Genomic DNA, 57,671 nt, shown 5'->3' with positions numbered 1-57,671 from the left:
TACCTCAAAGGCGACCGGCTGCACCACGAACACATCGAGGTCGCGCATCACCGTTTCCCTCACTGCATCGAGCTCATTGACCTGGAGGCTAAAGTGCGTGACTTCTGGCATGTACATGGCAAGGGGCTCGACAATGTCCGGGCGATTTTTCTTCCGTGTGAATTACCGACATAGTGGCTTGACCGACAGGCCGCGCCATCGGAGTCGACGATGAAAGCACAAACCAGGCTGCGCCTGACGGGCGAGTTCTCTCTGCTGGGGTTCGCGTTACTGGCGACCGAGGCAATGGCCTGGGTGCTGTCCATTGTCGTGAATGCCACCTACGAGAGCGTCCCGCTCTTCTGGTTCGGGGCGTTCGGCCTGTTGACGATGCCTTTTGTCATTGCCTGGATGCGAGCGGACGCTGCGCGGGCCTATGAGACTGCGATCAGGCTGCACTTTATAGGCCTGGAGGGAGAGCCGGCGCTGGTGGTCTCGATCGCGGACGATTCCCCCAAACGCTGGTGGGTGTTGCTGCATATACGGCTTCATCCGGAGGTGATCGGAGCGGACGACCGTTGAGCCGGGCGATGGCTTTCTGGGAGGCAGCATGGCAAATCAGACGATAGGCTCCGGAAGTCGGCGTGCGATGCGCTTTGTGCTGCTGGTGGGTATCCTGAGCTTCTTCGCCGATTTCACGTACGAAGGCGCGCGCAGTATCCTGGGTCCTTTCCTCGCGGCAGCAGGCGCATCGGCAACGATCATCGGGATCGTCGTCGGCTTTGGCGAACTGCTTGGCTATGGACTGCGGATCGTCTCCGGCACGATGGCCGACGCGACGCGGCGCTTGTGGCCGATCACGATCTTTGGCTATGTCGTCCAGATGGCCGCAGTGCCTGCGCTTGCGTTCACGCATAGCTGGCAGGCGGCAGCGTGCCTGATCATTCTGGAGCGCGTCGGCAAAGCAATACGCAATCCGCCTCGTGACGTGATGCTCGCGAGCGCCGCACAACGCATCGGCGGATACGGCTGGGCATTCGGCATTCACGAGGCCTTTGACCAGTTCGGTGCGATGGTGGGGCCGCTTGTTGTGGCGGTCGTGCTCGCGAAGGGCGGGAACTACCGGCGGGCGTTTGCCGTCCTGGCCGTACCTGCCGTAATCAATCTGTGTTTTCTCACGGTAGCCTGTCTGGTCTTCCCGCGTCCACAGGACATGGAGCAGCGCGCACTCGTAGAGGGAGGGCCGGGGAGCTTCCCGGCACTCTACTGGGTCTACCTCTGCGGCGCGGGTCTCGTCGCGGCAGGCTTTGCCGACTATCCGCTCGTCGCCTATCACTGGGTCAAACACCACACGCTGACAACTGAGTGGATTCCGATCTTGTATGCCGTGGCAACGGCGGTGAGCGGTGGGGCGTCGCTCGTGCTCGGCCGCCTGTTCGACCGGTACGGCTTCAAAGTGCTGATCGGGTTGACCGGCGTCTCGCTTCTCTTCGCGCCACTGGTGTTTCTCGGCGCTCATTTCGGTCTGGCGATTCTCGGTGCTGCGCTGTGGGGGATGGGCATGGGCGTGCATGAGTCGATCATTCCTGCTGCGGTCGCGCCAATGGTCGCGCAGTCGAAAAGGGCTTCCGCGTTCGGTATGTTCACTGCGGTGTACGGAGTCTGCTGGTTCGCGGGCAGCGCCTTCATTGGCTGGATCTACGATCAGTCGGTAATCGGGGCCGTCGCATTCTGTGTGATTACACAAGCGATGGCTATACCGGTCTTTGTCTGGGTGAGCTGGCATCGCGAGAAGGGTTAAGCGGCGCACTGAATCATTGGAGGTAACACCACGCCAGGGGGCGCGTCACGCAACGGTCGTTGCTGCGACGTCTCGGCGAGTATGGCCGAATCCTCTATCGCGACGCGAGTGAAGTGTCGAAGTCGCCCACGGGCCGGTATGACAACGAAAACGGCCGTTCACGAGCGAACGGTCATCGTCCGACTAGGGTCGAAGATCGACCGCTGTACCAAGCGCACAATCGAGCTCCCTTTCTTCGAGAAGGAGATTGTCATGGAAGCGCTTAATTCTTCCGGTGCTCGTCGGGTACCGTGGAATAAAGGGAGGTTGACCGGCCAAAAGCCGCCGTTGAAACTCCGAGAGATCTGGGCGATTCGAACGAGACTGCAGATGTCGTGCAACGTTCGGGAGCTCGCGATGTTCAACTTGGCGATCGACAGTAAGCTTCGGGCGTGTGATCTGACGCGGCTGCAGGTTCAGGATGTTTGCATGGGAGGTCACGTGCTCTCGCGAGCGAGCGTTATGCAGCAAAAGACTCAACGGCCGGTGCAGTTCGAAATCACCGAACTGACACGCCAGAGCGTAGGTGCATGGATCTCGGCGCGAGGGCTGAAACCTGTCGACTTTCTGTTTCCGAGCCGGATCAGTGCCTCGCCTCATGTGTCGACTCGCCAGTATGCCCGCATCGTTCACCGATGGGTTGCATCGATTGGGCTCGATGACGCCGCTTACGGCACTCACACGATGCGCCGCACCAAGGCGTCGCTGATATATCGACGGACAAAGAATCTGCGCGCTGTTCAGCTTTTGCTAGGCCATACCAAGCTCGAAAGTACCGTCCGATACCTCGGGATCGAGGTCGATGACGCGCTCGAAATGGCTGAGCAAACTGAAGTCTGATTGATACTTCGCCGGCGAGCGGACGCTTGCCGGCCAACAGGAGCCGTTGATGAATTTGCGTCGAGCGTCGGAGATCACCTTGATTGCGGTCGTTCGTTGACGTACGGGAAGGAATTTGGGAGGAGCCGCTTTCGCATGCAGGCGGCGGTCGAAGGACAAAGCACCGCGAACTGCCTGCACAACCGTACGTTGCCAGGGGCCTCGCCCCGACTTATGCGTTCATACCCAACGACTTCAAAAAAGCGCTCCGCGGTCGAAGTCAGCAGCCAGACTTCAAGTCGGCCGAGCGAGCGTGCGTTTTCTTCGAGTCGTGCTACCAGTTCGCGTGCGACGCCTGTGCCCCGTATCTCTGACGCGACCGCGAGTGAGCGCAGCAGCACGCTGGAGCCAAGTGGTTCTAGCCCGGCGCTGCCAACAATCGACCCATCTGTATCTTCGGCCACAAGGAAACCCTCGATGAGCAATCCTGTCACGTCGTCTACGGGTAAGCCATTCGCGCGCAACAGGGTTTGGATCTCGACCAGATCGGCGGCGTCTGCCTTCCTGATCCGCATAGTTGCGTCCTCATTCGTCGTTGTCGGCATTGGCTGCGTCGGTTTCATGGTCCATGGCAGTCGTGGCTAGTTGCTCCGCGAGTTCAGGATGGGTTTCCTTGCGTTCGCTATAGCGGTCAGTGAGATATTCGGAACGGTCCCTGACGATCAGCGTGAACTTGTACAGTTCTTCCATGACATCGACCACGCGGTCATAGTAGGCAGACGGCTTCATTCGTCCGTCTGTGTCGAATTCCTGCCATGCCTTCGCCACCGATGACTGGTTGGGGATTGTCACCATGCGCATCCAGCGTCCGAGCACACGCAACGCGTTCACCGCATTGAACGACTGTGACCCACCGCACACCTGCATTACCGCGAGCGTGCGCCCTTGGGTCGGACGGACGCCGCCACTTTCCAACGGCAGCCAGTCGATCTGGTTCTTGAAGACGGCGGTTAGCGTGCCGTGACGTTCGGGGCTGCACCAGACCTGACCCTCCGACCACTCCGACAGTTTGCGTAGTTCGACGACCTTCGGATGATCCGCGGGAACGCTATCCACAATCGGGAGGCCATGCGGGTCGAATACTCGAGTCTCGGCGCCGAAGTGACTCAGGATACGTTCAGCTTCGAGTATCAGCTGACGGCTGTATGAAGTGGGACGCAGCGACCCATAGAGCAGGAGAATCCGCGGGGCGTGCTGCGACGCGGCGTGTGGCGAGAGCTTTTGCAGGTCGGGCGTATCGAGATGGGGACCACTGATGTTCGGCAGACCGTCAATCAATTTTCAACCCTCCGGCCTTCGCTATCAATTACTACCTCGCCATCTTCTTTCGTGAACGGTTTGCCCAGCGCCTCGGGCAGGATATCCAGAACGCGTTCGGACGGACGGCACAGGCGCACGCCATGCGAAGTCACAACGAACGGCCGGTTAATGAGGATGGGGTGTGCCAGCATCGCATCAAGTAACTGGTCATCGCTCAGCGACGTGTCGGCCAGTCCGAGGTCGGCGTAGGGTGTGCCTTTCTCGCGCACCGCGGCGCGCGCTGCGAGACCGGCGCGACTGATCAGCGCCTTTAGCGTCTCACGATCAGGCGGGGTCTTCAGATATTCGACGATCTTCGGCTCGATGCCCGCGTTGCGGATCATGGCCAGTGTGTTCCGCGACGTGCCGCATTCCGGGTTGTGATAGATCGTGATGCTCATGACTTCTGCTCCTTTAGGCGGTTGCTCGCTTCGTACCAATGCTGTGACCGGTTCACCACGCCGACAACCAGCAGCATTACAGGCACTTCAATCAGCACGCCAACGACTGTCGCGAGCGCCGCACCTGACTGAAATCCGAACAGACTGATGGCGGTGGCTACCGCGAGTTCAAAGAAGTTGCTCGCGCCAATCAGACTCGACGGTCCCGCCACGCAATGTGCGACGCCTAGCCGGCGATTGAGGAGATAAGCGAGGCCGGAATTGAAAAACACCTGAATCAGGATCGGGACTGCAAGCATCGCGATAACGAGCGGTTCCCTGACGATTGCCTGCCCCTGGAATGCGAACAGCAGCACAAGCGTGGCCAAAAGTGCACAGATGGAATACGGACCGAGATGCGCGATAGCCCGCTGGAAATGCACCTCGCCTTTGGCGAGCAGTCGCTTGCGCAGCACCTGGGCAAGGATCACGGGGATGACGATGTACAGGCCGACCGAGATAATCAGGGTGTCCCACGGCACTGTGATAGCGGACAGGCCCAGCAGCAGCGCGACGAGCGGTGCAAACGCGACGATCATGATCGAATCGTTAAGCGCGACCTGTGACAGCGTGAAGTACGGATCGCCCTTGCACAGTTGTGACCAGACAAAAACCATCGCTGTACACGGCGCTGCAGCGAGGAGGATGAAGCCAGCAATGTAGCTGTCGAGCTGGTCGGCAGATAGCCACGGTGCGAACACATGGCGTATGAAAATCCAGCCTAGCAACGCCATCGAAAATGGCTTCACGAACCAGTTCACAAAAAGCGTCACCCCGATACCGCGCCACTGCCTTTTCACCTGCGCCATGGCGGCGAAATCGATCTTGATCAGCATCGGGACAATCATCACCCAGATGAGTGCGCCGACCGGCAGATTGACCTGTGCCACCTCCATACGGCCGACCGCCTGAAAGAGTTGCGGAAATAGTTGTCCGAGCAGAACGCCGCCAATAATGCAGAGCGCAACCCAGACCGTCAGGTAGCGCTCAAAAAATCCGATTGCTGGGCGCGTTGCGCGGACCGTTGTGCCAGCGCTGTTCATTTCATTCCTGCGATAGTGTTCACGGACTTGGCCGGTGTGCAGCAGGCGTTGGCGGCCTGTGTCTTTTCCTGCGAACGGTCGCGTGATGAGCCATACATGGGAGCGGCATCCAGCGTGCGGAAGGTTTCCCATGCAACGCCCTGTGGATCAACGGTCCACGCCTTGTCGGACTTTGCGTAGCAGCAGGTCGTGCCGACCTGGGTTTGCACCGGTAGCTGTGCCGCAGCGAATCGGGCGTTCATTTCCTGGAGTTCCGCGTCCGTTTCAACCTGGATGCCGATATGGTCCACGCCTGGTTTTGCGCCGCGTTTTGAGATTGCAAAGTTTACTGCGGGATCGGTCAATTCCCACTTGCAGTAGTCGTCCTTCAGGACGGCGGGTTCGGCGTTGCCAAACATGGCGCTGTAGAACTGGATGCTGTCGTCGAGATCGTCGACGGCGATGTGGATGTGCATGCGTTTCATGGTGCGTCTCCGCAACAGTTGGGAAGGTCGCTTGCCGAGCATGTCGCGCCGGCGCAGCAGTTCTCGGTAAGGAAACCGATCAGGCCCGTCATGGCACGGAAGTTCGCGGTGTAGATGACGAAACGTCCCTCCTGTCGCGGCGTCACCAGGTCTGCGTGCGACAGGTCCTTCAGGTGAAAAGACAGACTGGACGGGGATAGCCCTAACTGCTGCGCAATTTCGCCCGCAGCCATGCCTTGAGGCCCAGCTACGACCAACAGTCGAAAGATTGCGAGGCGCGATTCATGGGCTAAAGCGCTCAACGCGCACACAACGAGGTTTGAGTTCATGCCCGAACAATAGATCATCTATTTCGATATTTCAAGTATTGTCGAAATGAGGCGTGTGATGATGGAGTCCCGCACGCCGGACACGCAAGGTGCAGCGGCTTCAGTCACCCATAAAGCGGCCACCCAGGGAACCTGCGCAGGTGTCGCCTTCGGGTCGGTTACGGAAATCCGACGCCGCTACGCGAGCGGCGATCGCCGGTGATCGAAGAACTTCAATGATCGGGCATGAGCGACCCGTGGCCGCTCCCAACCGGCTGACTCGAAGTGTTAGCTTTGCACCCGACTACGGCCGCTCGGGGGTTATCGCAATGCCTATGGAGCGCCACATCGACCGAATCAGGACATGATTGGCAACGCCCCCGGTTGGCTTTGGTGCGGCGTGGCTGCTGCAAACGGCTATCGAAGTCCTGTGCGGGTGAAGCTCTCTCAGGAGACTTAGACGAATAGGACACACTGCAGATGAACAGTCTGGTTGATACAAACCAAGGAGGATGACCCATGTGGCAAGGCATGTTGCGCTCAGCGAACTCACTACAGGTTCGGACGTTGGCCTTCGGATTGTGTCTGTCCGCAACGAATATCGTGCGGGCAGACGAAGGGATATTCTGGGAAGCGACTGCTCCCGGGCGTCCCGTATTGATACTGATGCCAACCATCCACATGCTTGATGACGAAGCAAAAGACATTTCTGCGGTGCTGTATCAGGCATTGCGTCGAGTCAATTCCGTCGTGATTGAGTCGCCGATGGAGGGGGAGACGCCAGCCGAGAAGGCGGCCGTGCACCAAAGAATGACGTATCCCGACCCTGACAGTCTGGAAAATCATGTCGCTGTGCTATCGATTGATGAACTGAAGGCATGTACCGACAAGGCACATTTGCCCTATCGAGCGGCTATGCATTTTCATCCCTTTGCCTTGACGCTTCTTGTAGCGCACCGGATAAACGGCCGAAAGGTGCACGAAGGCATCGACGTGAGGCTTTACCGGGGAGCGGTCGCGGGACATCGGGAACTGTCGACGCTGATGACGTCGGTCGAAAATATCGACTATATGGGCGCGATGCCACAACGCCTTCAGGAGCTTGTGCTACGCCACGCCTGCGAAATGCTGGACAACCCTGGGCACCACGAAGTCCTCATCGCGCTTGCGGATGACTGGCGACGCGGGGATGTTGATTCGTTCGCGCTCGACGTCGAAAAGCCGATATTACCCGGAGATGCGCCGGAACTGCTCCGGGCAAACGACTTCCTTTACGCCTACGGAACCGAGCACTATTTCACGGCCATGATGAGTGAGCGTATTCAGTCCATGAAAGGACCTATCCTCGTGGCCGTAGGGGCAGGCCATTACGTCGGGCGATACTCCGTGCTTCCCCGCCTGGAGAAGGCAGGCTATGTCGTTCGGCGGGTTACGCTAGAGGAGTTACCGATCATTCCGTTTGGTACGAATGTCGCCACAGTAGACGCCGGAAAGCAGAGCAACGGTCTAGACCACTGATCAGGTTTGGCCACTGCGGTTTCTGCTCCACACCGCCGCAAGCTGCTGCACTCGCTTAGAGAGCAATAGATTGCGCACGTGAGCTATCGACCAAAAGATTGATACCTCTGACGTCCTGAATGTGCAAAGCACATAGGATTTCTCGAGCGACGGGCCGCAACGGATCGATCAGGGCAGTTCGCGAGCGAGGGTCGCGCTCGGGAAGCGCGCAGAAGCCGAATTTCCGCATGCGGCCGATTCTGTTGAAAAAGTCGTGTTTTGGTTTGGGGCACAGGCTTTGACAATACGTTTCGAGCCGGAGAGTTCAGGGAGGCGGCGGTCTTGCAGCGTGCGACGCCCCCCGATTCTCGTCATGTGGCTGCCTGGTTTGCCTGCTTACCGCTAGGCATGAGCCACTTGGCCATTCTTCGCAGATTTTGCGCAGTTGCTGCCATCAGAAACTCATCATGAGCACCGCTTGGACCACGCAGTCGCAAGCGATCAAGTTTGAGGATGCGTTTGAGGTGAGCGAAGAGCATTTCCACCTTCTTTCGCTGCCGGCGCGACTGTTTGTATTCTGGGGTTGTCGCGATGCGCCTCGCTTCATCACGTGCAGTTTCATGGATGCTGCGCACGATTTTGCGAAACTGCATATTCGGGCAACATCGATCCTTCATCGAACAGCCGTCACAGTCCATCTGACTTGCCCGGTAGACGATGGTGTCTGCTTTCGTGATGTGCGTGCGTGGATTCTTCAGTGGACGCCAGTCGCTGCGTAGCGCGTTTCCGGCAGGACATCGATACTCGTTGGCCTGTTCATTCCAGATGAATTCGCTACGTGAGAACGTATTGTCTTTGCGCGTTGTTTTATCCCAGACGGAGACGTGCGGTTCGATGTGTTTCTCTTCAACCATCCAGCCAAGCAGCGCTGCTGTGCCGTATGCGGTGTCACCTACCAGTCGGCGAGGCTTCAGGTTCCGTTGGTGTTCAACACGATCAATCATTGTCCTGGTTGATTCGACCTCTTGTGACCGGTTCGCCGGTGTCGCTTCAACATCAACAATGATCCCTGCCTGCAGATCAATCAGGTAATTCGTCGAATAGGCAAAGAACGCGGGACCACCCGGTGCGGCCGTCCATCGTGCAGTGGGATCGGTCAGGGGATATCTTCTTTGGAGGTGTCGAAGACGCTGTTGGCTCATCCGCATCTGTCGCCACCGGAGTGGCTTGTTCCAGTGCCTCAAGATATTCCCGCACGGCACGACTCTGGCCATCGGCGCGTCCCCAGTCGATAGGCTCTGTTCCCGGCACTCCGCGCGCAGGACTCGCGTCTGCTTTGATAATGCTTGCATCAATCGCGAACCCCTCACCCTTGACGAGCCCCTCGGCCATGCAGCGACTCAGCACAGACTCGAACACGTGACGCAACACATCGCTATCGCGGAAGCGCCCGTGGCGATTCTTTGAGAACGTCGAGTGTTCTGGTACGGCGTCCTCCAGACCTAACCGGCAGAACCAACGGTATGCGAGGTTCAGATGCACCTCTTCGCATAGACGTCGCTCGGACCGGATGCCGAAGCAGTAGCCCACGATCAACATGCGAATCATGAGTTCTGGATCTATCGATGGACGACCCATCGGGCTGTAGAACGGCGCGAGGTGCTGACGTAGATCGCGCAGGTCAAGGAAGTGATCAATACCTCTCAACAGGTGCGATTGCGGGACGTGGTTGTCGAGGTTGAACGAGTAGAAGAGCTTGTCCTGTGCGCTATCTAGGCGACCCATCATGACGATTCACTCCCGTCGTTCGATGTCTCCCAGGATACCCAACATTCCGCATCTACGAAGACTTTTTCAACAGAATCGGCCATCAACAGACGGTCGACGACATCGCCTAGATCGTCGACAATCCGCCCCACGTCAATCATTAAAGGACTCGTCTACCACGTCCGGATCGAGCGGCATGGCCATCCCGGAATAATGCTTGTAGCCAGCCTCGAACGCTGCTTCTGCCAACATGGCCATCGCAAGGAAGTGTTGCATCCGAATGAAGAGCGCAAAAACAAGTTCTTGCGGGTGGAAATTTTACAGACGCGCCTAATGGACAAAGGATTCGACATCACTCAGCTATCGACGTGGTCGACGATCGATGAGTTGCGGATACTAGCGAATACCGTGAAGCATGCCGATGGCGGAGCAGGTGATCAGCTCAAGGCGAGGCGACCTGAGTTCTTCGAGCCGCATCATGCGAAGGCTGAAATCGTGGCGATGCCTTTTCGCTACACGCCAAGCGTTTATCGGCCGATGTCCGGAGAGGACCTGTATCTCACGATGACCGATCTCCTAGCGTACGGCCGCGCGACAATCGATTTCTGGGACGAGTTCGCTGACGCCCTCGAAAGCGCGTAGCAACTAAATTACCAACGGTACATGATTAGCGTCGAGGGGACACTGACAGAAATCATCCGTTAGCGTGTCGAGCCCGGTTCAGTCCACCGCGGACGAGGCGTAAAGCTGTTCGGGTCCCGACCGGCTTGACTGATTTGCTTCTGTCTTTCGGCGAGGGGATCAAGCGGGTCGCATGCCGCTGAACAAGGCCTCGTACGGCTGAGGCCGCGAATGCGCAGCGCATAAGGCAAAGACCGGCCATTGACGGGACATCCGACTCCGCACGGACAATCATTTTCAATCGTTGTCGCCAATTCGGATGTGGCGACGTACTTGGTTGCTCAGCTCTCGGTGTCAAGTCAACTCAGACGAAACGTTAAGAAAAGTTGGCCATGAATCCGGCGCTCGCCGAGCAGTACCTGTGCAGCATTGGCAAATGCCAATTTGTTCGGGGTGGCGACTATCGGTCCAGCCACTGAGTTTCGCGACGACCAGCCAACGCTATGGCCCTGTCCGCCGGCTGATGAGCTTGGCGGGCAAGTTGACATCCGGCATGGAATCGACCACTGCTTGACTTCCTATTCGCGTATAGGGGATATCAGAAGCCATAGGAAAAGCAGGTTGACATCGCCTGCTGACGGCGGCCTATGGAACAAGGGCAACTGACGCTTAGTGAGATTCGACAACAGATCTGTCCGGAAACGCACATTAATGGGGGCAAGTTGTAAGGTTGGCCGAGTACTTTGAACCATGATTCCGCGCTGGCAGTCTGCTCCGGATTTTTCGCACGTGGGGAGGTGCACGCGTGGAATGACCATCAATTGTTTCGATCAGCAATGCAACTGACTTGAAGCGGCGTTCCCCGCCACCGCCGGACGCCGAGCGGGAGTACCTACAGATGACACGCAATGAAAGGAGCGTCGCCCTGCTCTTCTTCACCGGTCTCGTCGGCGCCGGCTCAGTCTTGGCGCAGTCACCCGTCCAGGTGACGAGCTCGCAGCAATACATTCCTCAAAATCAGTTCTGGCAAGTGAACATTGAAAGCGTGACGCCGCGAGTTCTAAATTGCACCATAAGTTGGACAGCTAACCAGTCGTATTTTTTTGAAGCTGGGAATGCGACCAACGGGAACGCTGGCCTTCTGGTACCCGCGTACCCGGGGTTCGGAGGTGCGATGAACAGCCATTGGGAAAGTCCCAAGGGACTTGTAAATTTCAATCACACCCTTCTGTGCCACTAGCACGGAAAAAGCGGTAAGTGATCTCCCCAAAAAAAGCAATCAACATGTGGAGGACCTATGCGTATATCGTCTCGCCTCAGTAGGTTGCCGATGGCCGTGGCCATGATGTCGTCCCCAGCTTTCGCTGCTCAGATAACGGTTCAGCCGCCAGCCACCGCCAGCTCGTCGGCGATTCCGCCGCTCGCGGAGTCGACGATATCCGTCGTCGCCAATGCCAGCCTCTCGCAAATGTGCTCTCAGCTTGGCGCGCGTATTCCCAAAACCCTAGCGGAGAATCCGAGCGGACATGATTGCTTGCAGTATGGAATTTACTTTCGTCACGACCCGGCCGATCAAGTGCGCTGCTCGGGTACGGAGAACAAGATCCATGTCGAGGCAACGCTGTATTACCAAGGGGGCTGGCGGTGTGGCGGCCCCTTTGGAATTGGACAAGTATCGTGCGGCTTTGGCAGTGATCCGCAGAAGCGAGCGATCGTCTCTTTCGACTCTGTCCTGACATGGGATCCCGCCTGGCATCTCGATGGCAAGCCAGTGATCGGCGCTCGTGCCGTGGACGCGTGTAATGCGACCTTTATCAATCACGATTTCAGCGGCTTTATTCAAGGAAAGGCTAACGATGCGATCGGGAAATTCAGCGGACAGTTGCCCGCGTATCTGTCTTCAGCTACCAATTTCGTGCAGCAGGCGACGCAAGCGTGGGTGGATCTGCAAAAGCCGATCAAGCTGAATCAGAATCCTCCGGTCTGGTTGCTCGTCCACCCGCGCAATTTTGCCGCGTCCAACATCTCCATCAACGGGGACGCGATCAGTCTGGGCGCCCAGCTACAGGCCAATCCTGAGGTGGTGGTCTCGGCCACGACTCCGCCTTCGGACAATGCCCCCCTGCCGCCATTGACAACTGCTCCAGCCTCAAACGCTTTTCGCGTCGCATTGAACGGCTGGGTGACGTGGGCCGCCACCAACAAAGTGATGGCCGACTTCATCAGCAAGGAACATCCCTCCTACAAGCGTACATTTTTAGGATTCCCGTTGGCCACTGTAACACTCGAAAAGGTCACGGTTTTCGGAGCGGGCAACGACGTGTATCTTGCGGCCGGGGTCGACGGCTCCGTAAGGGGGACGATCTATCTACACGGCGTGCCGCAATTCAATCCCACGACGCAGGAGATCGAGATCAAGAATGTCGATTACACGGCTAACACAAGCAAAGCGCTCGAGGCGGCGGACTGGTTTCTTCATAGCGCATTGAAGAGCGATCTGCAGTCGCGCGCGCACTACAAGATTGATCACTCGCTCGAAGACGCGCAGACTCAATTGCAAAAAGCGCTTAACCAGTCTGTAGGTGCACACGTTACGCTCAGCGGCAGAGTGGCCCCAATATCCGGAATAGCGGTTTCCGCTCAGACTGATGGGCTTCTGGCCCGAGCAGTACTCAACGGAACTGTGAATGCCGCCATACATTGACTCACCATCTTGGATTGGACGGTGCACATCGCGACGGCGTCATGGGACTGAGCGACCGCAGGTCAGAGATGAAAGAGTCCCGACGTTGAATGGCCGATATCGAGAGATCGGACTGGCCGTTCAGGGTCGACTTATGTCGGGCGCATGAAAGCGTGTCCGAGGCCACCACGTCGGAGGCAACGTGGGACTCTGTGCGGCCACATTCGGCCATTCGCGGTTGATGTCCAGATCGCTGACAATCGATGCAACTGATAAGAACCCGCATCGCAGCGTCAAACGCGAGCGCCGTCCGGAACTTGCGCCGAGGCACGAAGCCACTTCCGCTTAACAAAGCGATCGAGCGGCATCGCATAGCCTCGCGCGATCAGTGTGCTCACGGCAGCTGACAGCACCAGATAAACGCCGAGTAACAGCAGTTTCTCATTACCTTGCGTCGCCAATGGTGGATACAGCGTGCGAAGTCCGCCGAGCACAACGAGATGGAACAGATAAAGCTCGTAGCTGAGTTTGCCGCTCCAGCGTAGCGGCGCCAGCAGGCGAACGTTTCCGGCAGCACCGCTCGCGTGCGCGTTGATCAGCAGCACGGCCGTGCCGAGTGCGATGCCGGTCACGCCGAAGACGTGGCTTTGCGCGATGGGCCACGCAAGATAGAGAACGGCCATTCCGGCGACCGTCAGCCATTGCGTTGTGCGCATCGTGACTGCGCGCCACAGAGGCCGGTCGGCCAGCAGCGCTGTACAGCAGCCGATCGCGATTCCGTCGAAGCACGCGAAGTATGCGTACAGGAAGCCGCCTTCGTCGCTAGAATGCGTCGCCCGATATAACGGGCCAATCGCGACGACGAACGCCCAGAACGCGAGCAGTCGCCCATCGCGGCGCAGCGCGATGCAAAGCAGTGGAAACGACAGGTAGAACACCTCTTCGACCGACAGCGACCACAGCACGCCGAGCGCGTAATTGACCCAGCCATATGAGCCGATCAGCACGTTCATCCAGAAGGTCAACGACGCGAAATTGACGAGCCAGAACGACACCGGCACGCCGAGCGGCGCATGATTGCTGAACATCGGCACGCCTGCCGCCGCAAGCCCGTTTACGAGGACAAGCAACAGGAGCAGGCACGGCATGATGCGCGCGATTCGCGACACATAAAATGTTCGCGCATCGATTGCAGCGAGACAGCCCCATCGGCGCCGTGCGTTTGACGTGATCAGGTAGCCGGAGATGACGAAGAACATCGTGACGCCATAGTTGCCGTTCCTGACCACGGCATGCACGGCGTCCCAGCCGAATGCGCGTGCGACGGCCGTATCGCGCAATACGTACGCTATGTTGAAGTGATGCAGCAAAACGAGCAGGATCGACACGCCGCGCAGCGCGTCGATAAGCGGATTGCGGGGGGGCGGGCTCACGGGCGCCGTCCCAGCGGCGCATCTGCGGACGTGGGTAGCGCCTGCATGAAGGCGTCGCGCCAGCGCATAGTTGCATCAGCAGACCCAGCCGTATCGTGGGTCCGGGTGCGGCCACACAAGGATGCTCGACGCGACTGTCCACATCGTCGACAATTGATTTTCATCTTGCAGACGATATCGCACCCATGTTGAGAATAAAAGTATTTGTCGTGGGCCTATGCATAGTTCTGTTCGCAGGCAGCGCAGCTTCCGAACAGCCACAGAGGCCACCAGGACCGGTAATGATGGTCCATTTCGATTACTACCCCAAGGACCGGGCGCGAATTCGGGTCCTCGAACAGCGACTGGAAAGTGCAATAAAACGTGCGGGTGTTGGCGAACTTGGTGAGACGGAGTTTCATATCGACGGCAATGATGGGTATTTGTATATGTACGGTCCTGATCCCGATCGACTGTATAGGGTGGCGGGACCAATCCTGAGGTCGTCCGAACTGATGGCCGACGCCGAGGTGACGAAGCACTATGGCGCCCGCGCCGAAACGTTCGTGATACACCGGGATAGCGTCCGGTGACGCTTCGCCTTCATAGTGGGGCGTTGCACCGGTCGCCGACGGCCCTGGCTCCAATGAGGCGAGAGATAACGCCTCTACCCATGCCAACCAGAAAAGAGACGTGATGAAACATCGAATGCTTCTGGCCGCTGCGATTGCAAGCGTTGCCACTTCAGTCAATGCGCACACGATATGCACAGTCGTTAGCGATCCGGGCAGCGGCAAAATACTGGTGGAACAGGGGCACTGTTCTACACGCACGACTCCAGCATCGACCTTCAAGATCGCCATCAGCCTGATGGGATACGATTCAGGCTTTCTGAAAGACGCCCATACCCCGACACTTCAGTTTCAGGAAGGTTATCCAGATTGGGGCGGCGCAGCATGGAAGCAACCAACCGATCCGACTCGCTGGATCAAATATTCGGTAGTCTGGTTCTCTCAACAGGTAACGAAATCGCTAGGCATGAGCCGCTTTGCAGACTACGCGAAGAAATTCGATTTTGGTAACGCGGACGTTGCAGGCGACGGGCGCCACCCCGACGGATTGACTCATGCATGGATCGACTCATCGCTTCAAATTAGTCCGCTGGAGCAGGTAGCCTTTCTGACCAGATTAGTGAATCGCAAGTTGCCCGCAAGCGAGCATGCCTTCGCGATGACTGAACAGATAACGGAAGTCGCTCGGCTTTCGGACGGGTGGGACGTCCATGGAAAAACCGGCACCGGGTTCCCCGCCAACGCTGACGGGTCAGACGACACGACGCGCGGCTGGGGATGGTTCGTTGGATGGGCGCGGCGTGACGGCAAGACCCTTGTGTTCGCGAGACTGATACAGGACGACGGTACGGGACCGCAGAAAACGCCAGTCGGATTGCGCGCTCGCGACGCGTTTCTGTCCGAATTTCACAACCAGATCGCGCCTCTTGCGGCCTCGAAAAGTTGAATTCGTCCGTGCGTTGAATGTCCGCTTCGTGGAAAGCTGACTATCCCTTGTGAGTCGATTTCGGTCTGCGAGACTAACGAGACGTTCCGCGTTTTCGGTCGAAGAACGTCACAGCAAACGGTTTGTCATCCTCGGCGCAACCTCGCACCAGATTAGCGCTTGCAGTGTAGTTCTCCGCGAGGAGGGATTTCGGAGCCAAACCGCTGATCAGGCCATCCGCCACATCCGTCGCTTTAGCTGGCTAAGAGCTTGCACCCATAGGTTGCGCCGCCCCCCTTAAACCTATGACCAGCGGGGCTTCCAGCCGTGCAGGCGGCTTTCATGTGAGGACGGTTAGCTTCCGCCCCCCTTAAACTCCGAAACGGAATCCCTCAAATGAAGTGGAAACTTTGTAAGCGCGCGATTCCACACACCTAGCTTCCGTTATTGAGAAGGCTCACGATTGCGTCCGCAACCCAGCTTTGCGGATGCAATCCATGACAGAAGATGAGCCGAGCTTTTTGCCCATGCGCGTGACACGGTTTGGCGTCAGCGGCAAGCGAAGCTTTGACCTGGCGGACAAGCGACGTCTGGTCGAAGCCTGTCTGCGGCTAGGCGTCTCACTATCGGACCTCCCCCTGAAGGCCGGCGTGAACGCCAACCAGCTGCACAAGTGGGTTCGGGCACATGATCAAGGCGGCCCCCAATCAAACACGATGTGGTGGTCGCATCGCCAGCGTTTGTTCCAATGCCGTTGGCATTCACCCGGTACGCCTCCTAGCGCGGCATATCCACGGCGACTGGGGCGAACTCCCCGCCGAAGACCTTGGCTGAAAATGAATTCGCGCTGCTCTCCGGCAGGCGGCTGCTTTCGCAGCTATACGATACCGGACGGCAACAAGAACATGTCGAATGAGGCCGACGAGGTTCTGCGGAACGGAGACATCGGGCGCAGCGAAACCATTTTCCAAGCCGCATACGGTCGCTTACGCGAAACGTGGGAGCGCGGAGTGGAGAAGGCAATCCTCAATGAAACGGTGGTCCGCTTTCGGCCTGGTGTCGCGACTCAGCGGCTCCGGGCTGTGGTCCTCACCGACGAAGGCTACGTGACAATTGACGAAGCGATGGCACGTTGTGTTCCTATTTCGCCTTCCACGACACGTCGGCGGACACCAGCACGGCCACGCCAACAGCCGCTGAGTTGCGAGCCAGCATTGAGACAGCGAGAGTGTTTTTCGCAGATCGGAAAAAGCTGAACGAGGAAACCGATCGCCGTCGTCGCGAGCTTCTTGAACGACGAGCGGCTCTCAAGCAAGCCTGATCACGAACTCGGCGCTGCAAAATGCAACGCCGTCTGGCGATGACGGCCGGAGCTTGGCTCCGCCGCCTCGTCATTCGTCGCCGGACAGCAGGGCCATTGCCTCCCGAATCAACGCGATGGCTGTGTCAACGTTCCGCGCTGTCGGATCGGCGCGTTCGGCGAGCGCCAGACAGGTGAAATGGACGGAGGGCGAATGCTTGGCTAGGGCCAACAAGTGCGGTCCGCTGGGGCCGCGAACCGCCGAAAGCCAGTTTTGCACCGTTCGTCCGCTTGCGCCAGTCCACCTCTCCAACGTCTTTATCATCCGCCGCGAATCGCCGAAGTCCTTTTTCAGCGCCATGGCAATGGCGAGCGGATATTCAGCGCCTATTTTCTCTTGTTGTTGATCGCGCAACTTCTTGCTTGTTTTGGGTAACATTTTTCCAACCTCCAAAACTATATTTCCTGGAAGCACGAATAAAACGCGTCGCGCGGGTTTTTGCGCGGCCCGTCAATCGGCGATCCAAGGGAGGCGGGATGAGCCGGTCCAAACTCAAAGACGGTTCGCAATCAAATGACGCGCGGTCGCGAGCCGCCGCATACGTGCGAATGTCGACGGAGCATCAGCAATATTCGACCGAAAATCAGCGGGACGTGATCGCGGCCTTCGCGGAGTCGCGCAACTATGAGATTGTGCGCACGTACGCGGACGAGGGAAAGAGCGGGCTCCGGCTCGAAGGACGCGAGGCGCTGCAATCTTTGCTTCGGGATGTCGAATCCGGAACCGCTGATTTTTCGGTCGTGTTGGTCTACGACGTAAGCCGCTGGGGCCGGTTCCAAGACCCCGACGAAAGCGCCAGCTATGAAGTCAGGTGCAAGCATGCCGGCGTTCGCGTGCTCTACTGCGCGGAGCAGTTCGAAAACGACGGCAGTCCGGTCTCCAGCCTCATCAAAAGCCTCAAGCGAAGCATGGCTGGCGAATACAGCCGCGAGTTGGGGGTGAAGGTCCATGCGGGACAGAGCCGGCTGATTCGCTGTGGCTACCGCCAAGGAGGGCCGGCCGGCTATGGCTTGCGCCGCGTCCTTGTCGACCAAGCGGGAGCCGTCAAAGGCGAGTTGCGCCGCAGACAGCACAAGTCTATCCAGACCGATCGCGTCATCCTCGCGCCTGGACCTCCGGAAGAGGTTACGGCCGTCCAAGGGATCTACCGGCAGTTCGTCGAAGAGGGGCGGACCGAGTCCGAAATCGCGGCGGCGCTCAATGAAGATGGCCTGCGGACCGACCGTGGGTCGCCTTGGACGCGCGGCACGGTGCACCAGATTTTGATCAACGAAAAGTATGTCGGAGACAACGTTTGGAACCGCACGTCGTTCAAGCTCAAACAAGAGCGAGTCAGAAATCCGCCCGCTTCTTGGGTCCGAGCAGAGCGCGTTTTCGCGCCGATCGTCGACAGGCTGATGTTCGAGGCAGCCCGTCAAATGATCCTAGCGCGCTCCTATCGCCTGAGCGACGACCAGATGCTCGACGCGTTGCGAAAGCTGCTTTTGCGCAACGGCTACTTGTCTGGGATTGTGATCGACGAGGCACCGGCCTGCCCGTCAAGCAGCGCATACGCGAGCCGTTTTGGGAGCCTGTTGCGCACGTACGACCTGATCGGCTACGCCCCGGACAGAGACTATCGCTATGTTGAAATCAACCGTAGGCTTCGCGAGCTGCATCCCGAGGTGGTCGGCCAAGCGATGCAAGCGATGTCGGAAGCCGGCGCCCGCGTGGAGCGCGACGAGGGGACGGGGCTTTTGTGGGTGAACGAGGAATTTCGCGTCTCGCTCGCGCTGTCCAGGTGCCGCCCAACAGCCGCGGGGACAAACCGCTGGATCATCCGTTTCGACAACGTGTTGCGGCCGGACATAACCGTCGCTGTTCGGATGGAGTTTGACGCGCTCTCCATTCGTGATTTCTTCTTGCTTCCGGCAATCGACGTTCGGTCAGACTTCGTCAGGCTCGGCGACCACAACGATTACGGATTCGAAGCCTACCGCTTCGAAGACCTTTCGATGCTTGCCCATCTCGCACGCAGGGTTCCTTTGAAGGGAGTCTCGTATGAATGACCGAATTGACAGGCTGGCTGCGGCGCTGACGCGCAGCGAGACGATTTCACTCATACCTGTGACGCAGCTGCGTGTCCTTAACCCGCGAACGCGCAATCCGCACCTGTTCGCGCAGTTGGTGGAGAACATCGCGACCATTGGCTTGAAGCGGCCTATAACGGTTGCCTACGGAGGCCGCGACGAATCTGGCGACTGGCATGAGGTATTGTGCGGACAAGGGCGCCTGGAAGCGTTGAAGGCCTTAGGCGAGCAGATGATTCCATGCTGTGTGGTCGAAGCCGACCAGATCGAGCGCTTCCTCATCACGCTTGCCGAAAACTTGGCGAGGCGGCGGCACACGACCGAGGAGCTTCTGAGCGGCCTTCAAGTCCTCAGAGCCAAGGGATACAGCACGGAGCAGATTTCGCGAAAGACCAATCTGGATCCGAGCTATATCAATGGGATTCTGCATTTGCTCGATAACGGGGAGCAGCGATTGCTCCGCGCGGTCGAAAAGAAAGTGGTGCCGATGTGGCTGGCGATGGACATCGCGCGCTCGCCCAGCGAGGAGGTGCAAGCCGCAATGGTCTCGGCCTACGAACAGGGCACGTTAAAGGGCGAGCAACTCATGCGCGTCCGAAAGGTTATCAGCAAGCGCGATGCGGTCGGCAAAGCGTTCCATTCCAAGAAGCCGCAACCGAAGGACAAGCCGACCCCGCAAAAACTGTTGAAGACCTACCAAACCGAAGTGCGCCGCCGGCAGATGGTCGTGAAGAACGCGAGAATCCAAGAAGAGCGGCTGCTCATCATGACTTCCGCTCTTAGAAAATTCTTGGCAGACGACCACTTTCGGACTTTGATGAGGGCCGAGAACATCTTGGACATTCCTGAGGCGTTGGCGAGCCGAATCCCCCCGGAGCTTATGCCATGACAAACGTGAAGCACGGCTTCGAGCCGGAAATCATCGAAGTGCCGCTCGGCGCGATCAAACCCGGCGCACCGCTTGCGCCGACTGTTTTGTCCACGCCCAAATTCCGCACGATACTCAGTTCCGTGGCGGAGTTGGGAATCATCGAGCCGCTCGCCGTCTATCGGTCGAATCAGCGGGCCGGCGAATACGATCTCCTCGATGGCCGCCTGAGGCTCGAAGCCTTGAAGCAGTTAGGGCGAGAAACGGCGCCATGCATGATTTCAACGGATGACGAGGGGTTCACCTTCAACCGGCAGATAACCCGGACGACGGCGGTGCAGGAGCATCGAATGATCCGCGCGACACTCGCCAAGGGCGCGTCTGAGCAGCGGATCGCGGAGGTCCTGCAAATGGACGTGAGGCGCATTCGCGAACGCGCCCATTTGCTTGACGGCGTGGCGCCGGAAGCGGCCGCTTTGCTGAAAGACCGGCAGGTGGCGCCGGCGGTCTTCTCTACTTTGAGAAAAATGAGGCCCTTCCGGCAGATCGAGGCTGCCGAAATGATGACCGCAGCGAACAGGTTCAGCTCGACTTACGCCGAAATGATTTATGTCACGAGCCGCCCGGACGCGTTGTCGGACAAGGCGAAGCCGATAAAGAAAGTGAACGTTTCACCCGAAGAGCTCGCCCGGATGGAGGCGGAAATGGACCGCTTGCGCCAGGACTGCCAGACCGTGGAGGACACGGTCGGCGACACTATGCTCTCGTTGGTGGTCGCTAAGGGCTTTATGAGCCGGCTTCTGCGCAACGAAAACATCCACGGGCACTTGAAGCGCCACCACAAAGATTCGCTCGCGAGCGTGGCCGCAACCATGGAGGCCATTGCCGCAGACAACCGCATGCCGGACCGTGAATGACAAGACAGTCGGATAACAGCTTGCCTGCAGATTCAAGGCATAGCTCTGATCCGTTTGATTCTATCAGCCGAGGCTTTGACTACCATTTCCTGACCAACCGCGCCTTATGCAAGATGCATATTTGGTCGGCGCGTAGCATTTTGTTAGCAGTCGAACGGGGGAGCTATCGATGAAACGCCATCGATCCTCACTGGCTAGCTAGTCGGCGTTCAAGCCGGCACATGGATGCGATCACCAATGCGAAGGCCCGCTCCACCTCATCTCCGCGCGACGGTGCTGGCACGATCGCCGAGAGCGCTCAATCCAACCGTGACGTACCAAATGTGCGCCCATGCCAGGGGAGCTCATCCAGTTCCTGCCCAGGCTGTGCCAGATATCGGATGATCATCCGAACGGCTTCTCGCCCTCTCATATCGTTACGGTCGATCCGGCCTACACCGACATCCAGTCCGCGAGCGATGAGACGATCCTTCTCGCCGTTGCTGCTCCAGTACGCGCCCAATCCACGGGTGGCGATCCGCTCCCAATACTCCCCGATGCGCTGTGCGATGTGAATGTCTGCTCGATGATTGCCTGAGTAAAAAATGAGCAAATGGATGTGTAAACCAGAAGTTGGACCTTCTTCGATCTTCCAGATATAAGCGTTGATACCTCCCAGCAGTTCGTTGCATTCCATATTTTTGAATAACCTATTGCGATGACGACGTAAATCGTCAATCGTCATATCCTCGCGGTATTCTGGCTTATAGTTGAGAGTCAAGAAGATAATCAGGTATCGGGATCGTCTCTCGTACGCACACTTCTCCAGTTCGATACCTCGATCTTCAAGTCGGTTTGTTTTATGTTTGCCATTCATGCTGAATCTCCGGTTGTAGTTCAGCTTATAGGCTATGGTGATATGAATTTATCGTTTGTGCGTAGTCGTTGTGCCTACGTCATCTTCATTTCTATTTTGATGGCAATGTCGAGTGATTGCTCTCCTCGTCAATCAGAGACTGAGTGTCGCTTGACTTACTTCTTATTCTCTTCTTATATTTATTCCATAAGAAGCAACGACGACGACTATGATTAAGTAGACTTTCCTCCGAAAGCCCCTGCTACGAATGAGCAGCCTTTGGCTAATGTTTGTGTATTTTTCGTATGGGTATTTATTCTGCTGCTGCGGCATAAATTGAGTCGGAAAGGGATCCTCCTTTCCGATCGTAGCTTGCCCTACCGCCAAGTTACCGGCATCGCCCGCTTCAATGCGCACCTTGATCCAATCCTGAATTTCCTGCTCGACCTAGGCCACGCGGTAGCCGCCCAATGGAACGGGCTTTGGGAAAGCGCCTCCGGCAATGTACTTTCAGATGGTGAATCGGCGCTGGCCCGCAGCGCGCCTGTTGCGGGCCAAGCTGGCATCGCTACTGCCGAGTCGATCCAGACCATTCGGGGCACCGATGATTTTTACTGGACGGTCGCGTTCCTCGTACACTACGATGCATCTTCAGCTGGCGGCACCCAAAGGTGCATCCGTGCCAACTTCCCGCCTGGACGCCACCAAACCACGAACCGCATGAATGGAGCACTAAATTTTGTCCATGTATTTCCAGTGTATTTTCTGGATAGGATCTGATCTATTCTTGATCAATTTCCGATACATTCAGCAGTGTATTGCTGCCCGAAATGCGCAAGTGCATTTAATTTATTTATTCAATTGACATTTAATGACAATAACAATCTTCAATGACTCGAGGCGCGCAACACTCCGCCGCGAACTTCCCGACTGGACGCTCGACGACAGAACGGTGACGTGGCTATGGATGGTCCTAAGGGATATCGACCGTGAGCAGCGGTTAGGATTGACGGGACTTGATAACGACAAATTCGGTATGCAGGCCATGTATCAAGACATGGCCGCTATCGTACGTCGATGTGGGCTCGCGAATCCTCTGCACGACCAGAGAACAACCCAACTGTTGAATGCAGAGGACCTCCAGTGGATCGAGAAACGCGGGAGACAGATTAATTGGCTAATACATGAGATCGAAAAAAAATACGAAACGCCTCGCTCCGAGTGTCCACCGGGACTGAACCAGAGAGAAGCGGCTGTCGCACTCATTGACTCATGGAATATTCCGATCACGGACAAGCAACGGCGACTGGCGCGGTTGAAATCGGACTGGAATCACCACCTTGAACTAGACAGGCATTACGCCTGGTTCAAGAATGGGAAAGAAAAGCAAAAATGCGAGGCGGCATGGGACTGGTATCAAAAAGAGCATGCTCGCTCTCTGCACGCAAGTGCGAGGTTTTCCAAACTTCACGATATTTTATTTTTCCTCGATACCCAAGATTTCAGCCTTGAAGAAAGGCAATTTCATATCGAGAAAATCAAGCAGGAATTAAAGCGGCAACAGGCAAGAGCCAACCTCAAGGATAAGAAGCAAAGTAATTTTGCGTTATCTGAAGAGGTTCGCGACCAACTGGAGGGCTTGGTTGCGCAGTATGGCCTGACAAGACGGCAGATAATCGAGCGATTAATCCGGAATGCTGCAATCAATGGCTTGGATGGAGAGCGAGCGCCGGACGCGCCAACCTGAGCTAAATTGCTCAATTACCAGGGACGTCCTATTCCTCGCCGACAATATCGCCATTGCGCAACTGCCTCACCGCATCAACAGGCCAAAGCACCCGGCGGTTCGCCAGTTTGACCGGCCGGACGCCGTGGTAGCTTCCCTCGCTGGAATATCGCTTGCGAATGGATTGAGGATCAACAGCCATCACCGCTGCAAACTCTTCCGTAGAGAGGGAGTCCCGATTCTCGGGAATCGGCATCGGCACGCGAGCCGCCGACTTCCGGGGGCTGGCCGAAACTTCAGGTAGCAGTGCAGGCAATGCGACCGGCGTTGCCCCACCTAGCACCGCCCGCATCGAATCAATTATCGCCATGGACTGCGCGGCGCATTCGACAACTTGCGATGGGATGAAGTCGACCTGTCCAGAAGCCGGCTTGCCGACGATGACATCGATGAACAACGGCAACCACTCCGTCTCGATCTCTTCGCGCTCAAACCAATCGATGAACTGGTGCGGCGTCATCTTCGTCGGAGTAGTCCCTCCGATTCCCTCCTGCTCGCTGGCCCACTCGTGCCATTCGCGCATGATTCGGCGTGCGCAGTGGAAACGAGCATGACCGGCATTGATGAGTGGTGCGCCATCTAGCCCTACTCCGCTTTCCGGCATCTCCTCGCAACCAATCGGCGCGAGAATACCCGACATGATCAGCGCCCCTTCGACCGGCGTCCACGTCGAGCGAGCAAGACACTCTTTCAACACGGCATAAAGCTGCATTGCGGCAGCAATGCGTCCTTGTGGTGAATGGTGTTCCGCCATAGCCCGGTCGTTCCGTTCGAATAGTCAATGGCAACCATTCTAGCCGACACCTAATTGGCAGCAGATGCGTCAGGCCGGGGGGCGTCGGCCATCCACACCCAAGATCAGGCCGCGTCGACGTTAAACGGAATTCCAGCTTGTTCCAACATCCATGATTCGATCTTGTCATGCCACATTCGCAGCAAGTCGAGCGGACGACGTCGATAATGCTTCTCGGCAATTGCGGACGGTTTGTGTCCCTGTATCTGCGCCACAACGCCAACCGGCACCTCGACCCATTCCGATAACGTCCCAAACGAACGGCGCAGGCCATGCAACGTGAGGTGCGGAAGGCCGGCAGCTGCCAACGCCTTGTTGTGTCCGATGCGCGGCTCGGCAATCTTGCCGTCTTCCGACGTCTTACTGGGAAAGACCCATTCCGATGGCATCCACTCCTCGCCCCGCTCCTTGAGGCGTGCAAGTTGCCGCCGGTCCGGCGGGGTCTCGTTCAGCCGTTTCAGGTTCATCAGCAGAGTCGCGAGGTACGGAGTCAGCGGAATGGTCCGCCCCCCGGTTCCCTCCACCTTATCGTCCAGCACGAGGCTCCGCCAGCGGAAATCGACGTCTTCCCAGCGCAGCCCCGCCCACTCTTCCCGGCGCGCCCCAGTGATCAGCAATCCTTGCAGGTAAGCGCTATGAACTGGATTGGCAATCTGGCGAACTTCGCGATACCACACCGGCAGTTGCTCCCGCTGCAACGAATCGCCATCCTTCGCCTTGACGCGAGGGATAACGTCGCGAACATCCCGGGCCTTGTAGGCATCGGCTGGAACGATACCCTTGAAAGCTGGCGTGTCGTCCACCCAGCGGACAAATCCTCTAAGCAAGCGAAACGACAGCGCAGACATCGTGGGCCGCTCCCGCGATTCGGCCGCGAGCCATCCGGCGATCCGTTCACTGGTCAACTCGGACAGCTTTAGGGGGCGAAGCACCGCCAAAGGACCGGGTTGCGTTACACCCTTGCCGCGCTTCTTTGGCTGGCCTCCTTCGTCCGCATGCTGTTGGTGGTCGCGGTAGTGGCGCTCACCCCAGAACGGCTTACGACTCTCCAGGTATTCCTCCCACACAACACCAAACGTAGCATCTTGCCGCCGGGCCTCGGCACGACGTGCCTCATGGGCGGCCTGTTGCTCCGCCCGGACCTCGCGCGGATCTTTGCCGTCGTCGATTAGCGTTTTCAGACGGGCAGCCTCGGTACGTGCCCGCCCAAGATCCCATGCCCGGACATCCCCAATCGTCATCCGGATCGTCTTACCGAACAGGCGGGACTCGAAGATGTACGCTCTCGCCCCCGCAGCCGTAACGCGCAGCCCGAATCCCGGCGTCTTTGCATCCCAGTAGATCGTTTGCAGCTTGCCCGGCTCACACTGGAAGCCATCGACCCGAGCCGCCGTGAAATTCTGTTTACTCACCCATCCCCCGTGTAGGCACCATGTAGGCAAATGCTAAGGAATTCAGTCCACATTAGTCAACACAAAAGTCCGCAGAAGAGGCTGCAAACCCTTACCCATCAGAGCAGACGGGCATCTAGATGGAAATCAATCCACATGAAAGAATTCGATGTTTCTCGGACTTTTAATCCGTTGGTCACAGGTTCGAATCCCGTACGGCCTACCAAAAGATTCAAGGGCTTGCACGCGTTAGCGTCGCAAGCCCTTTTTCTTTGCCCTTTACGGGCAAAGATATGCCGCTGCGGGAACATACATCGACACCTTTGAGATCGCCCGTAAAGAGCGGAAGTTAGAAGGCCATAAAGTCCCTCAAGAAGATCCGGAAGCCGTCCGGCAACCGTGCGCGCGACACGCACCTGCGGCAAAGAGAATTCGGGATACCATACGCCTCCTTCACCAAGCCGCAACCCCTCGTACAACTTGCGGGACGAGGCAGGGATACGGTCAGCGCTTCAGGCCAAAGTTAGATACCGTACCGCGAAAGCCGCGCCCGCCAGGCCATCAACACGAGGTCCAGATAGGTTCGCTCCTTTACGACGACGTTCCATTGACCCGCCGGCAACGCAAAATCGATAAATTGATCATTAGCAACCGGCTTGACAATCGCTCCCTCCGAACCAGTGGCAACGCTGTAGAGAAATGGCGTTGAAAACTGGTTGACGCGGAGATGGCCTGCGGTCGGGCAGACAACGGATACCCGCAGCTCGTTGAAGTACGTGGGCCGTGGCGTGTTCTCGTATGTGCATCCAGCAGTTTCCACGAGCGATCGGGGCGCGGGCAGTACGGTGTTCGGCGAAACCTTCCAGACTACGATACGCGCAAGTTGCGACTGGAAAGCGGCGGGAAAATATTCGCCGCCAGCGTCAGGGCTAACGCGAACCTCCGCAGCGGTGCCGGTCAAGGGTAGTTCCTGGCGGAGCGTCGCAAGCGCTACCGTTGGAAAGGTATTCAGATAAAGATGGGTTGCGGCAACTGCATGCAACAGGGCAATCACCAGCAGTCCCAACTGGACGCGCCGCTTTGCCGCAAATGGCAATCGTTCGATCAGGCCCGCAACCGCGACGAAGCAGATTGGCATCGCGATCGTCAGCAGTCGGTACGGAAACTGCACGAAGTCGAGCAGATGCGAGGCCCGCCAGAAAGGTATGCCAATCCGGGTTACCAGCAGAGTCAGCACGAGTGCGACCATACCGAACGCGATGACTATGCGCGGCGATTTCGGCCGGCATATTTGGATCACCATTCCGGCCAGTAGCGCAAACAGCGGCCATCCTGTGAACGAGCCTGGGAAAGGTGAGAATACCGACTGGAATGACATCACATTCCGGTCGGGCGCACCAAAAATTTTCGCCTGATCAGGGCAGAATTCCACCGACCAGAAAACGAACGGCACGTAGACGAGTACGACAAACGCCAGAAGCGCTGCACCGGCTCCGACAACGAACGGCCAACGCCCTTTTCCTGACACCGCCACCTGATGAAAGGCAAATAGAAGAAGCAAGCCGATTACGCCGACGAATATCAGCACGTGAGCCAATATGAGCAGTGACAGCAGGACGAACAGCACCGCACCCTGCCACTTTCGGAAGCGACCCAGTTGAAGGTCAATCACGATCGCGAGAATCAGCGGGATGATCGACATCGCCGCATATTGGGCTACATCACATCCTTCAATGAGATTGCGTAGCGCAAACGGTGCGTAAAGGCTGGCTGTAGCAATCACGAGCCGGGATGTCGTATCCGCACCAAGTCTGCCCGCGCACGCCTGGACGCCATAAAACATGACGGTCGAAAAGAGCAGTACCGCAAGCCGGAATCCAGTCACAGCATCGCCGGTAGCGATCGTGAAGAATGCGCCGACCAGACTAAAGAGCTTGTGATAGAAAAACGTGACAGGGGAACCGAAGCCGTTGGCGTTCGCCGGTGTCCAGACCGGGAAGAGATCGCCAGCCCTGAGGGCGACGGTAGCGTCGTGAAGCCGCGCAAAACTGCTGTAGGTGTCCCATCCCCATACGATCGGCCCGAACAATACCGTAACCACATAAACCGACAGCAGAACCCCGATAGTCGTCGCCAGAAACCTCGCGCCCGGAACATACCGGGCCCGGTGGAACTCGTCCTGGGATAACGCTTCTTGAACACTCGGGTCCGAACAGGGCGCTTGGGTCATGTACACCTCAGCGAGGTTGACCTGGGGTTTCGGCAGCATCCTTTACATGCGGCGACGGACGTCGGGGTCGCCACCCTACCGTGGTAGCCCAGCCGATATTAAAACCACGATTTGAACCGTTGCGTGCGCCAGCCGACACAAAATCGCGCATTCAGATGACCGGGGGGATGTGGCTCCAGTTGGTGCGCCCAGTCGCGTCGCGAAGCGACCCAACGGGAACGCGTGACGGACAGCCGTGTCTGCGACGGAAACATCGACTGAGCCGCTTCTGTCAGGCCACCAGCAATGATTTGATTTCTACAAACAGGGCCTTCGAACCGGCGCGACCTTCCGTAATCGACAGGTGCGCCCCTGACCTTGTCCCAGTGTGGGTGTCCGCACTTACAGCGGCAAACGTCGACCATAGGCTAGCCTCAACATTCCGCGCCGCAACGGAGTAGTCACGCGGGCTTTGGCATCAATGTACCGAAGGCTCCAGCCGGCGAACGCGGCCCAGATGCATATGGCAGATTCGGCGTGAATGAATCTGTTATTTCCGCGCGCGCTCCACCGCCGCTGGACGCTGCCGGTTCGAATTAACAATTCGAGAAATCATGAAAAAAATCTGGATAAGCAGGGTAATCATTCCTTCGGCCATCATGGCCATTCTTCTGCTTGCACCCATCGTGGAAAGTCTGTTCTCCCTCGGGAACGAGACCATATTCAACTTCCTCGCCAGCGATTCGATGTATTACATGGGAATTGCGAACAACTATTTAAAATACGGCATTCCAACATTTGATGGAACAGCGCCTATAAATGGATTTCACCCTTTATGGGAAACCGTTCTTATTCTAATATTCAAGGTATTCTCGGTATCCCATCACAATCAGGTATACGCCACTTTCGCATTGTCTGTATTGTTCGTCTGCATTGCCTATGTTCTGATGTCAAGCGTCTTCATAAAAGTACTGGGTACGTGGACGGGCATCGTCGCAACAGCAGTATTTTTTTTGGGGGCATATTCAGTATTTTTCGAACCGCGGAGACATTTCTTCAGCGACCCCGGTCTGCTTTATACATTTTCGCCCTACAGCGCAATCAATGGCATGGAAACGCCGCTCTCCATGGCGCTATGGGCCGCGTTCTTCGCAAGCCTGATATCGAGATACCACGCCCAGACTGAGGGGCAAAAAACAAAGCTCGATATACAAAGCGTTTTTCCGTTTTCGAGTCGCTTACTTCTTCCGTTGATCGTACTTTGTCGCCTGGACGATGTCTTTCTCGTTGCTGCGATCACTTTTTTCATCCTGCTTCAAAAGAGATTTTCGTTACGCGACAAAGCAAATTCACTGGTAAAAATATTCTGGATTACCGCCATTCCTGTCACTCTTTACGTTGCGTACAATTATTTTACAGTCGGGACACTCCTCCCGGTAAGCGGAACCACGAAGCTGTCATTTTCCAATATATACGCATCGACCCTGCATCTGAACCTGCGTGCAGTTTTATTTCCGCTGCCCGACAACGGCTGGTGGTGGATATATGCGTGCCGCATCTACCCGCTGCTCTTTTCCTTCCTTGTCGGAATTATTTGCATAATCTCCGGATGGAAATATAAGGAAATAAAGACTGACGAACCATCATTGAGGCGGTATTCATTTTTATTTGGCTGGTTCGTCCTGTTTAAATCTATCTTTCTTCTGGCCTTTGTTCCCCTTTTAAATCAGGGTTACTGGTACGACTTTGAGATAATAGCCATCTGCAATACCATTTTTGCGTTCGCAATCGGGTTTTTCGTGAAAGCTAACCACAAGGCAACGCAGATCGTCCTGGCAGTCTGCCTGTCGATTATCATTTTCCGCATACCCAACGAGATAAGTTTCATGAAGTCGTCAGGAACGTATTCAGAAACGGAATACAGTTTGTGGAAAAATAGCGATGTCATTCGCACGTACCTGCTGGGTCGCGATCCCAAAATCAAAATCATCGACAATCTCGATGGCGCGTTCGTCTACCTGCTGGATCTGCCTGGCGACAGCATTACCGGATTGGCATCAAGTCCGGATGAACTGCGTAGACGACAGAAAATTGGTGCGTGGAATAGCCTCGTGTCCCGGGGGGTCAGCGTACTTCCCGACCACGGCTACTATGATCCAAAACACTTGCCCCCGGCCGGGGACAACGTGCGAGTCGCCGAAGAGTTTCACCCCCCCTCATCTCCTGTTAGCTTCTATCGCCTCGAACTTGTTGATCCTGCCATGCCGCCAACTGGAAAAGCTGTTTCGTTGAATGCAAGCACACGGGTAACAGCCCTCGCATCGCATTGAAGGTCTTGAAGCGAGCCGCGCGGGGTCCATGAGTCGAAGCCAACGGGCGGTGACAAATGGAGGCCCCCCCCACCTGCTGCGAGGAAAACGCGGACAAACGCCGGGGATAGCGAGCCGACTGCATCGATGTAACCAGACGGAATCACGGGTCCCCGTCGCGCACCCTGCACGACCGGCTCGCGCGGCCCCTTGTCGCTCGTCGACACAACGATGATGCAGAAAGCGATTGCCCATCCCGCCTGCTCGCGGCGGCGCGAGCATCCGGCGGCGGATGCAGTTCGGCACCGCCTGAAAATGGAGCAGAACGCGGACGGCAGGCGCCACGTCGGGCGGCTTTAGACTGGACGGCTACAGCCGCACTGCCGCCACTGAAATCGCCTGTCGGCAGACAGCGGTTGTCACGCAGCGACCCAGCATTCCTCTTTGGGCATCTTGCCCAACTTGTCCCGCGACTCGACGGCGCCCTCGCCATGTCGATCCAGGCCTTCGCGGCGCCCCCGCCGACGCCACGAGCAACCTCCTCGCGCTCGCCCCACGGCGCGACATCAACCTGTTCGATCAATAAGACAACTGAAGTGCATATACCCTGGTCGAGATCAACATCCGCCTACGCGTCCTTTCATAGAATCCGGCGGCATACGCACCGTGGTGCGTGGGGGGCGGGTCGCTAAAACACGGCGAATTCCGCAAGGGCTCAATGAAAAGCAGGCAAATATCATGAACAAGGGAGTCCTTAAAACCAGGGTGCTGACGCCCCTGGGAGGCGCGGTGGCCGCATGTCTTTCGGGTTGCAAGCTCGACGTGCTCGATCCGAAAGGCAGCATCGGTCTAGCGGAGAAATCCCTGATCGGCACGGCGACATTCACGATGCTGATTGTGGTCGTGCCCGTCATCCTGATGACGCTGTGGTTTGTGTGGCACTACCGCGCGAGCAACCATCGCGCGAAATACGCGCCGAAGTGGGCGCACTCGACGGCGATCGAGGTCGTCATCTGGACGGTGCCGTCCATCATCATCCTGTGTCTCGGGGTGCTGACCTGGCGAACGACGCACGAACTCGATCCGTACCGTCCGATCGAGTCGACGGTCAAGCCCATCAACGTCGAAGTCGTGGCGCTCGACTGGAAATGGCTTTTCATCTATCCCGATCTCGGCATCGCGTCCATCAACCAGCTGGCATTTCCGGTCGGCACACCCGTCCATTTCATGATCACGTCCGATTCGGTCATGAACTCGTTCTTCATTCCGCAACTGGGCAGCCAGATCTACGCGATGGCAGGAATGCAGACGCAGTTACATCTCGTCGCGGACGAAGCGGGTGACTACGCCGGCGTCTCGGCCAACTTCAGCGGCAAGGGCTTTTCCGACATGAAGTTCCGTGCACTCGCCACGAGCCCGGAACAATTCGACGCGTGGGTAAAAGCGGTCAAGGCGTCGTCTGACCGGCTCGACATGAATGAATACAACACGGTGGCGCAGCCGGGTGAGAAAGCGCCTGTGCGCTACTTCTCCTCGATCGACCCGAGGCTCTTCCGCAACATCGTTGCGAAATACAACAACGGCCATGTTCTCGATCTGCAGAACAGCAATTGCAGTACGAAGGGGTAACACATGTTCGGAAAACTGACACTTTCGGCGATTCCGTTCGATCAGCCCATCATCATGGGCGCGGGCGCCTTGATGGCGATCCTCGTCATTGCCGCGCTCGCCGCATTGACGTGGTTCGGCAAGTGGAAATGGCTGTGGAGCGAGTGGATCACCAGCGTCGATCACAAGAAGATCGGGGTGATGTACATCGTGGTCGCCGTGCTGATGCTGGTGCGCGGCTTCGCCGACGCCGTGATGATGCGCCTGCAACTGGCGCTCGCCTACAATTCGCCGGGGTACCTGCCGCCGCACCACTACGACCAGATCTTCACCGCGCACGGCGTCATCATGATCTTCTTCATGGCGATGGCGCTCATGGTGGGGCTCTTCAACCTGATCGTGCCGCTGCAGATCGGCGCGCGCGATGTGGCCTTCCCATTCCTGAATTCGCTCTCCTTCTGGATGACGGCGATCAGCGCGATCCTGATAAACCTGTCGCTTGTGATCGGTGAATTCGCACAGGTCGGCTGGCTCGCGTATCCGCCATTGTCCGAGCTTCAGTTCAGTCCGGGCGTGGGCGTCGACTATTACATCTGGAGCCTGCAACTGTCGGGCGTCGGCACACTGATAACGGCGATCAACTTCTTCGTGACGATCATCCGCATGCGCGCACCCGGCATGTCGCTGATGAAAATGCCGGTGTTCACGTGGACCGCGCTGTGTTCGAACGTGCTCATCATGGCCACGTTCCCGATTCTCACGGTCGCGCTCGCGCTGCTCGGTCTGGACCGTTATCTCGGCATGCACTTCTTCACGAACGATGCCGGCGGCAACGCGATGATCTATCTGAACCTGATCTGGGCATGGGGTCACCCTGAGGTCTACATCCTGGTGCTGCCGGCGTTCGGCATCTATTCCGAAGTCATCGCGACGTTCGCAAAGAAGCCGCTGTTCGGCTACCGGACGATGGTGTACGCATCCTGCGTCATTACGGTGCTGGCGTTCCTCGTGTGGCTGCACCATTTCTTCACGATGGGTTCCGGCGCTGACGTCAACGCGTTCTTCGGCATTATGACCATGGTCATTGCCATTCCAACCGGCGTGAAAGTGTTCAACTGGCTGTTCACAATCTATCGTGGCCGGCTCGAATTTTCCGCCCCAGTGCTATGGACGATCGGTTTCATGATCACGTTCACGATCGGTGGCATGACGGGTGTGATGATGGCAATCCCGGGTGCAGACTTCGTGCTGCACAACAGTCTGTTCCTGATCGCTCACTTCCATAACGCCATCATTGGCGGGGTGGTGTTCGGCTATCTGGCGGCCGTCCACTACTGGTTCCCGAAGGCGTTCGGCTTCAAGTTGAACGAGAAACTCGGCAAGTGCGCGTTCTGGTTCTGGTTCACTGGGTTCTACGCGTCTTTCATGCCGTTGTATGTACTCGGCTTCATGGGCATGACGCGGCGTCTGAATCACTATGACAACCCGGCGTGGCATCCGTGGCTGATCGCCGCCGCATGCGGCGTCGTGCTGATCGCGCTCGGTGTGGTGTGTCAGGTCGCACAGGTCGTGGTGAGCGTGCGCAACCGCAAACTGCCGGAATACCGCGACGTGACGGGCGATCCGTGGGGCGGCCGTACGCTCGAATGGGCCACGTCGTCGCCACCGCCGGTCTACAACTTCGCGACCCTTCCCGTGGTGCATGAACTCGACGCGTTCGCGCACATGAAGGAACGCGGACAGGGTCCCGGCAAGGAAACGGTTTACCGGCCAATCCACATGCCGTCCAACACCAGCGCGGGTTTCCTGATCGGCATGTTCAGCCTCGCGCTGGGTTTCGCCGGCGTCTGGCACATCACGTGGCTCGCGATCGTCGCGCTCGTTGCCATCATGGCGACGATCATCGGTCGAAGCTTCGGCGACAACGACGGCTACACCATTTCAGCTGAAACGGTCCGGGCGATCGAAGAGAAACGAGGAACGGCAGTGCACGCGAAACCCGAAAACCTGCCCGCTGCCGCGGAGGTCCTGTAATGCTGCAAAAAACCAATCTCGCCACGCTCGCCGAAATGGAGAGCGAACACGCGCCCTCGCATTCGGTATTCGGCTTCTGGTTGTACCTGATGACCGACTGCGTACTCTTCGCGTCGCTGTTCGCGGTGTTCGCCGTGATGGCGAATCAATTCGCGGGCGGTCCTTCCGGGAAGGATCTGTTCGATATCCCGGGCGTAGCACTGGAAACCGCGGTGCTGCTGTTGAGCAGCATCACCTACGGTTTTGCAATGCTTGGCGCGCACAAACGCAAACCGGGCGTCGTACTGGTCTGGCTGATCTTCACGTTCGCGCTGGGTCTCGCGTTTCTCTGGTTCGAACTGAATGAGTTTGCGCACCTGATTGCCGAAGGCGCCGGCCCCAGCCGCAGCGCGTTTCTTTCGTCGTTCTTCACGCTGGTCGGCACGCACGGACTGCATGTGACGGTCGGCCTCATCTGGATGGCCGTGCTGGCCGTGCAGATCGTCATCAAGCCCGAACTGTCGGAACGCGAGATTACGCGACTCGCGTGCCTGAGCCTCTTCTGGCACTTTCTCGACATCGTGTGGATCTGCGTGTTTTCGTTCGTCTATCTTGGGAGCGTGCTCTAAATGGCTCATACGCAATCGCTGCATGAAGAAGAGGCACACGGCAGCCTTTCCGGCTATCTCGCCGGCTTCGTACTCGCTGTGCTGCTGACGGCAGGATCGTTCGGGCTGGTCATGCGGGGCGCATTGCCGCCGCAGTCGGCGATGATTGCGCTGGCTGTGCTCGCCTTCGCGCAGATCGTCGTTCATCTGGTGTTCTTCCTGCACCTGAACACGTCGTCGGGTCAGCGCTGGAACGTGATGGCACTCTGCTACACCGCGGTAGCGTCGATCATCCTGATCGGCGGCACGGTGTGGGTGATGCACAACGTCAGCATGAACATGATGTCCCGGTAACGCCGCGTGCGTTTGCCCTGCCGGTCCACGTTCCCGATTCAGGTCCGAATCCGACGTGAACCGGCAGCTTCGAAACCGCCACTGCTGCCGTCCTCCCGGCGCCGCCCTTCTCGCCGCAGTCTGCATATGTCTGCTTACGCACGGAGCGGTCTCTCCCCCGCCTTTACCATGTATCGCTTGAAACCGGACGACCGTCCGCTGTATGCCCGTTCGTTTTCGGCGTTTGCAGCGACCACGGGGCCCGCGTAGCAGACTCCTCAGGCGTCGCGAACGCCGGAAACCGCGGAGGTGCGCCACATGGAAAATCTGATCGCGTCGAGACAGCTCTACGGATCGAGGATCGACTATGCCGCTGTAGCGCTGCCCGTCCTGATCTGGGCGATTGCCGTCGCAGTAGCCAATCCGCTGGGCAACTTTCCCCTGCAGGACGACTGGTCGTTCGCGCTCACTGTCCGACATCTGCTCGAGACCGGCGAATTCCGGCCGCTCGGGTGGACCGCGATGTCGCTGTTCGGCCAGACCATGTGGGGCGCATTGTTTTGTCTGCCGTTCGGCTTTTCTTTCAACGCGCTGAGAGCCTCGACGCTCGTGGCCGGCGCGCTGGCGCTCGCTGTCCTCGCGATACTGCTTCAGCTGGCCGGTTGCGAGCGTCGCAAGACGGTCGTCGCCACGCTCATCCTGGCATTCAATCCGATTTTCTTCGAACTCAACAACACGTTCATGACGGACGTGGCGTTCACCGCATCCAGCGCAATCTCGACACTGTTTTTCTGCCGCTATATTTCGACGCGCAATACCGTCTTGCTCGTGCTCGCGATCCTGTCCGGATGCTGGGCAATCATGATCAGGCAACTCGGTCTCTTCCTGCCACTCGCCATGGTGCTGACACTGCTGCTTGAGAATCGGCGTGACTGGCGTGCAATCATGCTATCGGCGATCGCTGTCCTCGCGGGCGTCGCGTTGCTGAAGGGACTAACCATCTGGCTTACGGCACGCGACGCGATGCCAGTCATGTACCTGAGCAAGACGTCGATATGGACTCGCCTGTTTCCGGCTTCAACGATCACGCTGGCCACAGTCGGACATCGCCTCGCCGAAATATCATGGTGGTTCCGCGCCGCGCTCGGACAGATCGGCTGGCTGTTGATGCCGATCCTGGCTTTACGGCTGCCCGGTCTCGTGCGCGACTTCACACGCCTCTCACGGGGCAAGGCCATTCTGATCGGAGCGGCGTTGTGCGGCGTCGGGTGGTTCGCCCTGCTCGTGAGCCAGCATCACATCTTCCCGTTCAACACATGGACGACCGTCCGGGATTCAGGGCTCGGCCCGATCTGGTTCTTCGACGCAAGATCCGGTGACGACGTCCCTCCGCTGCCAGCGTTGTTCTGGTACTGCGCAACATTCCTGGGTTGCGTCGGCGGCGTGCTGCTTCTACTCGACATCGCACTTATCGTCCGATCGATCGTCGCGCGATCGCGCGCGCGGAGGCACGATACCGCGCTGAGCGTCAGGACCTTTCTGCTACTTTCAGCGTCGATCTACATGGCGCCCTGCGTCATGGCCGGTTTCTATGACCGGTACATGCTGCCGGCATTCCTGCCGTTGATCGCGTTCGTCGCGCTCGCGCCTTCGTCGGGTAACGCCGCGTGGCCCTCGTTCGGCCGCTCGCGGATGTCGTCGTTCTCCAGGCAGGCCTCGCTGTGGCCGCGCGCGGCACTGATGCTGTCGTGGTTCGCGCTCATTGTGATGGGCGGGTACGCGGTCGGCGGCACGCATGATTACATGAGCTGGAACCGGGCCAGATGGCTGCTGGCGGACACACTGCTACAGCGCGGCATTCCGGTTACACAGATCGACGGGGGTTACGAATTCAACGGGTACTTTCTGTACGACCCGGGAATCGATTTCACCAAGCCGCAACCGATGAGCTGGTGGGTTCACGACAACAAGTACATGATCCAGTTCACGCCGATGCCCGGCTATCGTGTTATCGACAGTGCGGATGCCGGTGGCTGGCTGCCTCCACTCAGGAGAAAACTCCTGACGCTTCAAAGAGTATCGCCTTGATATCTGGCGGGTGGCCCGCACCGCCTGCGCTTGCGTTACCTCTCCTGTCCACGCCACAGTGCGCGGATGCCGGACGTGCGATCAGGGCGCGCGCCGATAGGGAAGCCTCCCGCAGCAAAACGATGCCGCCAGGACTGCAGCCCGTCTAAAGAATCGGACAGCCCCGCGCGAATTTCCGCTGCTCCCCCGCATATTCGTGCACCACACGCGTGCCGGCCGCGCTATGTTCGCGCCCGTCTGAATCTTTCAGCCGTAGTTCCGCGATGCCACTGCTTTGTCCATCGACAACGTTGGACAGGATGCCGATCTTCTTCAGCGTCGCACGCTCGAACCGCGAACCCGATGAAATCCTGAACGGAATCTCGTTGCCCTTTTCCGGTACTTCGCTGTTGGTCAGACGGTATTCGCCACGCGGGAAATAGATGCCAGTATCGCGCGGCAGGATATGTGTTCTCACGTAGTAAGGGCCATTCAGGATGCGCGGGTAGTCTTCGTCGATGATGTCCTGCACGCTTCCTCCGTAGCACGCCCACGAATACAGGTCCCACAGGCGCACACGACGAACCGCCAGCCGCTTGCACTTCAGATTTAAGGTGGGTCAGGCAGACACTCGCCATTTTCGGGCCGGTGCGATCCATTCGACGCTAGTTCTCATGAGTGCGTTACCGCACCGATCGCAAGTTGCGGCGAAGATAAAAAGACGAGGGACCTTCGTGTTTTTTGAAAACAGTGGCCTTCGAGAGGCGGGGCGTAAGCAGCTTTTTCAGATGAAGACATGTGGCAACGCACATGACAGGCCCGCTTTGCCCCTTGAGCAACGCTTGACACAATGTCCTGTTAAAGAATGCCGGTTCGCCGGGAGCAACCAGAAGCTGGCGCGACGATTTGCAAAGCGAACGCGATCTCCGTCAAAAGCGCTTTCCGTTGGGGGAGAAATGGCAAGACAGCTCTCAGGGCACTTTGAACAGCTGGATTCGCTTCGCGGACTAGCGGCGATCTCCGTTGTGTTTTCCCACTTCACGACTCTCGATCCAGGTGTGTTGGCGCTGAGTCACACGCCCATGCGGATGTTTATGGGTGGGCGCGAGGCGGTCATACTGTTCTTCGTGCTGAGTGGATTTGTGCTTACTCCCCAGTTCCTCACCAAAAGCTCAGGAAGCTATTCTATCTACCTCGTTAAAAGGATCACCCGGATTTATTTTCCTTATCTATTTTCACTTCTGGTCGCTCTAAGTGCATATGCTCTATGTTTTGGCGGCGAAGTTGATAATGCAGGGGAATGGTTCAACACCAGATGGACTACCGGGCTGAGCGGCCTTGACGTCGTCAGGCACATTATATTTATTTTACCTTTCGATACAGGAAAGCTAATTCCAGTCATCTGGAGCCTTGTCTATGAAATGCGGATTTCAATCTTTCTTCCAGTAATCGCATTTGCCGTGAGCTATTGGAAGACGTGGCGTGTGCTTGGCGTCAGTCTGGCTATTTCTATAGCAGTGGCAGTGATGTCGTCGTATCATGGGGTTAATGTTGGCATTAGCAGTGTTTTCGGAAGCTGGTCGATGACAGCACACTACCAATTAATGTTTGTAGTGGGCGCGAGCATCGCAAAGAATCTTCCCGCACTATGTGTGTGGTTTGAAAGAGACCGAATGCACAGGTGGCTAACGGGCATTGGAATCGTATTCTTCTTCATCTCACATAATATTGCAGAGTGGGTGTCGGAAAGTCTGTTTTTCTTTGTCGGTGATTGGGCAACGCTCGCAGGGGCAACATGCATCCTTGTCTGCGCGATTTTATCCAGTCGAACTGCGAAAGCATTGTGCTGGCCTCCATTCCTGTTTTTTGGTCAAATATCGTACAGCCTCTACCTGTATCACTGCATTACCATTTTAGCGGTCGTACACGGATTAGCCAGATATGGGTTACGAACTTCACTATTAATATCCGCGGCCAGTATTGTTCCCGTGGCCTATTTTGCGTGGAAATATGTCGAACGACCGAGTATTGCGGCGGGCCACGCGATGGCGAGAATGAGAGCAATTCGAATCAATCCTGGGGCGTAGGCCCATGGTGCACGCATAGCGCCAGGCCAGATATTTTCACAACAGGACGAAGGAAAAAGGAAATTTGAGCTGTATTGATGCCTTCAGGCGCGAGCGGGCGAGCCCACAGCGGACAAAGCAGGACCAGCGGCGCAACAGAGGGCGCGAACTGCGGCGCAACGAGAAGGCGCCGGACTGAAGCAGCCCGCACCGCTGGTTCCTTCAATAAAACTCGGGGCGATTTTCAACACGGACCAGGGCAAGGACGAATGACAGGCCTCGAAGATGGCCAACGCGTGGCCGGGCAATCGATTCCTCAGGACTGGCTCGCGCACGGGCGCGTCTCGCCTGCGAGGCGACCTTTGCCCACGTACTGCGCGAGCATGGACAGATGGCGCGCCGTGGCCGTGCCAGAACGCCTTCGGGCACCCGGCCACCGGCCACACATGTCGCGACGGCCCCCCGTCAGGTGGGTGCCGGGACATGACTTTTCTGTCGGCGACCGTGACCGGTCGATGGTTCCACCTGTACATGATCCGGGATTTGTACAGCCGCAAAATCGTGAACTGGAGGGAAGGATGGCCGCCGAAACTGCAGGCCTCGAACGAGAACAGAGCGAGAGACCGCTGGCACCTCTGAAGAGGCGCAGCCGTTGATGGGCGAATGTCGGGCGACGGCTATTTTGACCAGTGGCACTGACAGTACCTGCTTGTGTTCGACCGCGAACAGTTTTTAAGGTGCGAGGTGAGCAATATCACCCCGTACGAGTGCCTCAGACCCTGAACGGGCTATTGATTGAGACACGACGCCCGTGCTGGCCCCCACATGTCATTGTTCGCCTCGCACGCTGCATCGCGCCCCGGCGCCATCGTTACAACGGCGACTCACCGATCGTTCTGCACGACGGGATAGATTCTCATGCGGTGATTGATCTCACGACCGGGCGTTTGCTTCAACGTATCCGCCCCCATTCCACTTGCCATCTGCAACTGACGGGTTGCGAAACGGGAATTTCCAGAGCGTGGCAGCGTGGTAACCAGAGGGAGCTGGATTGATGATGACATCAGGAAAATATGTCGATCGATCGATAAAATTTTTCGACCTGGCATCGGGCATTGGCTTGCTGGCGATTTTCATCGGTAATCTTCTACTGATAGTAAATAAATCGCCGTTTATCTGGGTCGATATCGTCGCCGATGATGCATATTATTATCTCGGGGTGGCGAGAAACCTCGTCGACCACGGCGTCAGCTCATTCCTCCCACCATTTGAGACTAACGGATATCAACCTCTGTGGCTCGCGTTGCTGTCAGTCTCGGCCTTCATCTTTGGCACGTCCAGCAGATCCATGGTTGTACAGCTGTATAGCCTGTCATTTTTTTTCACATTTCTGTTCTGCCTCGCGTCCAGATTGCGATACAAGGTAGTTTTTCCAGCGGTTGTGTGTGCAAGTTGCTTTCCGTTTGTAATGGTTTATGGCATGGAAACCACCATGATCCCCTGTTTGCTCATTCTTTACCTGGGGACGCGGAAATGGTGGGGGCAGGGAATTATCGGAAGCTTGATATTTATGGCGCGGCTTGACGCCTTGTCCTTGATTATTGCGAAGGATTTGCTCGATATCGTGAAAAGACGGGATATCGAGCTGAAAAAATATCTCATAATATTTCCGTTAATTGCCCTGTACATGGGGATCAATATTCATTATTTCGACACACCCGTCCCCGTGTCTGGCCTTGCGAAGTCGGTCGGAAATGTAAGGGGAGAGAACATTACTGTCATCCTTTTTTATTTCTCCATGATTTCCTATCTCATCCCGGCGCTGATTTGCATTGCACTTTATACTTTTATAACGAAAGAAATAAAGCGTTTCCAGTATGCGGACGAGATAATAATATCTTCGATGGCGCTCCTGATTTGCATGGTGTATTACACGATCAATTCAGGGTGGCCGATATGGCCCTGGTACTGCTGGCCACAACTGCTGCTCACGTACTACCTGATTCTTGAGGCCGTATTCATCATAAGATCAAACGCGGCGCGCCGAAGCATCATTTCTGTACGATGGATAGCTTTGCCACTGGCGATGCTTTTTCTTCTGTCAAAACCCGCTTTCGAACTTTTCTTTCGGGGGTCGATATCGTTATACCAGTCTTTCGAGAACAGGCATATTTTAAACAGCTTCGGAAGACAGAACGTAAGGCTCGTGGATTATTTGCGGACCAGAAATATCAAACCGGGTTCATTTTTTGCAATGGGGGACCGCGCAGGCTCGTTCGGATTTTTTCTCGGAAATAACTACCGGTTTATTCATACCGAGGGGCTGGCGGGACCCTATTCATACTATCGGGCAATGCAAGCCGATGAGGGTCGCAAGTTTATCGAAAATCTTGGGGTTGACTACCTTGTGGTCGACAGGGAAAGATTGATAGTGCGCGAAAATATAATAGGTGTAATTGAGCCAGTGATGCCGCTGTCGGCGAGATTTGGCGACTACATCCTGTGCTTCAAAGAGGATGGAGTAATTTTAGATCAAAGCTATAACAATATGACCAGATATCTTCTCGATTTTAAAGCCAGGGTCGAATGCCCGCGCGATGTCGAGGAAGAGTTCCTTACCCTCAGGAAGCAATACGGCGGAGTGGTGAAGTACTCGTTTCCTATGTTGAATTTTGAGCCCGATTTGATGGCCGGCCTTTGGCGTCTGCTGTTTTAATGGATGCGAAAACAGCCGGTGCCGATTCAGCACGTTGGCGTAATCAATCATCCCCAAAATAAACCGGACGCTGATGCGTCAAGGCCATCGCTCAACACCGCATCGAATCCGGCCTTCGTTGTTCATGCCTGCTCCCAGCCGACATGGACAGCGCGTCACGGCGCCAGCGCTCCGGCGGTTCCACGCCCACACCGATCTCTCGCGCGACTTCCTCAACTGGTGCGCTTTCCGGCGACAGCAACCGCCACCACCACTCTGTCCTTGAATGTCTTTCCGTAACGAGCCAATTCATTCTCTCTTTACAGCCCCCAAGGTTCCCAGTCTAGCCAGACCTGCGATCGGGACACGCGCCGATAGTGAAGCCTCCCGCAGCAAAACGATGCCCTCGCGAATCGCAGCCCATCTAAAGAATCGGACAGCCCGGCGCGAATTTCCGCTGCTCCCACGCATATTCGTACACCACACACGTCCCGGACGCGCCCTGTTTTGCATGGGCTTCCCACGTACTCACACCGCTTCCGCCAAGCGAGACGATCTCGCCAGACGTATAGACCGCAGGATCGAGATCGAAATAGCGATACTGCCGGTTCGCCACGTCCGATATCGAAAAACGCTGGATGTGTTCGCGCCCGTCTGAATCTTTCAGCCGCAGTTCCGCGATGCCGCCGCTTTGTCCATCGACAACGTTGAACAGGATGCCGATCTTCTTCAGCGTCGCACGCTCGAACCGCGAACCCGATGAAATCCTGAGCGGAATCTCGTTGCCCTTTTCCAGTACTTCGCTGTTGGTCAGACGGTATTCGCCATGCGGGAAATAGATGCCAGTATCGCGGGGCAGGATATCTTTTCTCACGTAGTAAGGGCCATTCAGGATGCGCGTGTAGTCGGCATCGATGATGTCCTGCACGCATCCTCCGTACGACGCCCACGAATACAGGTCCCACACTGTCCATTTATCGATCAGCATGAGCTTCGGACGGGATTTCCTGATTTCATCGCATGTGTCGATTTTCACCCCGAGTTTCGGGTGCTCGTTGTATTTCTCCTGCCACGGGAAATAGAAGAAATTTCCAGACGCAGGTAGCCGGTCCGCAACGACATATTCGTAATTTCTGACGGTATAGACAATGATCTTGTCCCCCGGCGACGTGAAGATATCGGCCAGTTGGGAAAATTCGGTGGTGAGCGGAACGTTACCGGCATCGAGCCGCTTTCTGTCCATTGGCAGGATCAGCGAAATCGAGAACAGGCAAACCGCAAACACGGCAACCGCCGAGACGTCAACGAAGCGATTCCGCCGCAGGGGCCGGGTGAAAAACACCAGCGGCAACGCCAGTGCGCCATCGACGAACGGCGTCGAATAGAACGAGGGGCCACGCGTCAGGATAACAAGCAGCGCGCCGGCAAGAAGCGCCGTGCGCCACGGAAAGCCTCGCTCCTGTCGCGCGATCCACACCATCGATACGATCGCTATCGCCACCAGAAACCATGAACGCGGATTTATCGCGACCTTGAAGATATTGGTGAACAGATGCATCGAATCGACCGCGTAGTTGTAGGCCGGCAGCACCTCGAAATTCATGTAGAAGTGAAACGCCGCATATCCCCGAAACGATCCAACCCAGCCGAGAAATGCGATATTCAGCGCCGCTCCGATCGCCAGCCAGAGCCACGACCTGCGCAGAAACGGACGTCGCAGCGAAGCGAAGAACAGCAGCGCTGCAGTCGGCGCAAAGGTGATATTCAGAAACGGCAACGAGGCAATGAGCAGATTCGCCACGGCGACCGGACGGTACGTGAGCGCCTCTTTCATGCAGATCGCGGGCAATGTGTACTGCGCCAGGATCATGATGATCAGCAACCCTGCTATCGCCTGATACATGTACGCGTGGGCGTAGAAAAAGCCCGGCAGCAGCCTGAGCAGGATGACCGAGCACACTGTTGTATAGAGGCCGCGCGTCAGGTTGTCCTTGAGCAGCGGCGAGAAAAAGATCGTCGCGAGCGCCACCAGTTGCAACAGGGCAACTGGAACGCGATGTACGGGGACGCCAAACGATCCGAATTTCTCAATGATGAGACCCGGCAGAAACGTTAGCGGCCCATGATGATTAAAGATGTCGCGGTAGAGCGTGCCCCCGGCCGCCATCATCTTGGCCGTCACGATCGTTTCGGATTCGTCCGGGTATTGCAGATAGTTCAGCAGGTTGTACTGATACCGCACAACGAGGACCAGCCACACAAGCAGCAGCAAACCACCCAGCAGACTGGCCAGCCTGTTGCGGTGAGGGCTCGCGACAAATAAGGAATCGCGCATCGCCGCTCCTACCCTCGGGTTCGCGCGTCGCTATCGTACCCGCCGAGGCAGGTTCGAACCAGCACCCGAAGCACCGCCAGATTGCCCTTCAGGCCGTTGATCTTGGTCGGCACTTCGCCCTTTGGATACCTTCGCGCGGTGGGGAGTTCGATGCATCGATAGCCGAGCTTTGGGACACGATAGGACAGGTACGCGAGCAGCTCATACGTCACGAAGACATCGCGAAACGGCGCCACGCGTTGATCGAGCAGCACGCTACGGCTGTAAGCCCGGAAGCCCTGCGTCGTATCGGTCCACCTGAATCCGGAAAAGAAGCTCAGCAGCGGCGCATGGACCCAGCGGATCGCAAATTCGCGGGACTTCGGTGTATTTTCAGCCACGCCGCCTGCAATGAAACGGGACGCCTGCGCAAAGTCGTAGCCGTGCTCGAGCGCGGTGACAAAACGCGGAATCGCGTCCGGATCGTCCTTGTCGTTGCCGTCGATCGTGATAATGCCTTCGTATCCCTGTTCGAGCGTAAACGCGTATGCGCACCGTAGTTGCGCACTCAGTTTGCCCGGCCCCGTCTTGACGAGCAGTCCGCTCACGCCGTCGCGCATCAGCGCCGACAGTTCGAGCGAGCCGTCAGTGCTTCCGCCATCGACGATGATGACGTCGGCCATCCGGCTGATATCGAGCGCTGCCATTTTCGAAAGCAGACTCCGGATCCTGGCGCCTTCGTTGATGACGGGTATCACCACGCAGTATCGATGCTGCCGCCCTGACCAGTGCGCGACCCGATAGGCAGGAATCTGCCAGCTGGCATGAGATTCCGCTTCAAGTCCGATTGTCATGTTCATGTTGTGATCTCCGGTCCCCGGGGCGTAGCCAGTATCACTGGCTGCTGGTCTTGACTTCTGGTTGAGCCGATCATGAAACCGTCGAAGCCACCCGGATGGTGACGAGCGCCACACCCGCGATCATCAGCGCGATTCCCGCAATGGTGTTCCAGTAAAACGGCTCACGAAAAATCAGCGCCGACATCAGCGCGACGCTCGCGACGGCTCCGCACGTGACGAGTGGATGCGCAACATTAAGCGGCAGGCGGGCAAGCGCCGCTGCATAAAGCAGAAAAGCAGTGCCATACAGACAGAGCCCCAGCCAGAACGGCCAGTTTCCGAGTGCCGCCAGCGGCTCGCTCAGCGAAGGAAACCTGCGCGGTGGCATCATCGCCATCTTCACAAGGACGCTCGCCGAAGCGTTGGACGCAACGCCGAGTATGAGGATGAGCCATTTCATGACGGCACCCCGACCTGATCGCTGCGGTAGTGGCGAATCGCCGCCGACAGCGCGCGATTTACCGATTCCAGATGCGGTTCGCGCGCGGTCGCAACCATTTCAATCGTGACGACGTGACCGGGAAGGCACCGCTGCAGCGCGTCGAAAATATCGTCGTGCGGGCAGGTTCCGTCGCCAAGCGGCACAAGTTGCGGCTCGCTTGCGTGCACATGGCCGATCAGATGCGCGAATCGCGGAAGCACTGCATCGACACCCTCGCCGTTGATCGCCATCGCGCCGGTATCGAGCTGCATCTTCACGGCCGGATGGGCGACATGCGTAACGAATGCCGCGGTTTCGGCGCTCGTCGTCATGAAGTTCGCGCCGTACACGACGGGATTGGGTTCCAGGCAGAGCACGACGCCGAGCGATCCGGCGATGTCGCCTGAACGCCGGAAGAACGTACACGCGATGTCCTGCGCCTCGTTGTCAGTGAGCCCTTCCCGGTCGCGATTTCGTGGTGAGCCGAACACCAGCCGGCTCGCACCGAGACCCGCGCCCACACGGCAGACAGCGGCCAGATGTTGCTGCATCCGCTCCTGGACGTCAGGCGGTCCAAACACGTTGAGTCCGTTCGTGCCGAACAACAATGACTGCATGCCGGTAATTTCAATACCGCGATCGGACCACCAGCGCCTTACGTCCCGGATCGCATCGTCAGACGCCTTGAACAGATCGGGGAAGTACTTCGTCGGCGCCACATCGATTGCATCGATCCCGAACCGTTCGAGCAGGCGCGCGATCTCGGCGTCCTCTGCCACATCCCAGGCGATATTCGAAATCGAGAGCCTCACGCTGCTGCTCCCATTTTCGCCATTTCGGAAAGACGCCCGGATTGCGCGTACGACCGGATCGCCTGAAACGTCTCGCGCGCACTGTACTGGTAGTGGCCGGTGCCCCCGAGCACGCGCGCATGCAGGGAACGCATGTCGTACCGGGCGGGCGGCGTATCCAACGCGTGATCGAGCTTGATCCCGAAGCCTTGCCGCGCGACGTCCGCCACGCTCACCGGCTCCGACGTGAGATGCACGAGCTTGAGACCTGCAGCATGCGCGAGCTGAAGGTCATGCCACAGATTGACCATCGGATAGAACTGAAAAACGGCGCGACTGTCGATGGCTGCGACGTTGTTCTGGTTCAGCAGATCGAAAATGACGTTCTTGCGCAGACCCGGACCCACAAGGCCCGGCAGCCGGACGATCATGTGGCTGGAGAAGCGGTGCTCGATGAACTTTTCGAGGAGGCGGCGATGCAGGCCGTATGCATGCAGACCGCTTTCATCAACCGGCGTCGCTTCATCGACGTTCACCGGGTTTGCGAACGTATCGACCGTGCTGATCAGGATGAATGTCCGGCAGCGGATAGTATCCAGATGCCCGATCAACCCGTCGATCTTCATACGGTCCGCGGAAGGCTCACGGTTCGCCAGCCACTTCTGGGCAGGCGCACCGGCGCAGATCACCGTATCGAACGTCTGACCGTCGATCTGTTCGATATTGGTCGAGCGATAAAGCGCATCGAACGATGCCTGCCGGAGCAACGTGCCGCCGACAAAACCCGAATAGCCGACCAGCGCATCAGCCATAGACCACTCCGGTTTCGCCGAGGCTGTGGCGATAATGCTGCCCGGTTGCGTCGCCGAACTGTTCCGCGTCGAGCTTTTCCAGCACGTCGTAGATGTTGTCGATCTTGCCGCCGAGCACCGAAAAACACCCTGGCAACTGCGGATGTTTCTCGAACAGGATCGGCCGTGCGTCATCGAGTTCGTTCTTCACGAGCACCGTCTTCACTTCGAAGAGCGACTCCACATGGCGCGCGCCGGCGAGCGTTGGCACGTACCGCACAACATCGCGAAGCATGCGCTCCACGCGGCTTTCACGCGCGTACGCACCGAGCCGTTCGTAGGGATCGGTGCCGGCCACGTCGCTCCAGTTGAGATGCGGCGTATAGCGCACGTGCGACAACGAATGCAGCCCGCGCGCCGGAAATGGCATTGTCGAAAAGAACGGGCCATCCATGACCGTCACGCCCAGATCCCGAAACCGGGACGGCACATCGATCAAGGCGATTTCCGCGATTTCCTGCTTGAGTTGGGTCTGCGTTCCGGGATAGTCGCCGCCGATCTGGTTAAGTCCGCTGTACGTGCAGTTGAAGACGTAGTTGCACGGAATCGGTTCGCACGCCGCGTCGCCATGCTGTACGGCGACCGTGAGCGCGGAACCGGTGCCGCGCACCACCTCCGTGACACGGGCACCGGTACGTACCTGCACGCCGCATTCGTCGAGCGCGTTGCCCGCCCACGCGGCGAGCCGGCTGGCGTCGAACGCATACTCTTCGACCAGAAACACATCTTCGATCAGCCGCGGCTCGAAGAGCGCGCGGAGTGCGGGTGGCGCGGGCCAGATGTTCGCGCCAATCTCGTGGCAGAAGCGCTCGAACTGCCGCGCCGTCACCCTGGAGTTATGACGGGCGATCGCGTAGAGCTTCGTGAAATCGCGCTTCACCGCATCGGGCCATTCGAAGACGAATTTCCGGAGATTGATCCGGCTCCGATAGGCGGTCGTGAAGCTGCGTGGGTAGTGGTAACCGTTGTGAATGCGCGCCTGATTGTTGAAAGACGCGCGCTGTAGAAGCGACCCTTCGCGCTCGATGAGCGTGACGCGCTTCATCCCGCGTGCCTTCGCCAGATAGGCGGCAATCGTCGTGCCGTAAAAGCCGCCACCGATGACGACCGCATCCCGACCGTTTTCTGGCGTCGTCATCAGGCGACCCGCTGGGCTGGGAGATTCGCGACGTGCGCGGGCGGCGGCGCAACTTCTTCGATATTGAGTTTCTCGCAGCGCGTCATGCGCGCGCTCGTGAATTCATGACTGACGTGATAGAGCGGGTGCTCGTCCGAAACGCTGTCGACATGCAGGATGTATTCACCGAGCACGAGCAGCACCAGCGAGATCAGAAAGAACATCCCCGACTGCTGCAGCGACAGGCTGATCCAGCCGGGCGCGACATCCGTCTTGAACAGGCCAATCGCGACGACGTAAAACGAGTACAGCAGATTGGCGACCGCGCCGAAGACCGACAGCGAGGTAACGAGTCGCATCGGCGTGCGGGTGGTCGATACGAGCAGCCGCATGGCGAGATCGACACTTTCGCCCAGACGTTTGACCCGAAACGCCTTCGATTCCGCCTTGTATTTCAGGTTGGCGCGCTTGAAGCCGGCCGTTGCGGGCAGATGCCGGTAGCTCATTGCCGGCTGACGATGCTGCAGAATGAAATTGACCACCTGCTTGCTGAGAACGCGATACGGCGGCGCCTCTTTCGCAAGGTGAATGCCGTTGAGCTTTTCGTATGACCAGTGAAACGCCGCGCAGGCGAGGCGATATGTCAGGCTCTGCGGCGGCGCCTGCTCGTTTTGGGCAAACACGACGTCGATTCCGTTGACGGATTTTTCGAGCATCGTCGGGAGGAAGCCGATGTCGTCGGTGAGCGGATCGAGCACGGCTACATAATCGCCGAGTGCGTTTTCCAGACCGACCCACGACGCCGTATCGATATCGACCGTTTTTGTCAGGACAAACGCCTGCAGGTTCGGCAATCCATCTTCGCTCGTGAGGTTGCGGAGCACCGACACACTGTCGTCGCTCGACGCATTGGCCACAACGATCAGTTCGTAGTCACGCACCAGCGCCGACACACACGAAGCCGCGTCCGACAGGATTGCTTCGAGATTGTCGGACTGCTCACGCACGACGAATACGACTGACAGAAAGACTGGAAAGAACGGCATTCGAATACCTCTCGAACGTGGGTTCGTCATGATTAGCGAACTGTTTTGGACCTGTTGCGACGCGTAAATGGCGCCGCGCACCAGGCGGGCGTTCCCGTGTTCCGGTCTGCATGGGGACGGTCCAGCCGGTATCTGCAGATTGCCCAGCCGGCCACGTCTGCTGCCTGCGCGCCTGAGCCCCGCATTGCCCCGATGTGCCAATCGTAGGGAAGAGTCAGATGGGCGGCCGTGCGCGAGCGAACATTGCTTCGCAGATAGGGCGATATGAAAAGCGCGGGCGCCGCCCGCCCGGTGCGGCGGGGCCCGAAGCCCCGCAATGGCGGGACGGGCGCCATACGGCCACCGTGGCCGCCTGGAATGATCCTTGCGGCGGCGCGCGTCGTCACCTATAACTTCCGGAGATATTGCTTCCCCGGATCTGCCCGTCGCGCGCCGTCGGGCATTGTTTTGTGCGTCGCACAGTATGCGTTTGCTGTCGTCAACAACGTCGTCATAAAAGCAGACATGAACGGATCGCGGCGTTTGACCGGCTTGCCGGTCAGGCAGGGCTGGATTCACGCCGCGCAGCGGTTGGCTGGTCAGGTTGAAACACGCCGTTCAACATAACCGAAACAAGCGAGGGCACCGTGGATCTCGAAACCGTACATACATTCATCATGACCCGTGGCATCGATATCGGCACCAAGGTGCTCGGGGCAATCGTGCTGTGGATTGTCGGGCGCTGGGTCATCTCGCTGATTACCGGCCTGCTGCGCAAGATCCTCGCGCGCAACGGGCGCGTCGATCCGACGCTCGCGCACTACCTCGGCTCGATTCTCGGTGGCTTGCTGAACCTGCTGTTGATCCTCGCCGTGCTGCAGGTGTTCGGTGTGCAGACGACATCGTTCGCAGCGCTCCTGGCCGGCCTCGGTCTGGCGATCGGCACGGCGTGGGGCGGCCTGCTCGCGCACTTCGCGGCGGGCATCTTCATGCAGATTCTGCGGCCCTTCAAGGTCGGCGACTTCGTGACGGCCGCCGGCGTGACCGGCACGGTCGTGGAACTCGGTCTCTTCGGCACGACGATCGTCACGCCGGACAACGTCACGACCATCGTCGGCAACAACAAGGTCTTCTCCGACACGATCTCGAACTACAGCGCACTGCCCGTGCGCCGCGTCGAACTGACGGCGAAGGTCGCGAACGGCGTCGATCCCATCGATGCGGCGAACCGGCTGCGCGCCGCGATCACGAAGATTCCGAACGTGGCGGAAACGCCCGCGCCGGACATCGAAGTGCTGTCGTTCACGCCCGAAGGCCCGTTGCTGTGCGTGCGGCCCTACGCGCACACGGACAACTACTGGCAGGTCTATTTCGACACGAACCGCGCGATCATCGAGACGTTCAGGGAAGCCGGCTATCCGACACCGGAGACGCCCGTGGTGCGCCGCACGGCGGCCTGATCGAATACGCCACCGGCCGCAGCGCAGTGCAGCGCAGGCGGCCTCGTCTGCCAGACCGGGACCCAAAGGAAACGGCGTCGCAATTCACACTGCGACGCCGCTGTTTATCCCGCCATGCAAGGTTCGACAGCCGCGGCTTCAACGTCCACCGGGCTTGCGCGCGACGTTCGCGGCCGGGTCCTTGCGCATCATCTTCCAGAGCGCACCAAGCACCACCGGCACGATTGCCGCGCCGATACCGACCAGCACGATCACGTTCAGATACTGGCGAATGAACGGAATGTTGCCGAAGAAGTAACCGAGCAGCACGAGCAGCAGCACCCAGAACAGCGCGCCTGCGATATTGAAGAACTGGAAGCGCCGTACGTCCATGTCCGATGCGCCCGCCACGAACGGCGCGAACGTGCGCACCACCGGAATGAAACGCGCGAGGACGATGGTCTTGCCACCGTGCTTCTCGTAGAAGTTATGCGTCTTCTGGAGCGCGGCGCGATCGAGAAAGCGGTCGAGCCCAGGTATGTGGGTGTTGAACACCTTCGGACCGATTGCCCGGCCGATCATGTAGTTGACCGTGTTCCCGAGCACAGCGGCAACGAGCAACAGGCCGATCAGGAGCGGCAGGCTCATCTCGCCCGTCGCGCAAAACGCACCGCCGATAAACAGCAGCGAATCGCCCGGCAGGAACGGCAGTACGACAAGCCCCGTCTCGCAGAAGACGATCAGGAACAGCACGGCGTACACCCACGTGCCGTATTGATGGATGAACTCACCCAGAAACTTGTCGATATGCAGGACAAGGTTGAAAAACTGCAGCAGCGTGTCCAAAAGCATCCCTTATATGCAAAGCGCGGCGGTCGGCGAAAATGCGCCCGAAGCGGTGAAATTGACCGCGCAATGATACCGAAAGTGCCCGCCGGGCTAAATTAATTGAGTGCGCGCGGCCACACTCGGAGCCCGAAAGAGGCGGCCCCCGCCAAGTCGCTATAATTTCGGCATGTCCGAATTCTCCGAAAATCCCGTCGATGCCGTGGCCCCCGCTGCGGCCTCAACGGCTGCGCCGGTGCCGTCTGGTACGTCCAGCGCCCCCGAAGCGCCCGCTTCGCCCGCCCCGCGCCCGTTGCGCGCGATCCAGCCCCTGCCCGACCAGCTGATCAGCCAGATTGCCGCCGGCGAAGTGGTCGAGCGGCCGGCTTCGGTGGTGAAGGAGTTGCTGGAGAACGCGCTCGACGCCGGCGCGTCGACACTGCGCATCGGCCTCGACGAAGGCGGCGTCAAGCGCATTTCGATCACCGATGACGGCTGCGGCATCCCCGAAAACGAATTGCCGCTAGCCTTGCTGCGCCACGCGACGAGCAAGATCCGCTCGCTTGCCGAGCTCGAAGCGGTCGCGACGCTCGGGTTTCGCGGCGAAGCGCTGGCTTCGATTGCCTCGGTGGCGGAGATGTTCATTACAAGCCGCACGGCGAGCGCGCCGCACGCGGTGCGCATCGATGCGCAGACCGGCGCGCTGACGCCCGCTGCCGGCGCACAGGGCACCACGATCGAAGTGCGCGAGCTGTATTTCAACACGCCCGCGCGACGCAAATTCCTGAAGAGCGAACAGACCGAACTCGGCCACTGCCTCGAGATGATCCGTCGCTCGGCGCTCGCGCGGCCGGACGTCGCGATTTCGGTGCTGCATAACGGGCGCGCCGTCGAACACTGGAACGCCACCGATCCGGCGACGCGCGTCTCGAAGATTCTCGGCGAAACGTTCGCAACGGCGCATCTGCCGCTAGACGAATCGGCCGGGCCGCTGGCGGTCTACGGATGTGCGGGCCTGCCGACTGCAAGCCGCGGCCGGGCGGACCAGCAGTATTTCTTCGTCAACGGCCGCTTCGTGCGCGACAAGCTGCTCACGCACGCGGTGCGCGCCGCATACGAAGATGTGCTGCACGGCGACCGCTACCCGTCGTATGTGCTGTTTCTCGACCTGCCGCCCGAGGCCGTCGACGTGAACGTGCATCCATCGAAGATCGAAGTGCGATTCCGCGATTCGCGCTCGATTCACCAGTTCGTGTTTCACGCCGTGCAACGCGCGCTCGCGCGGCACGCGGGCGCTTCGCCAGAAACGACCGCGGGCGGCCACGCAGCCCATATCGCACCGATGCCGATGCCGACGCCAAATCCCGCTTCGTTCGGCTCGACGCCGCTCGGCGGCGGCGGTCTGTCGGGTGACAATGGCGGCAATACCTGGCTGCGCCAGGCGCGCATGACGCAGGGCACGCTTCCCGTCGCACAGCCGCTCGCACTCTACGACGCGCTGTTCGGCCGCAAGGACCTGGGCGCCGGCACGGCGTCCGGCACGACGGCGCTCGAAGCGCGGGATGGGGACCCAAATGTCGGCGGTAACGGCATGTCGGCGTTTTCCGGCTCAGCGACGGCATTTCCGGCCGGATTTGCAGCGGGTGGCGCACAGGCGTTCGCTGCGGGAAACGGCAGCGACGAGCAGCCGCTCGGCTTTGCACTGGGCCAGATTCATGGCATCTATGTACTGGCGCAGAACGCATACGGGCTTGTGATCGTCGATATGCACGCCGCGCACGAGCGCATCCTGTACGAGCAGTTCAAGCATGCGCTGTCTGACCGCACGATTGCCGTGCAGCCGCTGCTGATCCCGCTGTCGATGCACGCCGATCCCGTCGAGATCGGCACCGTCGAGGAAGAACGCGCGACGCTCGATGCACTCGGCTTCGATCTTGCCGTGCTGTCGCCGAATACGCTCGCGATTCGCGCCGTGCCCGCGCTGCTGAAAGACGCCGACCTGCAGGCGCTCGCCCGCGCGGTCCTCGCCGATCTGCATGCGTTCGGCGGCTCGCGCGTGTTGACCGAGCGTCAGCACGAACTGCTCGGCACGCTCGCGTGCCACCATGCAGTGCGTGCAAACCGTCGTCTCACGCTCGACGAAATGAACGCGCTGCTGCGCCAGATGGAAGCGACCGAACGCGCGGACCAGTGCAATCACGGGCGCCCGACGTGGTATCAACTGACGCTCTCCGACCTCGATCGCCTCTTCATGCGCGGTCAATGAGCGTGCGCTTCTCCTCCCGCTCATGACGTCGCACGAAGCCACGCCCATCGCCTGCCTGCTCGGCCCGACCGCGTCGGGGAAGACGGCCGCCGCGCTCGCATTTGCCGCGCGGCATCCGGTCGAGATCATCAGCGTCGATTCGGCGCTCGTCTATCGCGGAATGGATATCGGCACCGCCAAGCCCAATGCGGAAGAGCGCGCGCTCGCGCCACATCATCTGATCGACATTGTCGATCCGGCCGATGCGTATTCGGCCGCCGATTTCCGTACGGATGCGCTGCGGCTCGCCGGTGAAATCGCGGCGCGCGGGCGCGTGCCGCTGCTGGTCGGCGGCACGATGCTTTACTACAAGGCGCTGACGCAGGGGCTCAACGATCTGCCCGCAGCCGACCCCGACGTGCGCGCGACACTCGACGCGGACGCCGCCCGCGAAGGCTGGCCCGCGCTGCACGCGCGTCTCGCGGCCGTCGATCCGGTCACCGCGGCACGTCTCGCGCCAAACGATTCGCAGCGCATCCAGCGCGCACTCGAGGTGTACCTGCTGACCGGCCAGGCGATGTCCACGCTGCTGGAAGCGCCTGCGCGCATCGACGAAGCCGCGTGCCTCTGGCGCTTCACCCCGATCGCGCTGGAGCCGTCGGATCGCGGCGTGCTGCACGCGCGCATCGAGAAGCGCTTTGACGCGATGCTCGCGGCGGGCCTCGTCGATGAAGTGCGACGCCTGCGTGAGCGCGACGATCTGCATCCCGATTTACCTTCGATGCGATGCGTCGGCTACCGGCAGGTCTGGGAATATCTCGACGGCGAAACAGACTACGACACGATGCGCGACAAAGGCGTCTTCGCGACGCGCCAGTTGTGCAAGCGCCAGCTTACGTGGCTGCGCGCGATGCCCGAACGCGTGGTAATCGACTGCTGCGCGGCCAACGCGACCCAGCAGGCGCTTGAGGCAATCGAAACCGTCCTGGGCGACAAGGCTGCACTGTGACGATGACGACGATGGGCAATAAAAAAGCCGCCTGATACAAGTCAGACGGCTTTTTTCACGGCAGTCAGATCAGCGCAATCAGACAACGACAGTCTGTGCCTCGCCTTCCTTGCTCTGACGCACGGTGCCGATCTTCCACACCTGTTCGCCCGCAGCGGACAGCAGGCCAATCGCCTGTTCAGCATCGGCAGCGGACACGATCACAGCCATCCCGATGCCGCAGTTGAACACGCGATGCATTTCCGCGTCCGCCACGCCGCCATGCTTCTGCAGCCAGCCGAAAAGCGGCGGCAGCGGCCATGCGCGGTGATCCAGTTCGGCCGTGAGGCCTTCGCGCAGCACACGCGGAATGTTTTCGACGAGGCCGCCGCCCGTGATGTGCGCCATGCCCTTCACGGCGATGGTCTGCATCAGCGAGAGCAGCGGCTTCACGTAGATGTGCGTCGGCGCCATCAGCGCATCGGCGAGCGAGCGGCCATCGAAATCGGCGTTCAGATCCGGATTCGCGCGCTCGATGATCTTGCGCACCAGCGAGAAGCCGTTCGAATGGATGCCGCTCGATGCCAGACCCAGCACCACGTCGCCCGGGGCAATCGTGCTGCCGTCGATAATCTTGCTCTTTTCGACCGCGCCGACCGCAAAACCGGCCAGATCGTATTCGCCGTCCGGGTACATGCCCGGCATTTCCGCCGTTTCGCCGCCGATCAACGCGCAACCAGCCAGCTCGCAGCCCTGCGCGATGCCCTTCACGACCGTCGCGGCGGTCGCGACGTCCAGCTTGCCGCACGCGAAGTAATCGAGGAAGAACAGCGGCTCGGCGCCCTGCACGAGGATGTCATTGACGCTCATCGCGACGAGATCCTGGCCGACGGTGTCGTGTTTGTTCAGCTGAAACGCCAGCTTGAGCTTCGTGCCGACGCCGTCGGTGCCCGAAACGAGCACCGGCTCCTTGTATTTTTTCGGCACTTCGAAGAGCGCACCGAATCCACCGATGCCGCCCAGCACGCCGTCGCGCAAGGTCTTTTTGGCAAAGGGCTTGATCGCGTCGACAAGGGCGTCGCCCGCGTCGATGTCCACGCCGGCGTCGCGATACGACAGGCCTTGGGCCGAATCAGTTGAATTCGGCGCGGATTTCGGTTGATTCATGGGGCAGAGCTCGAAGGTCGGTAAAATGCGATTTTACCCGATGCCGGCCGTCAGGCTGGAATTCATCCATTCGGACGCCCCCTGGAAAACCCGCCTTGCAGCAGAATTCGCCTGTTCTGACGCCGTACCAGCGTCAAGCCTTCATCTGGGTCGCCATTGCGCTCGGGCTCGGCATCCTGTTGTGGCTGTTGAGCCCGGTCCTCACGCCGTTCCTGCTCGGCGCGATTCTCGCGTACATCCTGCAGCCGGGCGTGGCGTGGCTCGTGCGCCGGCGCGTGCCGCGCGGCGTCGCCGCGTTGCTGATGATCCTGATCTTCGCGCTGCTGATGACCGCGCTCCTGCTGCTCGTGCTGGTCGTCGTGCAGAAGGAAAGTCCGCAACTGAAGCAGCAGGTGCCGCGGTTTTTCTCGCACGCGCATGACTGGCTGCAGCCGAAACTCGCGCTGATGGGCGTCACCGAGACGCTCGATTTCGCAAGCGTGCGCGATCTGGTGATGGGCCAGATGGAAGGCAGCGCGCAGACCGTCGCGCTCTACGCGTGGACCTCGATTCGCACCAGCAGCAACGTGATGATCTCGGTCGTCGGCAATGTCGTGATGGTGCCGCTCGTCCTGTTCTATCTGCTGTACGACTGGAACGCAATGGTTGCCCGCGTCAAGGTCGTCATTCCGCGCCGCTGGTTCGACAAGACAATCCAGCTCGCCACAGACATGGACCGCATGCTCTCGCAGTACCTGCGCGGCCAGTTGCTCGTGATGGCGGTGCTCGCCGTGTACTATGCGGTCGCGCTCTTCATCGCGGGCTTCGAGATCGCGCTGCCGGTTGGCATCTTCACCGGCCTCGCCGTATTTATCCCGTATATCGGCTTTGCAACCGGTCTGATTCTCGCGCTCGTCGCCGGCGCACTGCAGTTCGGCGACTGGTATGGCCTCGGCGCGGTGGCGCTCGTGTATGGCGTCGGGCAGTTTCTCGAAAGCTTTATCCTGACGCCACGGCTCGTCGGCGAGCGCATCGGCATGCATCCGCTCGCGGTGATTTTCGCGCTGCTCGCGTTCGGGCAGCTGTTTGGTTTTTTTGGCGTGCTGCTCGCATTGCCTGTCAGTGCGATCCTGTCGGTCGCACTGCGCGAAATGCGCGCCGGCTATCTGGCCAGCGCGCTTTACAAGTAACTGACTCCGGTTTTTATTGTGCTTCGTCAACTGACGCTCGATCTCGGCACCCCACCGCCATCGACATTCGACAATTTCTTCGCCGGCAGCAACGCCGAGCTGGTCACGCGCCTGCGTGAGCTCGAAGGCGCGCTCGCGGTCGGCCCGGTCGCCGACCGGACGTTCTACGTCTGGGGCGAAACCGGCAGCGGCCGCAGCCATCTGCTCAAGGCACTGGTGGAGAACGCGCAGCCCGGGTCCGCCCGTTTCGTGAGCCCGCAAAGCGGCCTCGCGGCGTTCGCGTTCGACCCGCGCGTCGCGCTCTACGCGATCGACGACTGCGACGGCCTCTCCAGCGCGCAGCAGATTGCGCTCTTCAATCTCTTCAACGAAGTGCGCGCGCATCCCACCAGCGCGCTGGTCGCGACCGGCAACGCCGCGCCGATGGGCCTCGCGGTGCGCGAAGACCTGCGCACGCGGCTTGGCTGGGGTCTCGTGTTCCACCTTGCGCCGCTACCCGACGAAGGCAAGGCGGCCGTGCTCAAGTACGCCGCGCGCGAACGCGGCATCGCGCTCGCTGACGACGTCCCGGCTTACCTGCTCACGCACTTTCGCCGCGACATGCCGAGCCTGATGGCACTTCTCGACGCGCTCGACCGCTTCTCGCTCGAACAGAAGCGCGCGGTCACCCTGCCGCTGTTGCGCACCATGCTCGCGTCGCCCGAGAGCGGCGCGGACCCGCGAACGGCTCCGTCATCATCCGCTTCAAGTAAAATGGGCCCCC

The 57,671-nt window shown here is 58.6% G+C and carries 50 protein-coding genes and 1 pseudogene (2 of these 51 only partly in view); 28 read left to right on the top strand and 23 right to left on the bottom strand.

Features of this window, described 5'->3' with window-relative positions; all coding sequences use genetic code 11:
• The 4 genes from LPA36_RS01290 to LPA36_RS01275 form a co-directional block, all read left to right on the top strand.
• A protein-coding gene (locus LPA36_RS01290) for a DUF190 domain-containing protein (protein WP_228874336.1) crosses the window boundary here: on the top strand, positions 1 to 174 show its 3' portion. The gene continues 165 nt to the left of window position 1, outside the view; 174 of the gene's 339 nt are visible here — the last part of the coding sequence; the start codon falls outside the window, past its left edge; the stop codon is at positions 172 to 174.
• Between the two features lie 36 nt (positions 175 to 210).
• Positions 211 to 561, top strand: coding sequence for a hypothetical protein (locus tag LPA36_RS01285; RefSeq protein ID WP_228874335.1), 351 nt, complete (start codon positions 211 to 213; stop codon positions 559 to 561).
• A 28-nt stretch (positions 562 to 589) separates the two neighbouring features.
• Entirely contained in the window at positions 590 to 1,780 is a 1,191-nt protein-coding gene (locus LPA36_RS01280; RefSeq protein WP_228874334.1) for an MFS transporter, read from the top strand.
• 252 nt (positions 1,781 to 2,032) lie between these two features.
• Entirely contained in the window at positions 2,033 to 2,659 is a 627-nt protein-coding gene (locus LPA36_RS01275) for a tyrosine-type recombinase/integrase (protein ID WP_228874333.1), read from the top strand.
• A 74-nt stretch (positions 2,660 to 2,733) separates the two neighbouring features.
• Here the strand turns inward: LPA36_RS01275 and arsN2 are convergent, their stop codons facing one another.
• Genes arsN2 through LPA36_RS01245 form a run of 6 tightly spaced genes read right to left on the bottom strand, consistent with a single transcriptional unit; the run spans position 2,734 to position 6,273 of the window.
• A complete protein-coding gene (gene arsN2, locus LPA36_RS01270; protein WP_228874332.1) occupies positions 2,734 to 3,213 on the bottom strand; it encodes an arsenic resistance N-acetyltransferase ArsN2 in 480 nt (159 codons plus the stop codon).
• A gap of 10 nt (positions 3,214 to 3,223) precedes the next feature.
• Positions 3,224 to 3,976, bottom strand: a complete 753-nt coding sequence (arsH, locus tag LPA36_RS01265; RefSeq protein ID WP_267478608.1) for an arsenical resistance protein ArsH — start codon at positions 3,974 to 3,976, stop codon at positions 3,224 to 3,226.
• Positions 3,973 to 4,398, bottom strand: a complete 426-nt coding sequence (gene arsC, locus LPA36_RS01260; RefSeq protein ID WP_228874331.1) for an arsenate reductase (glutaredoxin) — start codon at positions 4,396 to 4,398, stop codon at positions 3,973 to 3,975. The genes arsH and arsC overlap by 4 nt, the downstream gene beginning before the upstream one ends.
• Complete coding sequence (gene arsB / locus LPA36_RS01255; protein WP_228874330.1) at positions 4,395 to 5,480, bottom strand: ACR3 family arsenite efflux transporter; 1,086 nt, start codon at positions 5,478 to 5,480, stop codon at positions 4,395 to 4,397. Before arsB ends, arsC begins: the two co-directional genes overlap by 4 nt.
• Positions 5,477 to 5,944 carry an ArsI/CadI family heavy metal resistance metalloenzyme gene (locus tag LPA36_RS01250; RefSeq protein WP_228874329.1) on the bottom strand — a complete coding sequence of 156 codons (468 nt, stop codon included), beginning with the start codon at positions 5,942 to 5,944 and terminating at the stop codon, positions 5,477 to 5,479. Before LPA36_RS01250 ends, arsB begins: the two co-directional genes overlap by 4 nt.
• Complete coding sequence (locus LPA36_RS01245) at positions 5,941 to 6,273, bottom strand: ArsR/SmtB family transcription factor (RefSeq protein WP_228874328.1); 333 nt, start codon at positions 6,271 to 6,273, stop codon at positions 5,941 to 5,943. Before LPA36_RS01245 ends, LPA36_RS01250 begins: the two co-directional genes overlap by 4 nt.
• A 498-nt stretch (positions 6,274 to 6,771) precedes the next feature.
• Between LPA36_RS01245 and LPA36_RS01240 the strand changes: the two genes are divergently transcribed.
• Positions 6,772 to 7,770, top strand: a complete 999-nt coding sequence (locus tag LPA36_RS01240; protein WP_228874327.1) for a TraB/GumN family protein — start codon at positions 6,772 to 6,774, stop codon at positions 7,768 to 7,770.
• A gap of 350 nt (positions 7,771 to 8,120) precedes the next feature.
• On the opposite strand, the pseudogene LPA36_RS01235 reads toward LPA36_RS01240, so the two are convergent.
• A pseudogene (locus LPA36_RS01235) lies at positions 8,121 to 9,537 on the bottom strand (transposase).
• 192 nt (positions 9,538 to 9,729) lie between these two features.
• Here LPA36_RS01235 and LPA36_RS01230 point away from each other — a divergent pair.
• Both LPA36_RS01230 and LPA36_RS01225 read left to right on the top strand, forming a co-directional pair.
• Positions 9,730 to 10,158, top strand: a complete 429-nt coding sequence (locus tag LPA36_RS01230; protein WP_228874326.1) for a hypothetical protein — start codon at positions 9,730 to 9,732, stop codon at positions 10,156 to 10,158.
• 1,309 nt (positions 10,159 to 11,467) lie between these two features.
• Entirely contained in the window at positions 11,468 to 12,841 is a 1,374-nt protein-coding gene (locus LPA36_RS01225) for a DUF4403 family protein (RefSeq protein WP_228874325.1), read from the top strand.
• Between the two features lie 272 nt (positions 12,842 to 13,113).
• Here LPA36_RS01225 and LPA36_RS01220 read toward each other — a convergent pair whose 3' ends face one another.
• Complete coding sequence (locus tag LPA36_RS01220) at positions 13,114 to 14,253, bottom strand: acyltransferase family protein (protein WP_228874324.1); 1,140 nt, start codon at positions 14,251 to 14,253, stop codon at positions 13,114 to 13,116.
• Between the two features lie 281 nt (positions 14,254 to 14,534).
• Between LPA36_RS01220 and LPA36_RS01215 the strand changes: the two genes are divergently transcribed.
• Both LPA36_RS01215 and blaOXA read left to right on the top strand, forming a co-directional pair.
• The gene (locus LPA36_RS01215; protein ID WP_228874323.1) at positions 14,535 to 14,825 is read left to right on the top strand and encodes a hypothetical protein; all 291 of its coding nucleotides are present in this window, start codon (positions 14,535 to 14,537) and stop codon (positions 14,823 to 14,825) included.
• A gap of 103 nt (positions 14,826 to 14,928) precedes the next feature.
• Positions 14,929 to 15,750: a class D beta-lactamase gene (gene blaOXA / locus LPA36_RS01210; RefSeq protein ID WP_228874322.1), complete on the top strand. Its 822-nt coding sequence runs from the start codon at positions 14,929 to 14,931 to the stop codon at positions 15,748 to 15,750.
• A 1,370-nt stretch (positions 15,751 to 17,120) separates the two neighbouring features.
• Here the strand turns inward: blaOXA and LPA36_RS01205 are convergent.
• Positions 17,121 to 17,468: a hypothetical protein gene (locus tag LPA36_RS01205; RefSeq protein ID WP_228874321.1), complete on the bottom strand. Its 348-nt coding sequence runs from the start codon at positions 17,466 to 17,468 to the stop codon at positions 17,121 to 17,123.
• A 98-nt stretch (positions 17,469 to 17,566) separates the two neighbouring features.
• Here LPA36_RS01205 and LPA36_RS01200 point away from each other — a divergent pair, with 98 nt between their 5' ends.
• From LPA36_RS01200 to LPA36_RS01190, 3 genes are read left to right on the top strand one after another with little or no spacing between them, the layout of a single operon-like run.
• Positions 17,567 to 19,138 (top strand): recombinase family protein, encoded by a 1,572-nt coding sequence (locus tag LPA36_RS01200; RefSeq protein ID WP_228874320.1) that lies wholly within the window; start codon positions 17,567 to 17,569, stop codon positions 19,136 to 19,138.
• Positions 19,131 to 20,048 carry a plasmid partitioning protein RepB C-terminal domain-containing protein gene (locus LPA36_RS01195; protein ID WP_228874319.1) on the top strand — a complete coding sequence of 306 codons (918 nt, stop codon included), beginning with the start codon at positions 19,131 to 19,133 and terminating at the stop codon, positions 20,046 to 20,048. The genes LPA36_RS01200 and LPA36_RS01195 overlap by 8 nt, the downstream gene beginning before the upstream one ends.
• Positions 20,045 to 20,944: a plasmid partitioning protein RepB C-terminal domain-containing protein gene (locus LPA36_RS01190; protein WP_228874318.1), complete on the top strand. Its 900-nt coding sequence runs from the start codon at positions 20,045 to 20,047 to the stop codon at positions 20,942 to 20,944. Before LPA36_RS01195 ends, LPA36_RS01190 begins: the two co-directional genes overlap by 4 nt.
• 298 nt (positions 20,945 to 21,242) lie before the next feature.
• Here the strand turns inward: LPA36_RS01190 and LPA36_RS01185 are convergent, their stop codons facing one another.
• Positions 21,243 to 21,800, bottom strand: coding sequence for a rolling circle replication-associated protein (locus LPA36_RS01185; RefSeq protein ID WP_228874317.1), 558 nt, complete (start codon positions 21,798 to 21,800; stop codon positions 21,243 to 21,245).
• Between the two features lie 258 nt (positions 21,801 to 22,058).
• On the opposite strand from LPA36_RS01185, the gene LPA36_RS01180 reads away from it, so the two are divergent.
• Positions 22,059 to 22,559, top strand: a complete 501-nt coding sequence (locus tag LPA36_RS01180) for a hypothetical protein (protein ID WP_228874316.1) — start codon at positions 22,059 to 22,061, stop codon at positions 22,557 to 22,559.
• Between the two features lie 91 nt (positions 22,560 to 22,650).
• Entirely contained in the window at positions 22,651 to 23,526 is an 876-nt protein-coding gene (locus LPA36_RS01175; protein WP_228874315.1) for a hypothetical protein, read from the top strand.
• 28 nt (positions 23,527 to 23,554) lie between these two features.
• Here LPA36_RS01175 and LPA36_RS01170 read toward each other — a convergent pair whose 3' ends face one another.
• The 3 genes from LPA36_RS01170 to LPA36_RS01160 all read right to left on the bottom strand — a co-directional run bounded on the left by LPA36_RS01170 (position 23,555) and on the right by LPA36_RS01160 (position 27,979).
• Positions 23,555 to 24,319, bottom strand: coding sequence for a hypothetical protein (locus LPA36_RS01170; RefSeq protein WP_228874314.1), 765 nt, complete (start codon positions 24,317 to 24,319; stop codon positions 23,555 to 23,557).
• Between the two features lie 104 nt (positions 24,320 to 24,423).
• On the bottom strand, positions 24,424 to 25,770 hold the full coding sequence (locus LPA36_RS01165) for a tyrosine-type recombinase/integrase (RefSeq protein ID WP_228874313.1): 1,347 nt from the start codon (positions 25,768 to 25,770) through the stop codon (positions 24,424 to 24,426).
• Positions 25,771 to 26,272: 502 nt separating this feature from the next.
• On the bottom strand, positions 26,273 to 27,979 hold the full coding sequence (locus tag LPA36_RS01160) for a 6-pyruvoyl-tetrahydropterin synthase-related protein (protein ID WP_228874312.1): 1,707 nt from the start codon (positions 27,977 to 27,979) through the stop codon (positions 26,273 to 26,275).
• Positions 27,980 to 28,572: 593 nt separating this feature from the next.
• Between LPA36_RS01160 and LPA36_RS01155 the strand changes: the two genes are divergently transcribed.
• From LPA36_RS01155 to LPA36_RS01130, 6 genes are all read left to right on the top strand, one after another.
• Positions 28,573 to 30,288 (top strand): hypothetical protein, encoded by a 1,716-nt coding sequence (locus tag LPA36_RS01155; protein WP_228874311.1) that lies wholly within the window; start codon positions 28,573 to 28,575, stop codon positions 30,286 to 30,288.
• A 717-nt stretch (positions 30,289 to 31,005) separates the two neighbouring features.
• Positions 31,006 to 31,896: a ubiquinol oxidase subunit II gene (gene cyoA / locus LPA36_RS01150; RefSeq protein ID WP_228874310.1), complete on the top strand. Its 891-nt coding sequence runs from the start codon at positions 31,006 to 31,008 to the stop codon at positions 31,894 to 31,896.
• Between the two features lie 3 nt (positions 31,897 to 31,899).
• Positions 31,900 to 33,909, top strand: coding sequence for a cytochrome o ubiquinol oxidase subunit I (gene cyoB / locus LPA36_RS01145; protein WP_228874309.1), 2,010 nt, complete (start codon positions 31,900 to 31,902; stop codon positions 33,907 to 33,909).
• Positions 33,909 to 34,517: a cytochrome o ubiquinol oxidase subunit III gene (gene cyoC, locus LPA36_RS01140; protein ID WP_407674193.1), complete on the top strand. Its 609-nt coding sequence runs from the start codon at positions 33,909 to 33,911 to the stop codon at positions 34,515 to 34,517. The genes cyoB and cyoC overlap by 1 nt, the downstream gene beginning before the upstream one ends.
• Complete coding sequence (gene cyoD, locus LPA36_RS01135; RefSeq protein WP_228874308.1) at positions 34,518 to 34,850, top strand: cytochrome o ubiquinol oxidase subunit IV; 333 nt, start codon at positions 34,518 to 34,520, stop codon at positions 34,848 to 34,850. It begins immediately after the preceding gene.
• A gap of 297 nt (positions 34,851 to 35,147) precedes the next feature.
• Positions 35,148 to 36,917 carry a glycosyltransferase family 39 protein gene (locus LPA36_RS01130; protein ID WP_228874307.1) on the top strand — a complete coding sequence of 590 codons (1,770 nt, stop codon included), beginning with the start codon at positions 35,148 to 35,150 and terminating at the stop codon, positions 36,915 to 36,917.
• A gap of 145 nt (positions 36,918 to 37,062) precedes the next feature.
• Here the strand turns inward: LPA36_RS01130 and LPA36_RS01125 are convergent, their stop codons facing one another.
• Positions 37,063 to 37,428, bottom strand: a complete 366-nt coding sequence (locus LPA36_RS01125) for a hypothetical protein (RefSeq protein ID WP_228874306.1) — start codon at positions 37,426 to 37,428, stop codon at positions 37,063 to 37,065.
• A 202-nt stretch (positions 37,429 to 37,630) separates the two neighbouring features.
• Between LPA36_RS01125 and LPA36_RS01120 the strand changes: the two genes are divergently transcribed.
• A complete protein-coding gene (locus LPA36_RS01120; protein WP_228874305.1) occupies positions 37,631 to 38,983 on the top strand; it encodes an acyltransferase family protein in 1,353 nt (450 codons plus the stop codon).
• A 1,033-nt stretch (positions 38,984 to 40,016) separates the two neighbouring features.
• On the top strand, positions 40,017 to 41,678 hold the full coding sequence (locus tag LPA36_RS01115; protein WP_228874304.1) for a hypothetical protein: 1,662 nt from the start codon (positions 40,017 to 40,019) through the stop codon (positions 41,676 to 41,678).
• 403 nt (positions 41,679 to 42,081) lie between these two features.
• Here LPA36_RS01115 and LPA36_RS01110 read toward each other — a convergent pair whose 3' ends face one another.
• From LPA36_RS01110 to LPA36_RS01080, 7 genes are all read right to left on the bottom strand, one after another.
• Positions 42,082 to 43,992, bottom strand: a complete 1,911-nt coding sequence (locus LPA36_RS01110; RefSeq protein WP_228874303.1) for a hypothetical protein — start codon at positions 43,990 to 43,992, stop codon at positions 42,082 to 42,084.
• Between the two features lie 8 nt (positions 43,993 to 44,000).
• Positions 44,001 to 44,831, bottom strand: coding sequence for a glycosyltransferase family 2 protein (locus tag LPA36_RS01105; RefSeq protein WP_228874302.1), 831 nt, complete (start codon positions 44,829 to 44,831; stop codon positions 44,001 to 44,003).
• A gap of 70 nt (positions 44,832 to 44,901) precedes the next feature.
• Complete coding sequence (locus LPA36_RS01100) at positions 44,902 to 45,270, bottom strand: EamA family transporter (protein ID WP_228874300.1); 369 nt, start codon at positions 45,268 to 45,270, stop codon at positions 44,902 to 44,904.
• Positions 45,267 to 46,103: a sugar phosphate isomerase/epimerase family protein gene (locus LPA36_RS01095; RefSeq protein WP_228874299.1), complete on the bottom strand. Its 837-nt coding sequence runs from the start codon at positions 46,101 to 46,103 to the stop codon at positions 45,267 to 45,269. Before LPA36_RS01095 ends, LPA36_RS01100 begins: the two co-directional genes overlap by 4 nt.
• On the bottom strand, positions 46,100 to 46,894 hold the full coding sequence (locus LPA36_RS01090; RefSeq protein WP_228874297.1) for an NAD-dependent epimerase/dehydratase family protein: 795 nt from the start codon (positions 46,892 to 46,894) through the stop codon (positions 46,100 to 46,102). The genes LPA36_RS01095 and LPA36_RS01090 overlap by 4 nt, the downstream gene beginning before the upstream one ends.
• Positions 46,887 to 48,071: an NAD(P)/FAD-dependent oxidoreductase gene (locus LPA36_RS01085; protein ID WP_228874295.1), complete on the bottom strand. Its 1,185-nt coding sequence runs from the start codon at positions 48,069 to 48,071 to the stop codon at positions 46,887 to 46,889. Before LPA36_RS01085 ends, LPA36_RS01090 begins: the two co-directional genes overlap by 8 nt.
• The gene (locus tag LPA36_RS01080; protein ID WP_228874293.1) at positions 48,071 to 49,096 is read right to left on the bottom strand and encodes a glycosyltransferase; all 1,026 of its coding nucleotides are present in this window, start codon (positions 49,094 to 49,096) and stop codon (positions 48,071 to 48,073) included. The genes LPA36_RS01085 and LPA36_RS01080 overlap by 1 nt, the downstream gene beginning before the upstream one ends.
• A 357-nt stretch (positions 49,097 to 49,453) precedes the next feature.
• On the opposite strand from LPA36_RS01080, the gene LPA36_RS01075 reads away from it, so the two are divergent.
• The gene (locus LPA36_RS01075; protein ID WP_228874292.1) at positions 49,454 to 49,702 is read left to right on the top strand and encodes a hypothetical protein; all 249 of its coding nucleotides are present in this window, start codon (positions 49,454 to 49,456) and stop codon (positions 49,700 to 49,702) included.
• 20 nt (positions 49,703 to 49,722) lie between these two features.
• Positions 49,723 to 50,535 carry a mechanosensitive ion channel family protein gene (locus LPA36_RS01070; RefSeq protein ID WP_228874291.1) on the top strand — a complete coding sequence of 271 codons (813 nt, stop codon included), beginning with the start codon at positions 49,723 to 49,725 and terminating at the stop codon, positions 50,533 to 50,535.
• A gap of 138 nt (positions 50,536 to 50,673) precedes the next feature.
• On the opposite strand, the gene LPA36_RS01065 is transcribed toward LPA36_RS01070, so the two are convergent.
• The gene (locus tag LPA36_RS01065; protein ID WP_228874864.1) at positions 50,674 to 51,360 is read right to left on the bottom strand and encodes a DedA family protein; all 687 of its coding nucleotides are present in this window, start codon (positions 51,358 to 51,360) and stop codon (positions 50,674 to 50,676) included.
• A gap of 169 nt (positions 51,361 to 51,529) precedes the next feature.
• Between LPA36_RS01065 and mutL the strand changes: the two genes are divergently transcribed.
• Complete coding sequence (gene mutL / locus LPA36_RS01060; protein WP_228874289.1) at positions 51,530 to 53,605, top strand: DNA mismatch repair endonuclease MutL; 2,076 nt, start codon at positions 51,530 to 51,532, stop codon at positions 53,603 to 53,605.
• A 22-nt stretch (positions 53,606 to 53,627) separates the two neighbouring features.
• Positions 53,628 to 54,593, top strand: coding sequence for a tRNA (adenosine(37)-N6)-dimethylallyltransferase MiaA (gene miaA / locus LPA36_RS01055; RefSeq protein ID WP_228874287.1), 966 nt, complete (start codon positions 53,628 to 53,630; stop codon positions 54,591 to 54,593).
• A 78-nt stretch (positions 54,594 to 54,671) separates the two neighbouring features.
• On the opposite strand, the gene purM is transcribed toward miaA, so the two are convergent.
• On the bottom strand, positions 54,672 to 55,739 hold the full coding sequence (gene purM, locus LPA36_RS01050) for a phosphoribosylformylglycinamidine cyclo-ligase (protein WP_228874285.1): 1,068 nt from the start codon (positions 55,737 to 55,739) through the stop codon (positions 54,672 to 54,674).
• A 95-nt stretch (positions 55,740 to 55,834) separates the two neighbouring features.
• Here purM and LPA36_RS01045 point away from each other — a divergent pair, with 95 nt between their 5' ends.
• The gene (locus LPA36_RS01045; protein ID WP_228874284.1) at positions 55,835 to 56,908 is read left to right on the top strand and encodes an AI-2E family transporter; all 1,074 of its coding nucleotides are present in this window, start codon (positions 55,835 to 55,837) and stop codon (positions 56,906 to 56,908) included.
• An 18-nt stretch (positions 56,909 to 56,926) separates the two neighbouring features.
• Positions 56,927 to 57,671 carry the 5' portion of a DnaA regulatory inactivator Hda gene (gene hda, locus LPA36_RS01040; RefSeq protein ID WP_228874283.1) on the top strand. It continues 8 nt past the right edge of the window, so 745 of the gene's 753 nt are visible here — the first part of the coding sequence; the start codon lies at positions 56,927 to 56,929; the stop codon falls past the right edge of the window.

The sequence above is a fragment of the Paraburkholderia saeva genome, from assembly GCF_907164555.1.
GTDB classification, from domain to species: Bacteria; Pseudomonadota; Gammaproteobacteria; order Burkholderiales; family Burkholderiaceae; genus Paraburkholderia; species Paraburkholderia saeva.
The sequence above is the reverse complement of the archived record's forward strand: the minus strand, read 5'-3'. Positions and strand labels throughout refer to the sequence as shown.

Bases quoted from the DNA above. Each gene is read 5' to 3' on its own strand.
- LPA36_RS01285 (WP_228874335.1), top strand. From the start codon at position 211: ATGAAAGCACAAACCAGGCTGCGCCTGACGGGCGAGTTCTCTCTGCTG.
- LPA36_RS01280 (WP_228874334.1), top strand. From the start codon at position 590: ATGGCAAATCAGACGATAGGCTCCGGAAGTCGGCGTGCGATGCGCTTT.
- LPA36_RS01275 (WP_228874333.1), top strand. From the start codon at position 2,033: ATGGAAGCGCTTAATTCTTCCGGTGCTCGTCGGGTACCGTGGAATAAA.
- arsN2 (WP_228874332.1), bottom strand. From the start codon at position 3,213: ATGCGGATCAGGAAGGCAGACGCCGCCGATCTGGTCGAGATCCAAACC.
- arsC (WP_228874331.1), bottom strand. From the start codon at position 4,398: ATGAGCATCACGATCTATCACAACCCGGAATGCGGCACGTCGCGGAAC.
- arsB (WP_228874330.1), bottom strand. From the start codon at position 5,480: ATGAACAGCGCTGGCACAACGGTCCGCGCAACGCGCCCAGCAATCGGA.
- LPA36_RS01250 (WP_228874329.1), bottom strand. From the start codon at position 5,944: ATGAAACGCATGCACATCCACATCGCCGTCGACGATCTCGACGACAGC.
- LPA36_RS01245 (WP_228874328.1), bottom strand. From the start codon at position 6,273: ATGAACTCAAACCTCGTTGTGTGCGCGTTGAGCGCTTTAGCCCATGAA.
- LPA36_RS01240 (WP_228874327.1), top strand. From the start codon at position 6,772: ATGTGGCAAGGCATGTTGCGCTCAGCGAACTCACTACAGGTTCGGACG.
- LPA36_RS01230 (WP_228874326.1), top strand. From the start codon at position 9,730: ATGCTTGTAGCCAGCCTCGAACGCTGCTTCTGCCAACATGGCCATCGC.
- LPA36_RS01225 (WP_228874325.1), top strand. From the start codon at position 11,468: ATGGCCGTGGCCATGATGTCGTCCCCAGCTTTCGCTGCTCAGATAACG.
- LPA36_RS01215 (WP_228874323.1), top strand. From the start codon at position 14,535: ATGATGGTCCATTTCGATTACTACCCCAAGGACCGGGCGCGAATTCGG.
- blaOXA (WP_228874322.1), top strand. From the start codon at position 14,929: ATGAAACATCGAATGCTTCTGGCCGCTGCGATTGCAAGCGTTGCCACT.
- LPA36_RS01205 (WP_228874321.1), bottom strand. From the start codon at position 17,468: ATGTTACCCAAAACAAGCAAGAAGTTGCGCGATCAACAACAAGAGAAA.
- LPA36_RS01200 (WP_228874320.1), top strand. From the start codon at position 17,567: ATGAGCCGGTCCAAACTCAAAGACGGTTCGCAATCAAATGACGCGCGG.
- LPA36_RS01195 (WP_228874319.1), top strand. From the start codon at position 19,131: ATGAATGACCGAATTGACAGGCTGGCTGCGGCGCTGACGCGCAGCGAG.
- LPA36_RS01190 (WP_228874318.1), top strand. From the start codon at position 20,045: ATGACAAACGTGAAGCACGGCTTCGAGCCGGAAATCATCGAAGTGCCG.
- LPA36_RS01185 (WP_228874317.1), bottom strand. From the start codon at position 21,800: ATGAATGGCAAACATAAAACAAACCGACTTGAAGATCGAGGTATCGAA.
- LPA36_RS01175 (WP_228874315.1), top strand. From the start codon at position 22,651: ATGACAATAACAATCTTCAATGACTCGAGGCGCGCAACACTCCGCCGC.
- LPA36_RS01170 (WP_228874314.1), bottom strand. From the start codon at position 24,319: ATGGCGGAACACCATTCACCACAAGGACGCATTGCTGCCGCAATGCAG.
- LPA36_RS01160 (WP_228874312.1), bottom strand. From the start codon at position 27,979: ATGACCCAAGCGCCCTGTTCGGACCCGAGTGTTCAAGAAGCGTTATCC.
- LPA36_RS01155 (WP_228874311.1), top strand. From the start codon at position 28,573: ATGAAAAAAATCTGGATAAGCAGGGTAATCATTCCTTCGGCCATCATG.
- cyoA (WP_228874310.1), top strand. From the start codon at position 31,006: ATGAACAAGGGAGTCCTTAAAACCAGGGTGCTGACGCCCCTGGGAGGC.
- cyoB (WP_228874309.1), top strand. From the start codon at position 31,900: ATGTTCGGAAAACTGACACTTTCGGCGATTCCGTTCGATCAGCCCATC.
- cyoC (WP_407674193.1), top strand. From the start codon at position 33,909: ATGCTGCAAAAAACCAATCTCGCCACGCTCGCCGAAATGGAGAGCGAA.
- cyoD (WP_228874308.1), top strand. From the start codon at position 34,518: ATGGCTCATACGCAATCGCTGCATGAAGAAGAGGCACACGGCAGCCTT.
- LPA36_RS01130 (WP_228874307.1), top strand. From the start codon at position 35,148: ATGGAAAATCTGATCGCGTCGAGACAGCTCTACGGATCGAGGATCGAC.
- LPA36_RS01115 (WP_228874304.1), top strand. From the start codon at position 40,017: ATGATGACATCAGGAAAATATGTCGATCGATCGATAAAATTTTTCGAC.
- LPA36_RS01110 (WP_228874303.1), bottom strand. From the start codon at position 43,992: ATGCGCGATTCCTTATTTGTCGCGAGCCCTCACCGCAACAGGCTGGCC.
- LPA36_RS01105 (WP_228874302.1), bottom strand. From the start codon at position 44,831: ATGAACATGACAATCGGACTTGAAGCGGAATCTCATGCCAGCTGGCAG.
- LPA36_RS01100 (WP_228874300.1), bottom strand. From the start codon at position 45,270: ATGAAATGGCTCATCCTCATACTCGGCGTTGCGTCCAACGCTTCGGCG.
- LPA36_RS01090 (WP_228874297.1), bottom strand. From the start codon at position 46,894: ATGGCTGATGCGCTGGTCGGCTATTCGGGTTTTGTCGGCGGCACGTTG.
- LPA36_RS01085 (WP_228874295.1), bottom strand. From the start codon at position 48,071: ATGACGACGCCAGAAAACGGTCGGGATGCGGTCGTCATCGGTGGCGGC.
- LPA36_RS01080 (WP_228874293.1), bottom strand. From the start codon at position 49,096: ATGCCGTTCTTTCCAGTCTTTCTGTCAGTCGTATTCGTCGTGCGTGAG.
- LPA36_RS01075 (WP_228874292.1), top strand. From the start codon at position 49,454: ATGATCCTTGCGGCGGCGCGCGTCGTCACCTATAACTTCCGGAGATAT.
- mutL (WP_228874289.1), top strand. From the start codon at position 51,530: ATGTCCGAATTCTCCGAAAATCCCGTCGATGCCGTGGCCCCCGCTGCG.
- miaA (WP_228874287.1), top strand. From the start codon at position 53,628: ATGACGTCGCACGAAGCCACGCCCATCGCCTGCCTGCTCGGCCCGACC.
- purM (WP_228874285.1), bottom strand. From the start codon at position 55,739: ATGAATCAACCGAAATCCGCGCCGAATTCAACTGATTCGGCCCAAGGC.